This window comes from Pseudomonas sp. MWU16-30323, assembly GCF_020515595.1.
Lineage (GTDB): Bacteria > Pseudomonadota > Gammaproteobacteria > Pseudomonadales > Pseudomonadaceae > Aquipseudomonas > Aquipseudomonas yamanorum.
The window spans coordinates 114,749-172,419 of the sequence record NZ_JAIWYM010000011.1; the positions used below are offsets into that span (position 1 = coordinate 114,749).

49 protein-coding genes (2 of these 49 running past the window's edge) are annotated in these 57,671 nt (G+C 60.8%); 25 read left to right on the forward strand and 24 right to left on the reverse strand.

The window, feature by feature from the left end; translation table 11 throughout:
• From LIY45_RS15400 to LIY45_RS15420, 4 genes are all read left to right on the forward strand, one after another.
• Nucleotides 1-4,083 carry the 3' portion of an RHS repeat-associated core domain-containing protein gene (locus tag LIY45_RS15400; RefSeq protein WP_226476822.1) on the forward strand. 258 nt of this gene lie to the left of the window's left edge, so only the last 4,083 of its 4,341 coding nucleotides appear in the window; the start codon falls outside the window, past its left edge; it ends in the stop codon at nt 4,081-4,083.
• A complete protein-coding gene (locus tag LIY45_RS15405; protein WP_226476823.1) occupies nt 4,080-4,739 on the forward strand; it encodes a hypothetical protein in 660 nt (219 codons plus the stop codon). Before LIY45_RS15400 ends, LIY45_RS15405 begins: the two co-directional genes overlap by 4 nt.
• A 346-nt stretch (nt 4,740-5,085) precedes the next feature.
• On the forward strand, nt 5,086-5,283 hold the full coding sequence (locus LIY45_RS15415) for a hypothetical protein (protein WP_226476825.1): 198 nt from the start codon (nt 5,086-5,088) through the stop codon (nt 5,281-5,283).
• A 149-nt stretch (nt 5,284-5,432) separates the two neighbouring features.
• Complete coding sequence (locus tag LIY45_RS15420) at nt 5,433-5,873, forward strand: hypothetical protein (RefSeq protein ID WP_226476826.1); 441 nt, start codon at nt 5,433-5,435, stop codon at nt 5,871-5,873.
• Between the two features lie 178 nt (nt 5,874-6,051).
• On the opposite strand, the gene LIY45_RS15425 is transcribed toward LIY45_RS15420, so the two are convergent.
• The 3 genes from LIY45_RS15425 to LIY45_RS15435 form a co-directional block, all read right to left on the reverse strand.
• Nucleotides 6,052-6,327, reverse strand: coding sequence for an HU family DNA-binding protein (locus LIY45_RS15425; protein WP_003213368.1), 276 nt, complete (start codon nt 6,325-6,327; stop codon nt 6,052-6,054).
• A gap of 191 nt (nt 6,328-6,518) precedes the next feature.
• Complete coding sequence (locus LIY45_RS15430) at nt 6,519-7,667, reverse strand: FAD-dependent oxidoreductase (RefSeq protein ID WP_226476827.1); 1,149 nt, start codon at nt 7,665-7,667, stop codon at nt 6,519-6,521.
• A 48-nt stretch (nt 7,668-7,715) separates the two neighbouring features.
• Complete coding sequence (locus tag LIY45_RS15435; protein ID WP_017476746.1) at nt 7,716-7,883, reverse strand: rubredoxin; 168 nt, start codon at nt 7,881-7,883, stop codon at nt 7,716-7,718.
• A gap of 196 nt (nt 7,884-8,079) precedes the next feature.
• Between LIY45_RS15435 and LIY45_RS15440 the strand changes: the two genes are divergently transcribed.
• Together LIY45_RS15440 and ubiA are read left to right on the forward strand one after the other, a co-directional pair.
• The gene (locus tag LIY45_RS15440) at nt 8,080-8,643 is read left to right on the forward strand and encodes a chorismate lyase (protein WP_226476828.1); all 564 of its coding nucleotides are present in this window, start codon (nt 8,080-8,082) and stop codon (nt 8,641-8,643) included.
• On the forward strand, nt 8,643-9,533 hold the full coding sequence (ubiA, locus tag LIY45_RS15445) for a 4-hydroxybenzoate octaprenyltransferase (protein WP_226476829.1): 891 nt from the start codon (nt 8,643-8,645) through the stop codon (nt 9,531-9,533). Before LIY45_RS15440 ends, ubiA begins: the two co-directional genes overlap by 1 nt.
• A 32-nt stretch (nt 9,534-9,565) precedes the next feature.
• Here the strand turns inward: ubiA and LIY45_RS15450 are convergent, their stop codons facing one another.
• The gene (locus tag LIY45_RS15450; protein ID WP_017476749.1) at nt 9,566-9,946 is read right to left on the reverse strand and encodes a hypothetical protein; all 381 of its coding nucleotides are present in this window, start codon (nt 9,944-9,946) and stop codon (nt 9,566-9,568) included.
• A gap of 152 nt (nt 9,947-10,098) precedes the next feature.
• On the opposite strand from LIY45_RS15450, the gene phoB reads away from it, so the two are divergent.
• The 3 genes from phoB to LIY45_RS15465 all read left to right on the forward strand — a co-directional run bounded on the left by phoB (nt 10,099) and on the right by LIY45_RS15465 (nt 13,619).
• Nucleotides 10,099-10,788 carry a phosphate regulon transcriptional regulator PhoB gene (gene phoB / locus LIY45_RS15455; RefSeq protein ID WP_003195617.1) on the forward strand — a complete coding sequence of 230 codons (690 nt, stop codon included), beginning with the start codon at nt 10,099-10,101 and terminating at the stop codon, nt 10,786-10,788.
• 79 nt (nt 10,789-10,867) lie between these two features.
• Nucleotides 10,868-12,154 (forward strand): phosphate regulon sensor histidine kinase PhoR, encoded by a 1,287-nt coding sequence (gene phoR / locus LIY45_RS15460; RefSeq protein WP_207198305.1) that lies wholly within the window; start codon nt 10,868-10,870, stop codon nt 12,152-12,154.
• Nucleotides 12,155-12,278: 124 nt separating this feature from the next.
• The gene (locus LIY45_RS15465; RefSeq protein WP_003213385.1) at nt 12,279-13,619 is read left to right on the forward strand and encodes a hemolysin family protein; all 1,341 of its coding nucleotides are present in this window, start codon (nt 12,279-12,281) and stop codon (nt 13,617-13,619) included.
• A 3-nt stretch (nt 13,620-13,622) separates the two neighbouring features.
• Here LIY45_RS15465 and LIY45_RS15470 read toward each other — a convergent pair whose 3' ends face one another.
• The 8 genes from LIY45_RS15470 to LIY45_RS15505 form a co-directional block, all read right to left on the reverse strand.
• Nucleotides 13,623-14,273, reverse strand: a complete 651-nt coding sequence (locus LIY45_RS15470) for a M23 family metallopeptidase (RefSeq protein ID WP_226476830.1) — start codon at nt 14,271-14,273, stop codon at nt 13,623-13,625.
• Between the two features lie 236 nt (nt 14,274-14,509).
• Entirely contained in the window at nt 14,510-15,409 is a 900-nt protein-coding gene (locus tag LIY45_RS15475) for a response regulator (RefSeq protein WP_017476753.1), read from the reverse strand.
• Nucleotides 15,410-15,533: 124 nt separating this feature from the next.
• The gene (gene phoU / locus LIY45_RS15480; protein WP_003213392.1) at nt 15,534-16,295 is read right to left on the reverse strand and encodes a phosphate signaling complex protein PhoU; all 762 of its coding nucleotides are present in this window, start codon (nt 16,293-16,295) and stop codon (nt 15,534-15,536) included.
• 72 nt (nt 16,296-16,367) lie between these two features.
• Nucleotides 16,368-17,201, reverse strand: a complete 834-nt coding sequence (gene pstB, locus LIY45_RS15485; protein WP_017476754.1) for a phosphate ABC transporter ATP-binding protein PstB — start codon at nt 17,199-17,201, stop codon at nt 16,368-16,370.
• Nucleotides 17,202-17,340: 139 nt separating this feature from the next.
• A complete protein-coding gene (gene pstA, locus LIY45_RS15490; protein WP_226476831.1) occupies nt 17,341-19,011 on the reverse strand; it encodes a phosphate ABC transporter permease PstA in 1,671 nt (556 codons plus the stop codon).
• A gap of 15 nt (nt 19,012-19,026) precedes the next feature.
• Nucleotides 19,027-21,312 (reverse strand): ABC transporter permease subunit, encoded by a 2,286-nt coding sequence (locus LIY45_RS15495; RefSeq protein WP_226476832.1) that lies wholly within the window; start codon nt 21,310-21,312, stop codon nt 19,027-19,029.
• Nucleotides 21,313-21,490: 178 nt separating this feature from the next.
• Nucleotides 21,491-22,480 carry a phosphate ABC transporter substrate-binding protein PstS gene (locus LIY45_RS15500; protein WP_003213401.1) on the reverse strand — a complete coding sequence of 330 codons (990 nt, stop codon included), beginning with the start codon at nt 22,478-22,480 and terminating at the stop codon, nt 21,491-21,493.
• Nucleotides 22,481-22,809: 329 nt separating this feature from the next.
• A complete protein-coding gene (locus LIY45_RS15505; protein WP_063033811.1) occupies nt 22,810-24,099 on the reverse strand; it encodes an MFS transporter in 1,290 nt (429 codons plus the stop codon).
• Between the two features lie 456 nt (nt 24,100-24,555).
• Between LIY45_RS15505 and LIY45_RS15510 the strand changes: the two genes are divergently transcribed.
• Both LIY45_RS15510 and LIY45_RS15515 read left to right on the forward strand, forming a co-directional pair.
• Complete coding sequence (locus LIY45_RS15510; RefSeq protein WP_003176975.1) at nt 24,556-24,960, forward strand: acyl-CoA thioesterase; 405 nt, start codon at nt 24,556-24,558, stop codon at nt 24,958-24,960.
• A gap of 58 nt (nt 24,961-25,018) precedes the next feature.
• Nucleotides 25,019-25,918, forward strand: a complete 900-nt coding sequence (locus LIY45_RS15515) for a D-hexose-6-phosphate mutarotase (RefSeq protein WP_226476833.1) — start codon at nt 25,019-25,021, stop codon at nt 25,916-25,918.
• A gap of 120 nt (nt 25,919-26,038) precedes the next feature.
• Here LIY45_RS15515 and LIY45_RS15520 read toward each other — a convergent pair whose 3' ends face one another.
• The 4 genes from LIY45_RS15520 to purE all read right to left on the reverse strand — a co-directional run bounded on the left by LIY45_RS15520 (nt 26,039) and on the right by purE (nt 28,590).
• A complete protein-coding gene (locus LIY45_RS15520) occupies nt 26,039-26,572 on the reverse strand; it encodes a DUF3299 domain-containing protein (RefSeq protein WP_023659290.1) in 534 nt (177 codons plus the stop codon).
• 78 nt (nt 26,573-26,650) lie between these two features.
• Nucleotides 26,651-26,896, reverse strand: coding sequence for a GlsB/YeaQ/YmgE family stress response membrane protein (locus tag LIY45_RS15525; protein ID WP_017476760.1), 246 nt, complete (start codon nt 26,894-26,896; stop codon nt 26,651-26,653).
• A 105-nt stretch (nt 26,897-27,001) separates the two neighbouring features.
• Nucleotides 27,002-28,087, reverse strand: coding sequence for a 5-(carboxyamino)imidazole ribonucleotide synthase (locus LIY45_RS15530; protein ID WP_017476761.1), 1,086 nt, complete (start codon nt 28,085-28,087; stop codon nt 27,002-27,004).
• An 11-nt stretch (nt 28,088-28,098) separates the two neighbouring features.
• Nucleotides 28,099-28,590 carry a 5-(carboxyamino)imidazole ribonucleotide mutase gene (gene purE / locus LIY45_RS15535; protein WP_003195648.1) on the reverse strand — a complete coding sequence of 164 codons (492 nt, stop codon included), beginning with the start codon at nt 28,588-28,590 and terminating at the stop codon, nt 28,099-28,101.
• Nucleotides 28,591-28,971: 381 nt separating this feature from the next.
• Between purE and LIY45_RS15540 the strand changes: the two genes are divergently transcribed.
• Nucleotides 28,972-29,607, forward strand: coding sequence for a hypothetical protein (locus tag LIY45_RS15540; RefSeq protein ID WP_226476834.1), 636 nt, complete (start codon nt 28,972-28,974; stop codon nt 29,605-29,607).
• Nucleotides 29,608-29,671: 64 nt separating this feature from the next.
• Here LIY45_RS15540 and LIY45_RS15545 read toward each other — a convergent pair whose 3' ends face one another.
• Nucleotides 29,672-30,583 (reverse strand): LysR substrate-binding domain-containing protein, encoded by a 912-nt coding sequence (locus LIY45_RS15545; protein ID WP_226476835.1) that lies wholly within the window; start codon nt 30,581-30,583, stop codon nt 29,672-29,674.
• Between the two features lie 181 nt (nt 30,584-30,764).
• Here LIY45_RS15545 and aspA point away from each other — a divergent pair, with 181 nt between their 5' ends.
• The 7 genes from aspA to LIY45_RS15580 all read left to right on the forward strand — a co-directional run bounded on the left by aspA (nt 30,765) and on the right by LIY45_RS15580 (nt 43,085).
• Nucleotides 30,765-32,189, forward strand: a complete 1,425-nt coding sequence (aspA, locus tag LIY45_RS15550) for an aspartate ammonia-lyase (protein ID WP_003213415.1) — start codon at nt 30,765-30,767, stop codon at nt 32,187-32,189.
• Between the two features lie 390 nt (nt 32,190-32,579).
• A complete protein-coding gene (locus LIY45_RS15555) occupies nt 32,580-34,031 on the forward strand; it encodes an alanine/glycine:cation symporter family protein (RefSeq protein ID WP_003213417.1) in 1,452 nt (483 codons plus the stop codon).
• Between the two features lie 77 nt (nt 34,032-34,108).
• Nucleotides 34,109-35,086 (forward strand): asparaginase, encoded by a 978-nt coding sequence (locus LIY45_RS15560; RefSeq protein ID WP_226476836.1) that lies wholly within the window; start codon nt 34,109-34,111, stop codon nt 35,084-35,086.
• A gap of 50 nt (nt 35,087-35,136) precedes the next feature.
• Entirely contained in the window at nt 35,137-36,129 is a 993-nt protein-coding gene (locus LIY45_RS15565) for an AraC family transcriptional regulator (protein WP_017476763.1), read from the forward strand.
• A 155-nt stretch (nt 36,130-36,284) separates the two neighbouring features.
• Nucleotides 36,285-37,319: a histone deacetylase family protein gene (locus LIY45_RS15570; RefSeq protein ID WP_226476837.1), complete on the forward strand. Its 1,035-nt coding sequence runs from the start codon at nt 36,285-36,287 to the stop codon at nt 37,317-37,319.
• Nucleotides 37,316-38,407, forward strand: a complete 1,092-nt coding sequence (locus tag LIY45_RS15575) for a polyamine ABC transporter substrate-binding protein (protein WP_226476838.1) — start codon at nt 37,316-37,318, stop codon at nt 38,405-38,407. Before LIY45_RS15570 ends, LIY45_RS15575 begins: the two co-directional genes overlap by 4 nt.
• Before the next feature lie 79 nt (nt 38,408-38,486).
• Nucleotides 38,487-43,085, forward strand: a complete 4,599-nt coding sequence (locus LIY45_RS15580; RefSeq protein ID WP_226476839.1) for a DUF6543 domain-containing protein — start codon at nt 38,487-38,489, stop codon at nt 43,083-43,085.
• Here the strand turns inward: LIY45_RS15580 and LIY45_RS15585 are convergent.
• Nucleotides 43,045-44,592 (reverse strand): PLP-dependent aminotransferase family protein, encoded by a 1,548-nt coding sequence (locus LIY45_RS15585; RefSeq protein ID WP_226476840.1) that lies wholly within the window; start codon nt 44,590-44,592, stop codon nt 43,045-43,047. The two genes, LIY45_RS15580 and LIY45_RS15585, sit on opposite strands and share 41 nt — an antisense overlap.
• Before the next feature lie 90 nt (nt 44,593-44,682).
• Here LIY45_RS15585 and LIY45_RS15590 point away from each other — a divergent pair, with 90 nt between their 5' ends.
• The 3 genes from LIY45_RS15590 to LIY45_RS15600 are packed head-to-tail and all read left to right on the forward strand — an operon-like array spanning nt 44,683 to nt 46,446.
• On the forward strand, nt 44,683-45,318 hold the full coding sequence (locus tag LIY45_RS15590; protein WP_226476841.1) for an FMN-binding negative transcriptional regulator: 636 nt from the start codon (nt 44,683-44,685) through the stop codon (nt 45,316-45,318).
• Nucleotides 45,315-45,761 (forward strand): GNAT family N-acetyltransferase, encoded by a 447-nt coding sequence (locus LIY45_RS15595; RefSeq protein ID WP_003213433.1) that lies wholly within the window; start codon nt 45,315-45,317, stop codon nt 45,759-45,761. The genes LIY45_RS15590 and LIY45_RS15595 overlap by 4 nt, the downstream gene beginning before the upstream one ends.
• Before the next feature lie 13 nt (nt 45,762-45,774).
• Complete coding sequence (locus LIY45_RS15600; protein ID WP_226476842.1) at nt 45,775-46,446, forward strand: GNAT family protein; 672 nt, start codon at nt 45,775-45,777, stop codon at nt 46,444-46,446.
• A gap of 370 nt (nt 46,447-46,816) precedes the next feature.
• On the opposite strand, the gene LIY45_RS15610 is transcribed toward LIY45_RS15600, so the two are convergent.
• Entirely contained in the window at nt 46,817-47,062 is a 246-nt protein-coding gene (locus LIY45_RS15610; protein WP_226476866.1) for a transcriptional regulator, read from the reverse strand.
• A gap of 33 nt (nt 47,063-47,095) precedes the next feature.
• On the opposite strand from LIY45_RS15610, the gene LIY45_RS15615 reads away from it, so the two are divergent.
• On the forward strand, nt 47,096-50,068 hold the full coding sequence (locus tag LIY45_RS15615) for an autotransporter outer membrane beta-barrel domain-containing protein (RefSeq protein ID WP_226476843.1): 2,973 nt from the start codon (nt 47,096-47,098) through the stop codon (nt 50,066-50,068).
• A 111-nt stretch (nt 50,069-50,179) separates the two neighbouring features.
• A complete protein-coding gene (locus LIY45_RS15620) occupies nt 50,180-51,508 on the forward strand; it encodes an autotransporter outer membrane beta-barrel domain-containing protein (RefSeq protein ID WP_226476844.1) in 1,329 nt (442 codons plus the stop codon).
• A 71-nt stretch (nt 51,509-51,579) separates the two neighbouring features.
• Here LIY45_RS15620 and oadA read toward each other — a convergent pair whose 3' ends face one another.
• The gene (gene oadA, locus LIY45_RS15625; RefSeq protein WP_226476845.1) at nt 51,580-53,388 is read right to left on the reverse strand and encodes a sodium-extruding oxaloacetate decarboxylase subunit alpha; all 1,809 of its coding nucleotides are present in this window, start codon (nt 53,386-53,388) and stop codon (nt 51,580-51,582) included.
• An 11-nt stretch (nt 53,389-53,399) separates the two neighbouring features.
• The gene (locus tag LIY45_RS15630; protein ID WP_003213442.1) at nt 53,400-54,815 is read right to left on the reverse strand and encodes an acetyl-CoA carboxylase biotin carboxylase subunit; all 1,416 of its coding nucleotides are present in this window, start codon (nt 54,813-54,815) and stop codon (nt 53,400-53,402) included.
• 196 nt (nt 54,816-55,011) lie between these two features.
• Here LIY45_RS15630 and LIY45_RS15635 point away from each other — a divergent pair, with 196 nt between their 5' ends.
• Complete coding sequence (locus LIY45_RS15635; protein ID WP_226476846.1) at nt 55,012-55,986, forward strand: LysR family transcriptional regulator; 975 nt, start codon at nt 55,012-55,014, stop codon at nt 55,984-55,986.
• Here LIY45_RS15635 and LIY45_RS15640 read toward each other — a convergent pair.
• The 3 genes from LIY45_RS15640 to LIY45_RS15650 form a co-directional block, all read right to left on the reverse strand.
• Nucleotides 55,916-56,113, reverse strand: a complete 198-nt coding sequence (locus LIY45_RS15640; protein ID WP_081253237.1) for a hypothetical protein — start codon at nt 56,111-56,113, stop codon at nt 55,916-55,918. The genes LIY45_RS15635 and LIY45_RS15640 overlap by 71 nt on opposite strands.
• Before the next feature lie 225 nt (nt 56,114-56,338).
• On the reverse strand, nt 56,339-57,205 hold the full coding sequence (gene hexR / locus LIY45_RS15645; protein ID WP_010168370.1) for a transcriptional regulator HexR: 867 nt from the start codon (nt 57,203-57,205) through the stop codon (nt 56,339-56,341).
• Nucleotides 57,206-57,367: 162 nt separating this feature from the next.
• Nucleotides 57,368-57,671, reverse strand: the 3' end of a protein-coding gene (locus LIY45_RS15650; RefSeq protein WP_226476847.1) for an EAL domain-containing protein. It continues 2,570 nt past the right edge of the window; only the last 304 of its 2,874 coding nucleotides appear in the window; its start codon lies beyond the right edge, outside the window; its stop codon occupies nt 57,368-57,370.

Consider the following 57,671-nt stretch of genomic DNA (forward strand, 5'->3'; position numbering starts at 1 on the left):
TGTGACTGGATAGGCAATGCGTTATTCCCGCCGGTGGTGATGGCAACAATCGCCACCGGCTCCCACAACACCTTTACCAACGGTATCCCGTCTGCACGTGCCGCCGGTGCCATTGGTCCGATCAGCCCGCAACCTACCGAAGGCGGCAGCCCCGAAGAATCCAGCTACCTGGACATGGCCAAGGGCTTCTTCTCACAGATGTGGCGCCCGACCGTCGCCGTTCCCGCACCGGGAGCAGTGCCCAAGCCACTGGACATCGTGATCTGTACCAAGCATCCACCGATGCCGCCGCAATTTATTGCCGAGGGCTCCAGCAAGGTCACCATCAACGGCCAACCGGCAGCGCGCAGCGGTGATCGCAGTACCTGCGATGCGTCAATTGTTGAATCGGGGATGATCTCCAGCAACGTACGCATTGGTGGCGGCCCGGTGGTGGTCCGCGAGATTCGCAGCGGTAAGACTCCTGGCGTGGGGTTGGCGGTGACCGCACTGTTGATGCTGCGCGGTGGCGGGTCGAAATTCTTCAGCAAATTGCCATGCATGGTGGTCGGCGGCCTGGTGTCGTGGGGCACCAGCCAGGTGACCAATGCGATCACCTCAGCCGTGGTGGGCTCCCCCAACCCGGTCCACAGCGCGACCGGCGCAAAGATTCTCGATGGCGAAGACGATCTGGACTTCGCCCTGCCCGGTTTGTTGCCGATTGAGTGGCAGCGTTATTACAGCAGTCGTGATGAGCGCAGCCACGGGCTTTTCGGCGCCAGTTGGAGCGTGATTTACGAAGTCTTCGTCGAAATTGACCGGCATCACGACGGAGGCGAGCGCCTGATCTACACCGATGAGCAGGCGCGGCAGATCGACATGGGCGTCATTCCCTTGGGTGGTGCCGTATTCAGTGCCGGCGAAGGCTTGAGCGTGCGGCGCAACACCAATGGACAGTTACTGATTGAAACGGTGGATGGCTTGTATCAGCTGTTCGAGCCGGAGCCGGGCAACCCATCGCACCTACGCCTGAGTCAGTTGGGAGATCGCAACGACAACCGGATCTACCTCGACTACAACGCCAGCAACCGCCTCGTGCAACTGCGCGACACCTTTGACCTGGTGCGTGTTGAATTGGTGTACAGCCCTCTATGGCCCGGGCGCGTATCACAGATTGAGCGTGTGTATCCCGATCACACTCGCGAGCAGTTGGTGAGCTACGAGTACGACACCCACGGCGATCTGGCGTTGGTACGGGACGCTGGCGCGCAGGTGCAGCGGCGCTTTGCCTATGACGCCGGGCGGCGCATGGTCGAGCACCAATTGCCCACAGGGCTGCGTTGCTATTACCAATGGGCCTGCGTGGAAGAGAGCGAATGGCGTGTGGTCCGGCATTGGACCGATGAGGGCGACCACTATCAGTTTGACTATGACCTTCACGCCGGGATCACGCGAATTACAGATGGCCTGCAACGCGTCAGCACTCGACGCTGGAACCCACAATTCCAGATTACCGAGTACACCGACAACCTCGGGCAAACCTGGCACTTCGAATGGAATGATGAGCGACAGTTACTGGGGGCCACCGACCCTCAGGGCGGGAAATGGCAGTTCAGCTACGACGAGTCCGGCAACCTGTGTACGACCGAAGATCCATTGGGCCGTATCGAATCGACACTGTGGCTGGAGCACTGGTCATTACCACTCGTGGAGACCGACGCCGCCGGCCAAGCCTGGCAGTATCAATACGATCAACGAGGTAACTGCGTCAGTGAGATCGACCCGCTGGGCCACATCACTCGATACCGCTATGACGCCTTCGGCCAAGTGGTCGAAATCATTGATGCCACTGGAAAGTCCAAAACCTTGCGCTGGAACGAGTTCGGGCAGTTGGCGCAGCACACCGACTGCTCGGGCTACCCAACCGCCTTTGAATACAACCGTCAGGGCTTCTTGCAGGTGGTCATCGACGCCCTCGGCGAGCGTGTCCAGTATAGGCACGACAGCCAAGGCCGGTTGCTGCAAACCGAACTGCCGGACGGGCGCACTGAACAATACCTGCGTGACACCAGCGGCCAAATCACCGCTTACATTGATGCCGCAGGCGCCACTACGCGGTATCAGTACGGGCGGCGCGGCCAGGTGCACCAGCGTATCGATGCCCATGGCCGACAGATCGAATTCCGCTATGACGCCTATGGCCGCCTGCAAACTCTGACCAACGAAAACGGCGAGCATTATCGTTTTGCCTGGGACGAGGGCGACCGGCTCAGCGAACAGCAAGACCTTGATGGCAGCGCCCGACGTTATGCTTATGACGCTCTGGATAACGTGGCCGCCGTCGAATACGTACCCTTGGATGACACTCCCTCTATCGTGCATCGCCTGGAGCGCGACGCCGTCGGCCGCTTGCTGCTGAAACAGACCAACGACGGCCGTACCGAATACGCCTACGACCCGGTGGACCAACTCACTGCCGTCACCTTCACCGGCAACGACGGCAATGCGCAGGCCCTGGCTTTTGCCTACGACCCTTTGGGCCAACTGCTCACCGAACAAAGCGCCGCCGGTAGCCTCAACTATCACTACGACGAACTGGGCAACCTGATCCAGACCCAGTTGCCCGACGGTCGCTGGCTAAATCGCCTGTACTACGGCAGCGGCCACCTGCACCAGATCAACCTCGATGGCCGGGTGATCAGCGACTTCGAGCGCGACCGCCTGCACCGCGAGGTACTGCGCACCCAGGGGCAAATCACCACCCGCAGCGAATACGACCGCAGCGGACGCCTGCGCTCACGGGTGCGGCGCCCCAGCGGCCAACCCGTGCAACTGCCGGCGGGCCAGCAAAAGCATTTCGACTATGACCCGGCTGACAACCTGATCGGGCGCCTGGAGCGGAACCGCGACGCTGGACGGGACAATCGTCAGTTGCTGCACTACGACGCCACCGGTCGCATCGTTGCCAGCCAGGACAACCTGCAAGGTCAGCGCGAAACCTTCGCCTACGATGCCGCCGCCAACCTGCTCGACGGCCCACATCCCGGCGCGGGCCGAGTGGTGCATAACAAGCTGCTGACCTATCAGGACAAGCGTTATCGTTACGATGGTTTCGGTCGCATGATCGAAAAGCGCAGTGCCGTGCGTGGCGTGCAGTACTTCGCCTATGACGCCGAGCATCGCCTGATCGAAGTCCGTAGCCATAAGGATGGTCGCGAAACGGTCGTGAACATGACCTACGACCCGCTCGGCCGGCGCATCGCTAAAACCGAACATGACAGCAACGGTTATCCGTTGGGCGAAACCCGCTTTGATTGGGAGGGGTTGCGTCTGTTGCAGGAGCACCGATATAGCCAGACCAGCCTCTATATCTATGAAGAGGACGGTTATGTACCGCTGGCTCGAGTCGACGGCTCGGGCGAGCATCAAAGTGTGCGCTATTACCACAACGACCTGAACGGGCTACCCGAACAGTTGACCGAAGCCGACGGGCGAACAGTGTGGCAGGCCAGGTACCAGGTGTGGGGGAACACGACTGAAGAGGTGCGTGAGCCGTATTTTATTGAAGAGCAGAATCTGCGGTTTCAGGGGCAGTATCTGGATCGGGAGATTGGGCTGCACTACAACACATTTCGGTTTTATGATCCGGATGTGGGGCGGTTTACGACGCCGGATCCGATTGGGTTGGCGGGAGGGGGCAACCTTTATCAATACGCGCCTAACCCTGTAGCCTGGACAGACCCATGGGGCTGGGCATGTTCAGCAACACAACGGCGCCAGAATAAAGTCAACGGTAAAGCGGCGGAGAAGCTGGTCCATCAACGGCTAATGAACAATCCCAAAGTGACGGTGCTCGGCACTCAAGTCTACGTTCGAACACCGGGCGCGGGCAGAGGCCGCTATGTCGACATTTTGATACAGAACAAAAAAACAGGAAAAATAGTTGCTATTGAAGTGAAGTCAGGCGCGGCCACACGCTCTAAAGCACAACTGGCCAAAGATAAAATTATTTCAGATGGAAAAGGCATATACGGGCACTCCAAAGAGCTTACGGTAGGTGTTACCGTCAGTGAAGCCAGAGTTCCCTTGTGGAGATTACCGTGATTAATACAACCAAAGATGTACTAACGCTTCTGACGAGCACCATCACTGATCGTTTTACTGAACAAGGATTCTCACTCAGAAAGGATCGTTACTTTGAAAAAACCAACGACAGCGGACGAACGCACCGTTACGCCATAAAGGTTTCAAAAAACAAAGGCTGGTTCTCCCTTCATTTGACCCTTCATCTGCTGGACACTGCGTTGATGAAGGACGTCAATAAGGTTCTGGAAAAAGCACTCAGGGATGAAACCTTAAAATATCCAGACAGTTTTTCCGCGACCATGATCGAAGATATTGTTAAAACGCGGACTTCCAATATGATTGTTGCAGAACTTACTGACTGGCGAGCATTAAAAGACGCAGACGAAACACTTGAAGCATTCAACGCCCGCTTTTCAATCTGGCTGTTTTCGTTTGACCAACTGAAAGAGAAGCCCGATTGGAAAGAGCAACTATCACAGAGTGTAACCCTCGCACTCGAGTGGTTCAGGATGGTTGATTCACAAAGCTGGATTGAATCCAATACAACCTACCCATCTTTATACTTGTTAAGTAAGCAGTCAGCGCCAGAAGCGCTTAATACTCGATATGAACATCTTTTGAAGAAAGCCACAAACCGGCAAGAACTGGCGCTTTTCTATCGACACCTGAGTTAATCATACCCTGATAAGAAAAGGGGATAACAGATAGGGGCCAGCGAGAAACTTCGCCTACGATGCCGCCGCCAACCTGCTCGACGGCCCGAATCCCGGCGCGGGCCGGGTGGTGCATAACAAGCTGCTGACCTATCAGGACAAGCGTTATCGTTACGATGGTTTCGGTCGCATGATCGAAAAGCGCAGTGCCGTGCGTGGCGTGAATAAAGGGGACAGATTTATTTAGATAAAAAGCTTTCAGATAAATTAAATAAATCCGTCCCCATTACCGCCAATCTGCCCTCCTACGTCTATTAACTCAATTTGGATGTACTAGGCAGAGAAAATCACTTCTTAGGAGTTGCCTATGTCTCGTCACGAATTAATAAAGCTTATATTGAAAATTCAGCACAACGAAGGAACTGAAGAAGAGGTAGATGCGGACATAGACTTATTGGTAAATAGTGTTTTAGATCCGGATGCTGTCAACTATATTTTTCAACATGAATGGACCGCTGAGTTCATCGCTGACAGAATTATTTCGTACGTTCCTATAGTATTATAAAGTGCAATCCTTACAGGGCAATAAAGGACAATAAAGGGGACAGATTTATTTAGATAAAAAGACTTCAGATAAATTAAATAAATCCGTCCCTATTACCCTGTCCCTATTACCCTATTACCAAAAAACTACCTGCGTAAGGGATGCGGATGATGAGCCCGATTAAGATCGTTGATTTGATAGAAAACTCTGGCTGCCTGACAACACCTTCTACTGGTTTGCCGAGCCATCTCGTCCCAGATGACCTAGCCGACTTTTATAAAAATTACAGCAGCGCTGTTTTTTATCCCAAGGCACGGTACAGCTTCGCGATTCAGCCACCTGAGCTCGAGCGCTCCGACTTTGTTGTGATGAACGAAGACCTGGAAGACCCAGACTCGGCTAACTGGTACGCGCTGGTTAAATGTGAGGATCAAGTCATTTCAATCGATCTGACACCTGGTCCACAATTTGGATACTGCTACGACTCGTTCTGGGACAGTTACCCGACGGCAGATGAGAGCACACTGATCGCAAAGTCATTTACTGAGCTGGTCGAAAAAATCATTGATGCCAAAGGTAAAAACCTGTTCTGGATACCAGGTCACACGTGAAGATGAAGTGAAGGGGACCGGCTTATTGAACGCCCCTCGCATCCGACCTGATACCTAAACCGATACCCTCCTCCCAGGTAATCGACCCTGGAACAAAAAATAGGCACCCGACCCAGTCGGCGTGCCCATTTTTTATCCCGCGCTCACACTCGCATGTGCGTAGCGCGTTCTACATGACTTACGGATTGACGCTGTCTTTAAGCGACTTGCCTGGCTTGAACGCAACGGTGTTGCTCGCCTTGATTTTCACCGGCTCGCCGGTTTGCGGGTTTTTGCCGGTGCGGGCGCCGCGGTGGCGCTGCAGGAAGGTGCCGAAGCCTACCAGGGTGACGCTGTCCTTGCGATGCAGCGCGCCGGTGATTTCTTCGAGTACGGCGTTGAGTACGCGGTTGGCCTGTTCTTTGGTCAGGTCTGCTTTTTCAGCAATAGCGGCTGCGAGTTCTGGTTTACGCATAAGTGAAGCCTCTTTGACGGTTTTTTGTTGTTATGTCCGTGCTGCTCTCTTTCGGAGCAGCGCCCAAGGCGCCGCAGGCTCTACTCTGCGGCAGACGGGAGTGAGGATGGCATGCCATCGGGGCCTGCGCCAGTCTCACGGCGACCTTTCTACGGTCAAAATGATGCTTATTCCGACAGAACGACCAGCATTTACGCCAGCAGCGGCGGAAGTTCTTTGTTAAGGGCCAGTTTCTCCATCACGGCTGTGCCGGTCAGGGCGTAACCCAGCAGGCGGCCGCTGGCGTCGCGGCACAGGGCCTTGATGTCACCGCCCTGCCCTTCGACGCTCCACACGCCTTCGGTACCCCGTGGCGGTGGCGAGACGACCAGTGGGCAGACCGGGGTTTTTACCGTGACAGGCATCGGGCCATAGCTGACGGCCGTCGCGTTGCCCGCCAGGGTCTGGGCCAGGGCGCGGGCGCAGCTCATCAGCGGCATCACGTACAGCAGGTTCAGGCCATCAACCTCGGCGCAGTCGCCCAGGGCGTAGATGTTGGCGTGGGAGGTCTTGAGGTGGCGGTCCACCATGATCCCGCGATTGATCTGCAACCCGGCGGCCGCGGCCAGGTCGACACGCGGGCGAAGGCCGATGGCAGACACCACCAGGTCACACTGGATCACTTCGCCATCAGACAGGTGGGCTTCCAGGCCGTCAGCGGTGCGTTGCAGGCGATTGAGCACCGGGCCCAGGTGGAATCGCGCCCCCAAGCCTTCAAGGCCGGCCTGCACCGCCGCAGCCGCCGCCGGGTGCAGCAGGGTCGGCATGACTTGCTCGCACGGCGCCACCAGGTCGATCTCGTAGCCGCCGAGGATCAGGTCGTTGGCGAACTCGCAGCCGATCAGCCCGGCGCCCAGCAGCAGCACCCGGCGCTTACCGGCCGCCGCCGCACGAAAGCGTGCGTAGTCTTCAAGGTCGTTGATCGGGAAAATCAGGTCGGCAGCGTCGCCCTGTACCGGCACCCGCACAGTTTCTGCGCCCCAGGCCAGGATCAGGTCGCGGTAGATCACCGCTTCCTCACCGATCCACAAGCGCTTGTGGCCCGGGTCGATGCCGCTGATACGGGTATGGGTGCGCACTTCGGCCTTCAGTTGCTCGGCCATGGCGCCCGGTTCAGCCATGCTCAGGCCGTCGGCTTCCTTGTTCTTGCCAAAGCCGGTAGAGAGCATGGGCTTGGAGTAGGAGCGCCCGTCATCTGCGGTGACCAGCAACAGCGGGGTTTCGCTATCGAGTTTGCGAAACTCCCGAGCCAGGTTGTAACCGGCCAAACCCGTGCCGACGATCACGACAGGTGCGTTCATTCCTTTCTCCTTGTAGTACGGTTCTTTAATTGCGTCTTAAATCAGCAATCAGCCGATTTCGATCATTTCGAAATCCATTTTGCCCACGCCGCAGTCCGGGCACAGCCAGTCTTCGGGGACGTCCTGCCACAGGGTGCCCGGGGCGATGCCGTCATCCGGCCATCCGTCTTTTTCGTCGTAGATCAGGCCACAGACGATACATTGCCACTTCTTCATTGCTCGCTTCCTCAGGGTCCAGGCGTACTGGCCGACGGTCGATAGATCCAGCCTTGCCGTGCGGCTCAGGGCGTTTTGTACTGATCGGCACGCGCAGATGCAAGCATGATCGACGCATGGGCCTGGCGCGCTCCGGCAAAAGTCCAGGGCACCATGGTAAGCTCGCCGCCTCATTAACTGCCAATAATGACCCTCCGTGCCGCATTCAATCGCCCTTTCCGATGCTTGCCGATGGCTGACCCAGAGCCTTCTGAGCCCACTGCCCGCGCCGCTGACACTCAACTGGTTGTTCGATGAAGGTTCCCTGACCCGGCGCTTGACTCGCCTGTCCGGCGATGGCTTCAGTGTGACCCCGCTGTTCGAAGGCTGGCAGCCGCTGCGAGACGACGAATGTGCCGCCCTGGGCTTGCCCGCCGCCAGCATCGGCTGGGTGCGCGAGGTGTATTTGCGTGGCCGTGGGCAGCCGTGGGTGTTTGCCCGCAGCGTGGCAGCCCGCAGCGCCTTGCAGGGCGACGGTTTGCACATGGATGAGTTGGGCAGCCGCTCGCTGGGGGAGTTGCTGTTTTGTGACCATGCCTTCACACGCCAGCCGATCGAAGTATGCCGTTATCCACGGCAATGGCTGCCTACGGCAGACCAGGTCGATAACCTGTGGGCGCGCCGCTCCCGTTTTGATCGCGGGCCGCTGAGCGTGCTGGTGGCCGAAATTTTCCTGCCGACCCTGTGGCAAGCCGTGCACGACCATCCGGAGCGTTTTTGATGTACCAGCGCCTGCTCAAATCCCTGAATCACCTGAACCCGAGGGCCTGGGACTTCATCCAGTTGACCCGCATGGACAAGCCCATCGGCATCTATCTGCTGCTATGGCCCACGCTGTGGGCGCTGTGGATTGCCGGCAAGGGTTCGCCATCGCTGCTCAATATCGCGATCTTCGTGCTTGGCGTGATACTCACCCGGGCCGGTGGTTGCGTCATCAATGACTGGGCTGATCGCAAGGTCGACGGCCACGTGAAACGCACCGAACAGCGGCCGCTGGTGAGCGGCAAGATCAGCTCGAAAGAGGCGCTGGTGTTCTTCGCGGTGCTGATGTTCATCAGCTTCCTGCTGGTGTTGCTGACCAATTCCATGACGATCTGGCTGTCCCTGGGCGGCCTCGCGCTGGCGGCCAGTTATCCGTTCATGAAGCGCTACACCTATTACCCGCAGGTGGTATTGGGCGCGGCGTTTTCCTGGGGCATGCCGATGGCGTTCACCGCCGAGACGGGCAGCCTGCCCGCTGCGGCATGGCTGTTGTACATCGCCAACCTTTTATGGACGGTGGGGTACGACACGTACTACGCCATGACCGATCGTGACGATGACCTGAAAATCGGGGTCAAATCCACCGCCATTCTGTTTGGCGATGCAGACCGGGTGATCATCCTGACGTTGCAGGGCCTGGCACTGGTTTGCCTGTGGCTGGCGGGGATGCGTTTTGAGCTGGGGGGCTGGTTCCACCTCGGTTTGCTGGCGGCGGCCGGGTGTTTTGCCTGGGAGTTCTGGTACACCCGGGACAAGGACCGCCTCAAATGCTTCAAGGCGTTTTTGCACAACCACTGGGCCGGGTTGGCGATTTTTGTCGGGATTGTGGCGGACTACGGGTTTCGGTGAAGGGCCAGGCCCCTCACCGCTAGCGGGTTGACTCAGGGCTTGGCGACCTTCCAGGCCCCGTCCATTTTGCCTTCGCCGGTCATGTCACCGGCCTTCTTGTCCATGACGAAGGTGTAGAGCGGCTTGCCGCTGTAGGCCCACTGGCTTTTCTGGTCGTCACGGGTGATGACGGTCCACTTGCCCATGGGCTTGTCGGTGGATTCGGCCATCAATGGCGGCCAATTGGCCGCGCACTTGTCGTTGCACATGGATTTGCCATCAGCGTCCTTGGCAAAGGTGTAGAGGGTCATGCCTTTGTGGTCCACCAGCATCCCGTCCTTGGTCATCGCCGGGTCTGCCGCAAACGCCAGTGTCGGCAGTGTTAACGCGGCCGTTACCAGCAGGGCTTTCCAGGAAAAAGTACTTTGAGTCATGGGAACCTTCCTTTTGTGGTTGTCAGGATTCGGACCCAAAGCGTAGTCCAGAGAGGCAAGGATTGCCCAAGCGACTAAATTACTGTCACACGACTGCAATAATTCCGTTATCTAATGCGGCGCAAGACAGTTAAATGACAAGAGGATTTAGCATGGTTGGCAGGAGCATTCTGATCGTTGACGACGAAGCGCCCATTCGCGAGATGATCGCCGTTGCGTTGGAAATGGCCGGCTATGACTGCCTGGAGGCGGAGAACTCCCAGCAGGCCCATGCCATTATCGTCGACCGCAAGCCGGACCTGATCCTGCTGGACTGGATGCTGCCCGGCACCTCCGGCATTGAACTGGCCCGCCGCCTCAAGCGTGACGAACTGACCGGGGATATCCCGATCATCATGCTCACCGCCAAGGGCGAAGAGGACAACAAGATCCAGGGCCTGGAAGTCGGCGCCGATGACTACATCACCAAGCCCTTTTCCCCACGGGAACTGGTCGCCCGTCTGAAAGCTGTTCTGCGCCGTGCCGGCCCAACCGATGGCGAAGCGCCTATCGAAGTCGACGGCCTGATTCTGGACCCTATCAGCCACCGCGTGACCATCGACGGCAAACCCGCCGAGATGGGCCCCACCGAATACCGCCTGCTGCAATTCTTCATGACCCATCAGGAGCGCGCCTACACCCGCGGCCAACTGCTGGACCAGGTCTGGGGCGGCAACGTGTATGTCGAGGAGCGCACCGTCGACGTGCATATCCGCCGCCTGCGCAAAGCCTTGGGCGACGCTTACGAGAATCTGGTACAAACCGTGCGCGGCACCGGCTACCGGTTTTCAACCAAAGGCTGAGCCAGACTGAACTGCACAGACAGCTGAAAGGACGCGTGTTTAAGTGAATCAAAACTGGTATGGCACCCTGATCCGCCACATGCTCCTGTTGATCACTGGCTGCCTGCTGGTGGGCCTGGTCAGCGGCTATTACGGCTGGAGCCTGGCCGTCGGCCTGGGCGTTTACCTGGGCTGGACCCTCAAACAATTGCTGCGCCTTCACGAGTGGCTGCGCCAGCATAAACCTGATGAAGCACCACCCGACGGTTACGGCCTGTGGGGCGAGGTGTTCGACAGCATCTACCATCTGCAACGCCGCGACCAACGCGTACGCGGGCGCCTGCAAGCCGTGATCGACCGGGTGCAGGAGTCCACGGCCGCGCTGAAAGACGCCGTCATCATGCTCGACAGCGACGGCAACCTGGAATGGTGGAACCGCGCCGCAGAAACCCTGCTGGGCCTCAAGACGCCCCAGGACAGCGGCCAGCCGGTGACCAACCTGGTGCGCCACCCGCGTTTCAAGGAGTACTTCGAACAGGACAACTACGAAGAAGCCCTGGAAATTCCGTCACCCACCAACGACCGCGTGCGCATCCAGCTGTACCTGACGCGATACGGCAATAACGAACATTTGATGCTGGTGCGCGATGTCACGCGCATCCATCAGTTGGAACAGATGCGCAAGGACTTCGTCGCCAACGTCTCCCACGAACTGCGCACGCCGCTGACGGTGATCTGCGGTTATCTGGAGACGCTGCTCGATAACGTTGAAGACGTGAACCCGCGCTGGACCCGTGCCCTGCAACAGATGCAGCAGCAAGGCTCGCGCATGCAAACCCTGCTCAACGACCTGCTGTTGCTGGCCAAGCTGGAAGCCACCGATTACCCCTCGGACAACCACCCGGTGCCGGTGCAAAGCCTGTTGCAGACCATCAAGAGCGACGCCCAGGCATTGTCCGGGCAGCGTGAACAGCAAATTACCCTCGAAGCCGACCCATCGATCCTGCTCAAGGGCAGTGAGGGCGAGTTGCGCAGCGCGTTTTCCAACCTGGTGTTCAACGCTGTCAAATATACCCAGGACAAGGGCAACATCCGCATCCGCTGGTGGGCCGACGACCAGGGCGCGCACCTCAGTGTGCAGGACTCCGGGATGGGCATCGACGCCAAGCATTTGCCGCGTCTCACCGAGCGCTTCTACCGCGTCGACTCCAGCCGCAACTCCAACACCGGCGGCACCGGGCTCGGCCTGGCCATCGTCAAGCATGTGTTGCTGCGCCATCGCGCGCGGCTGGAAATCAGCAGTGTGTTGGGCCATGGCAGTACCTTTACCTGCCATTTCCCGCCGGCACAGATGACACGTTCACGGGTCATTCATCAGGACGAGTGACCCTCCACCCGGCAGCCGCCACTAGGCAAGCGCCCCGTCAGCCGCTACATTGGCGGACTTGCGCCTGCCTTTCAGGCCCACCTGCTCACCCTTTTTGATTAGACGGAACCCGCAAAACCCCATCATGGACCCTTCCCCTGGCATCACCCTCGCGACACTCTTCGCCGACTTCGGCATGATTCTTTTTGCACTGATCCTGGTACTGCTCAACGGCTTTTTCGTTGCGGCGGAATTTGCCATGGTCAAACTGCGCTCGACCCGGGTCGAGGCCATCGCCCACAAGAACGGCTGGCGCGGGCAGATCCTGCGCACCGTACACAGCCAGCTCGACGCCTACCTGTCGGCCTGTCAGTTGGGTATCACCCTCGCCTCACTGGGCCTGGGCTGGGTCGGTGAGCCGGCCTTTGCGCACATCCTCGAGCCCTTGCTCGGCGCGATCGGCGTGCAGTCGCCAGAAGTGATCAAGGGCGTGTCGTTCTTTGCCGCCTTCTTCGTCATCTCGTACCTGCACATCGTGGTCGGTGAACTGGCGCCCAAGTCCTGGGCCATTCGCAAGCCCGAGTTGCTGTCGCTGTGGACCGCCGTGCCGCTGTACCTGTTCTACTGGGCCATGTACCCGGCGATCTACCTGCTCAACGCCAGTGCCAACGCCATCCTGCGCATCGCCGGCCAAGGCGAGCCTGGCCCGCACCACGAGCACCATTACAGCCGCGAAGAACTGAAACTGATCCTGCACTCCAGCCGTGGCCAGGACCCGAGCGACCAAGGGATGCGCGTGCTGGCCTCCGCCGTGGAAATGGGTGAGCTGGAAGTGGTGGACTGGGCCAACTCCCGGGAAGACCTGGTGACCCTGGACTTCAACGCCCCGCTCAAGGAAATCCTGGCGCTGTTCCGTCGCCACAAGTTCAGCCGCTACCCGGTGTACGACGCCGTGCGCAACGAGTTCGTCGGCCTGCTGCACATCAAGGACCTGCTGCTGGAACTGGCGGCCCTGGACCACATTCCCGAGTCGTTCAACCTGGCCGAGCTGACCCGCCCGCTGGAGCGCGTATCGCGCCACATGCCGCTGTCGCAACTGCTCGAGCAGTTCCGTAAAGGCGGCGCGCACTTCGCCCTGGTGGAAGAAGCCGACGGCAAGGTCATCGGCTACCTGACCATGGAAGACGTGCTGGAAGTGCTGGTAGGCGACATCCAGGACGAACACCGCAAGGCCGAGCGCGGCATCCTCGCTTACCAGCCGGGCAAATTGCTGGTGCGTGGCGACACGCCGCTGTTCAAGGTGGAGCGCCTGTTGGGCGTAGACCTGGACCACATCGAGGCCGAAACCCTGGCCGGGCTGATCTACGACACCCTGAAACGGGTGCCGGAAGAGGAAGAAGTGCTGGAAGTCGAAGGCCTGCGCATCATCATCAAGAAGATGAAAGGGCCGAAGATCGTGTTGGCCAAGGTGCTGTTGCTGGATTAAGCCTTACCGCGTGCCCAATGCAAAATTGGGCAACGCCTGCACCGGCTGGTTGAATTCATAGGGAATCGACACCAGCCCCAGCGCCGTCGTGCGCTGCACCACAAAATGCAGATGCGGCCCGCTGCTGTTGCCGGTATTGCCCGACAACGCCAGCGGGCTGCCTACCGCCACGCGCTGCCCTTCCCTGACGCTGACCGACCCTTGCTTGAGGTGCAGGTACACGCCCTGGGTGCCGTCATCGTGCTGGACCCGCACGAAATTGCCCGATGGATCACTTCCACGGCCGCTCTGACCGTTCTCGGTTTTCAGCACCACACCTGCGCGTGCCGCAATGATCGGCGTGCCTTCGGGCATGGCGATGTCCATCGCATAGCGGCTTTTGAGTTCGGAGTGGCTGAAGGTGCCGTTGGGGCCTTGGGTGAGACGGAACGGACCGCCACGCCAGGGTAATGGATAGCGATAGGATGCAGGCTGCGGAGGGAATAAAGGCTTGGGAATTACCCGCTCCTGATACACAAACGCCTGCGCCCCGGGCGTGTATCGGTCGCTGAAGACCACAACGCCGTCAGCGTCGATGGATTTGTAGAGGGTCATGGACATCGCCGGCATGACGACGGCGAACAGTCCACAGCACAGCAGTGAGCGCACGAGCATCGGTTGGCCTGCCAGGGACGACTGAATGGCAGGCTAACAAGGGATCATGACAATGCTATGTGAACCGTCCACTGGCCCTGTGGCGAGGGCGCTTGTGTGGCGAGGGAGCTTGCTCCCGTTGGGGCGCGAAGCGGCCCCGATAAAGTCACCGTGATTCTGCAGAACAGACTGTTTTCAGGGCTGCTGCGCAGCCAGCGGGAGCAAGCTCCCTCGCCACAGGTAAAGCGTTAACCTTGTCACGCACCCGGCACAAAATGCTTCTGTGCGGTCCCACGGGCGATCAGCCGCGAGATGTAGTCGAGCTTCTGCGCATCCTGGTCGATAAACCGGAAGGTCAGTTGCAGCCAGTCACTGTCAGGCTTGGGTTCGTAGGCGACAACAGCGTGCAGGTAGCCGTTGAGACGGGCCACCTCGGCGTTTTCACCCTGCTCTAGGTCGAGCACAGCGCTTTCCAGGACCTGGGGCAGGATTTCACCGCGACGCACCACCAGCAGCGCCTCCTTGATGCTCAGGGCCTTGATCACACATTGCTGGGTGCCACTGGACAGGCGCAGCTGGCCCTGGCCACGACCACCGGCTGGCGACGCTACCGCAGCAGCCTGCACCGGCTGGCTGTTGAGCAGGCCTTTGCTCGGTGCGGCCACCGGAGCCGGCTTGAGCGCTTCAGGCTTGCCGCCGGTCAGGGCGCTCAGGGAGTCATTGCCGAACGCCGAGTTCATCTTGGTCGGCGCGCTGGCGATCAGCGCGTCGAGGCGGCCGATCTTGTTCAGTGCCTGCTTGACCTTGTTCAGCAACTGCTCGTTAGTGAAGGGCTTGCTGACGTAGCCTGAAACCCCGGCCTGGATCGCCTGCACCACGTTTTCCTTGTCGCCACGGCTGGTCACCATGACAAACGGCATGGCTTTGAGATGAGGCTGCTCACGGCACCAGGTCAACAGCTCCAGGCCGGACATTTCCGGCATTTCCCAGTCGCACAGCACCATGTCGAAGGTTTCGCGCATCAGGATGGCCTGGGCCTTTTTGCCGTTCACCGCGTCTTCGATCTTGATCCCCGGGAAGTAGTTACGCAGGCACTTCTTCACCAGGTCGCGAATAAACGAGGCGTCATCCACCACCAATACACTGACTTTGCTCATCGACCCTTCATCCTATAAAAACCCCGGCAAGCATAACGCTTCGCTGATGGCGTTTTGCCAAAAATTCCACCGCCACAAACGAAAACGCCCGACCAAAGGCCGGGCGTTTATTTCTCGGGCAATCTTACTTATCGTCAGGAACGCCCGGAACATTAGGGATTTGATCGGTTGTGCCTTCAACTTCTGCTTTCATGCGCTTGAGGCCCATGTGCCGCACGTCGGTACCACGGACCAGGTAGATCACCAGTTCCGAGATATTGCGCGCGTGATCACCGATACGCTCCAGCGAACGCAGCACCCAGATGATGCTCAATACCCGCGAGATAGAACGCGGGTCTTCCATCATATAAGTCGCCAGTTCACGCAGGGCGGTCTTGTACTCACGGTCGATGGTCTTGTCGTACTGGGCCACCGACAATGCCAGTTCGGCGTCGAAGCGGGCAAACGCGTCGAGGGCATCGCGAACCATGTTGCGGACCTGGTCACCGATATGACGCACTTCGACGTACCCGCGCGGCGCTTCGCCTTCTTCGCACAACTGGATGGCGCGGCGAGCGATCTTGGTGGCTTCGTCGCCGATACGCTCCAGGTCGATCACCGACTTGGAAATGCTGATGATCAAACGCAAGTCGGATGCCGCCGGCTGACGACGGGCCAGGATGCGCAGGCATTCCTCGTCGATGTTGCGTTCCATCTGGTTAATCTGGTCATCGATCTCGCGCACTTGCTGGGCCAGGCCGGAGTCGGCCTCGATCAGCGCGGTGACCGCGTCGTTGACTTGCTTCTCCACCAGACCGCCCATGGCCAGGAGGTGGCTGCGCACTTCCTCAAGCTCGGCGTTGAACTGCGCGGAGATGTGATGGGTAAGGCCTTCTTTGCTAATCATGTTGGCGTCCTTGGAACGTCCAGTAAGGTGCGGTCGACCGCAGCATCAGTTCAGTGAGCAACCAGCCACCTGCTAGCCGTAGCGACCGGTGATGTAGTCTTCGGTCTGCTTCTTCGCCGGGTTGGTGAACAGGGTATCGGTGTCGCCAAATTCCACCAGTTTGCCCATGTACATGAACGCGGTGTAGTCGGAAACCCGCGCCGCCTGTTGCATGTTGTGGGTCACGATGACGATGGTGAACTTGGATTTGAGTTCGTAGATCAGCTCTTCGACTTTCAGCGTGGAAATCGGGTCGAGTGCCGAGCAGGGTTCGTCGAGCAGCAGCACTTCCGGCTCCACGGCGATGGTGCGGGCGATCACCAGACGTTGCTGCTGGCCGCCGGACAAACCGAGGGCCGACTCGTGCAGGCGGTCCTTGACCTCGTCCCACAGTGCCGCGCCTTTCAATGCCCACTCCACGGCTTCGTCGAGAATGCGTTTCTTGTTGATGCCCTGGATACGCAGGCCGTAGACCACGTTTTCATAGATGGTCTTGGGAAACGGGTTGGGCTTCTGGAACACCATGCCCACCCGGCGGCGCAGCTCGGCCACGTCTTCGCCCTTGCGGTAGATGTTGGTGCCGTACAGGTTGATCGCGCCCTCGACGCGGCAGCCGTCCACCAGATCATTCATCCGGTTGAAAGTGCGCAGCAGGGTCGACTTGCCGCAGCCGGACGGGCCGATGAAGGCGGTCACGCGCTGCTTCGGGATGTTCATGCTGACGTCATACAGCGCCTGCTTGTCGCCGTAGTACAGGCTCAAGCCCGGGACTTCGATGGCCACGGTTTCCTGGGCCAGGCTCAGGCTCTGCTTGTCGCGACCCAGGGCTGACATGTTGATGCCGTGGGAATGGGTTTCATGTTGCATGGGATGCTCCCTGTGCTACCAATTCGTTTTGTGGGAGCGGGCTTGCTCGCGAAGGCGTCAGGTCAGTTGACCCATGTATTACTGATACACCGCATTCGCGAGCAAGCCCGCTCCCACATTTAGTCCGCGTTCACTTCAATTAACTGTCCAACGCTTTGTATTTTTCGCGCAGGTGGTTACGAATCCACACCGCCGACAGGTTGAGCGTGGCGATCACCAGCACCAGCAGCAAGGCGGTGGCGTACACCAGCGGCCGTGCGGCCTCGACGTTGGGGCTCTGGAAGCCGACGTCATAGATATGGAAGCCCAAGTGCATGATCTTCTGGTCCAGGTGCAGGTACGGGTAGTTGCCGTCCACCGGCAGCGACGGTGCCAGTTTCACCACACCCACCAGCATCAGCGGCGCCACTTCACCGGCGGCGCGGGCCACGGCGAGGATCATGCCGGTCATCATCGCCGGGCTGGCCATCGGCAGCACGATCTTCCACAGCGTTTCCGCCTTGGTCGCGCCCAGTGCCAAAGAGCCTTCACGTACGGTGCGAGGGATCCGCGCCAGGCCTTCTTCGGTGGCCACGATCACCACGGGTACCGCCAGCAGCGCCAGGGTCAGGGACGCCCAGAGCAGGCCAGGCGTACCGAAGGTCGGTGCCGGCAAGGCTTCGGCGAAGAACAGCCGGTCGACCGAGCCGCCCAGTACGTACACAAAGAAGCCGAGGCCGAATACGCCGTAAACGATGGCGGGTACACCGGCCAGGTTGTTCACGGCGATACGGATGATCCGCGTCAGGGTGTTCTGCTTGGCGTATTCACGCAGGTACACCGCCGCCAGCACGCCGAACGGGGTCACGATCATCGCCATGATCAGGGTCATCATCACGGTGCCGAAAATCGCCGGGAAAATCCCGCCTTCGGTGTTCGCTTCCCGCGGGTCGTCGCTGAGGAATTCCCAGACCTTGCTGAAGTAGAAGCCGACCTTGGTCATGTAACCCATGGCGTTCGGCTGGTAGGCATGCACCACCTTGCCGATGCCGATTTCGATTTCTTTGCCGTTGGCATCGCGGGCGGTGAGGCTGTCGCGGTTGAACTGGGAGTGCAGGTCCGCCAGGCGGGCTTCGATGTCTTTGTAGCGGTTGTTCAGTTCGGCGCGGCCGCTGTCCATGTCGGCCTGGGCGGTGGCGTCCAGCTTGCCTTCCAGCTCCAGCTTGCGACCGTGCAGGCGGATGCGTTCGAGGCCAGCGTTGATGGCGCCGATGTCGGACTTCTCAAGGGTCTTGAGCTGGGCCGCGAGCTTGTTGACGCGGTCCACACGGGCTTGCAGTTCCGGCCAGGCCGCTTCACCTTCAGCGATGACCTTGCCGTCCTGCTTGACGTTGACCAGGGTGCCGTAGAAGTTGCCCCACTCACGACGCTCGATGGCCATCAACTCGACCGGCTTGGTCTGGTTGGTCAGCCACTCGCCGACGATCCAGGTGAAGTCGTTGCCGTTCAAGTCCCGGTTGCCGACCTTGATCAGCTCGCGAGTCATGAACTCCGGGCCTTGGTCTGGCACCGGCAAACCAGCGCTTTTCAGACGCTCGCGGGGCACTTCTTCTTTCTGCACCACTTCGCCGACGACGATATGGTTTTCCTGGCCCGGCACGTTGTAGCTGGCCTGGATCAGGTCGGCCGGCCAGAAGTGGCCCAGGCCACGCACGGCAATCACGGCCAGCAAACCAATGGTCATGATGACCGCGATGGACACCGCGCCACCGCTGATCCAGACGCCTGGGGCGCCGCTCTTGAACCATCCATTCAGGGAGTTCTGTTTCACAGACTTCTACCTTTCTTAAAGCGACGAGTATTTCTTGCGCAGACGCTGACGAATCAGCTCGGCGAGGGTGTTCATGATGAAGGTGAACAGCAGCAGCACCAGCGCCGAGAGGAACAGCACGCGGTAGTGGCTGCCGCCGACTTCCGATTCGGGCATTTCCACTGCGACGTTGGCCGCCAGGGTGCGCAGGCCTTCAAACAGGTTCATCTCCATCACCGGCGTGTTGCCGGTGGCCATCAGCACGATCATGGTTTCACCGACCGCGCGACCCATGCCGATCATCAGCGCCGAGAAGATGCCCGGGCTGGCGGTCAGGATCACCACACGCGTCATGGTCTGCCATGGCGTGGCACCCAGGGCCAGGGAGCCCAGGGTCAGGCCGCGCGGCACGCTGAACACGGCGTCTTCGGCGATGGAGTAGATGTTCGGGATCACCGCAAAACCCATGGCCAGGCCGACGACCAGGGCGTTGCGCTGGTCGTAGGTAATCCCCAGATCGTGGGAGATCCACATGCGCATGTCGCCACCGAAGAACCAGGTTTCCAGGTACGGGCTCATGTACAGCGAGAGCCAGCCCACAAACAGGATCACCGGGATCAGGATTGCGCTTTCCCAGCCATCCGGGACCCGCAGGCGGATCGACTCAGGCAGGCGGCTGAAGATGAAGCCGGCCACCAGGATGCCAATCGGAAGCAGCATCAGCAGGCTGAAAATCCCCGGCAAATGCCCTTCGACATACGGCGCCAGGAACAGGCCGGCGAAGAAGCCGAGGATCACCGTCGGCATCGCTTCCATCAACTCGATCACCGGCTTGACCTTGCGGCGCAGGCTCGGGGCCATGAAGTAGGCGGTGTAGATCGCAGCGGCGACAGCCAGTGGCGCCGCCAGCAGCATGGCGTAGAACGCGGCCTTCAGGGTACCGAAGGTCAGGGGCGCCAGGCTCATCTTGGGTTCGAAGTCGGTGTTGGCGGCGGTCGATTGCCAGACGTATTTAGGCTCGTCGTAGTTTTCGTACCAGACCTTGCTCCACAGCGCGCTCCAGGAAACTTCCGGGTGCGGGTTGTCCAGCAGCAGCGGTTGCAGCTTGCCACCGGCTTCGACGATCACCCGGTTGGCCCGTGGCGACATGCCGAAGAGGCCGGTGCCATCGACCACCTGGTCCACCAGCAATGTACGGTGGGCGGTGCTGTGGAACACGCCGAACTTGCCGGAAGCGTCGAGGGCGGTGAAGCCTTTGCGACGTTCTTCAGCGGTGATTTCAACGATAGGCGCGGTGCCCATCTGGAAAGTACGAATCTGCTTCAGGCGTTGTTCGCCGTCCGGGTCACGGGCCATGAACCATTGCGCCAGGCCACCGCTGGAGTTACCGATGATCAGCGAGATGCCGCCTACCAGTTGGGTGCTGGCCGTGACTTGTGCCACGCCGTCGTCCAACAATTTGTAGCGACCGTTGAGGCTCTTGTCCCGCAGGCTGAACACGTCGGCCTGGGCGCGGCCGTTGATCACGTACAGCCACTGCTGGCGTGGATCAACGAAGATGGCTTTCACCGGCTCGGTCATTTGCGGCAGTTCAATGCGCTTCTGCTCGGTGGTGACTTCCTCGGTCATCATGTTTTCTTCACGGCTGATGGACAGCACGTTCAGATGAGCACCACTGGAACCGGCCACCACCAGCGTCGAGTCGGTCGCGTTCAAGGCGACGTGCTCAAGGGAGCGGCCTTGTTCGTCGAGGACGATCGGCGTTTCGCCGTAAGGGTATTCGACAGCTGGGGAGATGGTCTTCTTGCCGTCCGGGTACGACACTTTATAGGTGTGACGGAACACCAGGGACTGGCCGTTGGACAGGCCGAGGATCACCAGCGGGCTGCCGGGCTGATCTTCACCAATGGAGGCGACTGTCACACCCGCCGGCAACGGCAGGTCAACGCGCTTGAGTTCGGCCCCCGTGTCAACGTTGAAGAACAGCGCCTGGCCTTTGTCGGAAACCCGCATGGCGACCTGGTTCTGTTCTTCCATGGAGATCATCAGCGGTTTGCCGGCGTCCTGCAGCCAGGCAGGCGCCAGGGCGTCTTCCTTGGTCAGGTTGGCGCCGTGGAACAGTGGCGCGACCACATAGGCGAGGAAGAAGAAGATCAAGGTGATCGCGCCCAGGACGGCGAGGCCGCCAATCAGCACATACCAGCGGGTCAGGCGATCCTTGAGCGCGCGCATACGGCGCTTGCGTTGCAGTTCAGGCGTATTGAAATCAATGCGCTTGGGGGGAGAAGTCGTCGTCATGGTGGAATTGGCCAGATCATTCATGCGCACACCCTAGCGATCCTGTATGACAGAAAGATGACAATGCAGTGACGCAAGAAATCCGCCGCGTAGCAGGGCTGGCAGCGGATTAAAAAATGGGAGGCGAGGTCCAGGTCTTACAGACCCCGCCCAGGCCCTGAACCGTGAGTAAACCCCGGTTCAAGGCAGGTTTACCGGAGGCTTATTTGCCACCTTCTTTCAGACCCAGGTCAGCCAGTGCCTTGGCGGCAACTTTGGCTGGCAGCGGGATGTAGCCGTCTTTCACTACAACTTCCTGGCCCTGTTTGGACAGAACCAGCTTCACGAACTCGGCTTCCAGCGGGGCCAGAGGCTTGTTCGGGGCTTTGTTGACGTAGACGTAGAGGAAGCGCGACAGCGGGTATTTGCCGTTCAGGGCGTTTTCTTCGCTGTCTTCGATGAAGTCAGTGCTGCCTTTCTTGGCCAGGGCGACAGTCTTCACGCTGGCGGTTTTGTAACCGATGCCCGAGTAACCGATACCGTTCAGCGAGGAGCTGATGGACTGCACAACCGACGCCGAACCAGGTTGTTCGTTCACGTTAGGTTTGTAGTCGCCTTTGCACAGGGCTTCTTCCTTGAAGTAGCCGTAGGTGCCGGATACCGAGTTACGACCGAACAGTTGCACTGGCTTGTTGGCCAGGTCGCCGGTCACGCCCAGGTCGCCCCAGGTCTTGACGTCAGCTTTGGCGCCGCACAGACGAGTCGAGGAGAAGATCGCGTCGACTTGTTCCATGGTCAGGTGCTGGATCGGGTTGTCCTTGTGCACAAACACGGCCAGGGCATCCACGGCAACCGGGATAGCGGTTGGCTTGTAGCCGTACTTCTGCTCGAAGGCAGCCAGTTCGGTGTCCTTCATCTTGCGGCTCATCGGGCCCAGGTTGGAGGTGCCTTCAGTCAGCGCAGGAGGTGCAGTGGCGGAGCCGGCGGCCTGAATCTGGATGTTGACGTTCGGGTATTCCTTTTTGTAACCCTCAGCCCACAGGGTCATCAGGTTTGCCAGGGTATCGGAACCAACGCTGGACAGGTTGCCCGACACACCAGTGGTCTTCACGTAAGCCGGAATTGCCGGGTCAACACCAGCGGCTACCGCGTTAGCGGTCGCAACGCCAGCAGCGACAAAAGTCATTGCCGCCATCAAACGTTTCAGTTTCATGCCTTGCTCCTAGCAGATAGGGATAGTTGGATCGGGGCCAAGTATCGGTAGGCCGTGTGAACACTCTATGTCTGGAATATGACAATTAGATGAAAGGCCAGCATTTATGAAAAAGCTGACAGGAAGGAGAAACGTCAATAAATCCGGGGCTTGGCGAGGAGGTTGGAGCGATTTCGTGGAAACAATCTGTAATCGTTCTAAGGCAAAATCTGTGGCGAGGGCGCTTGCTCCCGCGGGTCGCGTAGCGCCCCCATAAATGGAACTGCTGCGCAGTTCAACGGGAGCAAGCTCCCTCGCCACAAGGTTATCCGTCAGTTTTCAAAGACCTGTCAGCGCCCACGCTTCCACAGGTACCCACCCACGGCCATCCCCATCACGCACAGGACAGCAACGTAGTAAGCGGGGCCCATCGGGCTTTCCTTCATCAGCAGCGACACCGCTAAGGGTGTCAGTCCACCGAATACGGCATAGGCGACGTTATAGGAGAACGACAAACCACTGAAACGCACCACTGGCGGGAACGCTTTCACCATGACATAGGGCACCACACCGATAGTGCCTACAAACAGGCCGGTCAAGGCGTACAACGGAAACAGCCAGTCCGGGTGAGCCATCAGGCTGTGATAGAGCGTCCAGGACGTTGCCAGCAACAGCGCGCAACCGATGATCAGCACACGCCCGGCACCGAAGCGGTCGGCCAGGGCCCCGGAGGCAATACACCCCAGGCTCAGGGTGACGATGGCCAGGCTATTGGCCTGCAGCGCCACGGTAGGGCTGAAGTGGTAGACCGTTTGCAGCACGGTCGGCGTCATCAGGATAACGACGACCACACCGGCCGAGAGCAACCAGGTCAGCAGCATCGACAACACGATGGCACCACGGTGGTCACGCAACACGGCGCGCAATGGCAGCTCGGCGGCCAGGGTCTTGCGCTGCTGCATCTCGGCGAAGATCGGGGTTTCGTGCAGCCAGCGACGCAGGTACACCGACAACAGGCCGAACACACCACCCAGGAGGAACGGAATCCGCCAGGCGTAATCCGACACCTGCTCCGGGCTATAAAGGGTGTTGATGGCAGTGGCCACCAGCGAACCCAGGAGAATGCCGGCAGTGAGGCCGCTGGTCAGGGTGCCGCAGGCATACCCGATGTGACGCGGCGGCACGTGCTCGGAAACGAACACCCACGCGCCTGGCACTTCACCGCCAATCGCCGCGCCCTGGATCACGCGCATCAGCAGCAACAGGATCGGCGCCCACAGGCCGATCTGCGCATAGGTCGGCAGCAGGCCCATGATCAGGGTCGGCACGGCCATCATGAAGATGCTCAGGGTGAACATCTTCTTGCGACCCAGCAGGTCACCGAAGTGCGCCATGATGATCCCGCCCAACGGCCGCGCCAGGTAGCCTGCCGCGAAGATGCCGAAGGTCTGCATCATGCGCAGCCATTCGGGCATCTCGGCAGGGAAAAACAGTTTCCCGACCACCGTGGCAAAAAACACGAAAATGATGAAGTCGTAGAACTCCAGCGCCCCGCCCAAGGCAGACAGCGACAGGGTTTTGTAGTCGTTGCGGGTCAGCGGGCGCGAGGGTTGCGCACTGCTTGCGGGCACGGAGGACATGGCAAGGCTTCTCTTATAGGAGTCAGGACGGCAAGCCCGGGACTTGCGGCAGGCTTGCCAAGATAGCAAATCGCTCGAAAAAGCACAGCGTTGGGCCGTTAACCGTTCAGATAAGCGAAATATTCCGGTAGCAGAAGCGCAATTAGCATGGGCAGGAGCACAGTTGCCGGAAAAAGCCGCGATACAGCCTCTATTTACCGACCAAATGAGCGCCGGGAGGTCGTCGTGGCGCCGACGGCTCGATATACTCGGCCACTGCAAGCGCCAGACCCGCATCCTTGAGGGGCTGCTGTGCCAAAACGCCGTTGGCTGCCCGCCAGCCGATTTGGCAGAGTTTCCCTTTAGTACGCCTTACGAGAAACGCATCGAGCGGTGTATGTTGGTGCTGAAACGTTTTTCCAGAGACGGCTATCCACTTGAAATACCCATAAAGCGTCACGGGTCAGAGGCACCGGCATGATCGAACTCGAACAAGAAGATCCTATCCCGCAAGGCGATCTCGCCCTGCAAATCACCGCACTCCCGCGTGAAACCAACGGTTTCGGCGATATCTTCGGCGGCTGGCTGGTCGCGCAGATGGACCTGGCCGGCACCGCCATGGCGAGCAAGGTGGCCGGTGGCCGCGTCGCCACCGTAGCGATTGACCGCATGGCATTCCTGGTGCCGGTGGCCGTCGGCGCGCAGTTGTCCTTCTATACCCAGGCCCTGGAAATCGGCCGCAGCTCGATCCAGATGATGGTCGAAGTGTGGAGCGACGACCCGCTGTCCAGCGAATGGCGCAAAGTCACCGAGGCGGTGTTTGTGTTCGTTGCCATTGATGGCAGCGGTCGCACCCGGTCGGTTCCGTCACGGGCGCGTTAAACATCGCGACGTTTTGACGGTCCATTGCCCCATTGTCTGCCATTGAGAGCGCGTGCCTATGTCTACGCCCAACGTTGAAACCGTAAAACTGGATGAGCTGAACGCGTGGCGCATCCGCCATAACGGCGCCGAATTGGTGGTGGCCCAGCAAGGCGCGCATATCGTCAGCTATCAGCGCGATGGCGAGAAGCCAATCATCTGGCCCAACGATCAGGTGGTGTTCAAGAAAGGCAAAGGCATTCGTACCGGCGTGCCGGTGTGCTGGCCATGGTTTGGCGTGTTCGACCGCAACCCGCAAAGCGTCAAGGCGATGTACCAGGGTGACGAGCCGGCTGGGGCGCATGGTTTCGTGCGGACCGCCGACTGGACATTGGCTGGTGTTGAAGCTGAAGGCACGGCGTTGCGGGTTGAACTGGAACTGCCGGTGCCTGAAGGTGGCTTCCCAGGTTGGCCGCATCAGGTCGACTTGAAGATGAGCATCCTTCTGGATGATCAACTGCACATCCGCCTGACCAGCCATAACCGTGGTACCGAGACCGTCAGCCTCAGCCAGGCGCTGCACAGCTACTTTGCCGTCAGCGACGTACGCAACGTGCAGGTCGACGGCCTGGACGGGCGAACCTATATCGACACCGCGGACGGTTGGACCCACAAGCAGCAATCCGGGCTCCTGCACTTCACCGCCGAGACCGACCGCATCTACCTCGACACGCCAGCGCAACTGAACATCGTCGATAAAGACTGGCAGCGCCGCGTCCAACTCACCAGCACAGGCTCGCGCTCGACGGTGATCTGGAACCCGTGGACCGAACGCGCCAAGGCTTTCAGCGACATGGCCGACGACGGCTGGCAAGGGATGCTGTGCATCGAGACGGCGAACGTGCTGGACGATGGGGTGACACTGGCGCCGGGTGAGAGCCATACCCTGGGCGTGAGCATCAGCGGTATCACCCTGTAAACCCAATCAAATGTGGGAGCTGGCTTGCCTGCGATAGCGGAGTGTCAGGCGACAGAGATGTCGACTGTCAGGCCCTCATCGCAGGCAAGCCAGCTCCCACATTTTGAATGGCGTCGCGGCTTACAAGTCCGACTCTTTGACCGCCCGCACTTTCCCCGCATCCAGCGCATACGCCGCATCGGCCAGGTCATTGTTGACCTTTTCCACCTTCAGCGTGCCCGTCACCCACAGCGGCGTGTAGATGTCATCCAGCTTCAAACCCTTGGGATAACGCACCAGCACCAACTGGTTGGGCGGCGGTGGCGGCACGTGGATGCAGGCGCCCGGGTAAGGCACCAGGAAGAACAGCGTGCTGCGGCCCTTCGCGTCGGTTTCCAGCGGCACGGGATAGCCGCCGATGCGGATGTTCTTGCCGTTCATGGCAGCCACGGTCTTGGTGGAATACATCACCGCCGGCAAGCCCTTGCTCTGCTTCAGGCCACCCTTTGCGGTGAAGGTGCCTTGGGCTTCCGGGGAGTTGTGATCGATTTCCGGCATTTCTTCGAGGGCTTTCTGGTCCGACTTGGGCATCAGTTCCAGCCAGTCGGTTTCCGGCAGTTCGCCAGCGTGGGCCAACCCGGTGCATAGAAGAAGGGATAACAGAAGACGGCGCATGGAGAGGCTCGGCAAGGATTACAGTGCCGGCATTCTAGCCCTCTGCGCCTGCGCAGCGCAGAGGGCTTGGTCGCTAAATTACTTCTTTTTCAGCAGACCGTAGATCACCAACAGCACGATAGCGCCGATCAGTGCACCGATAAAGCCGGCGCCCTGGCCCGCCTGGTAGATACCCAGTGCCTGGCCACCATAGGTCGCAACCAGCGAACCGGCGATACCCAGCAGGATGGTCATGATCCAGCCCATGCTGTCGTCGCCTGGTTTCAGGAAACGCGCCAGCAGGCCGACGATCAAGCCGATAAAGATGGTTCCAATGATACCCATGGCATTTCCCTCTGAATGAACTGAACGTAAGTCAAAGCCTAGTCAGACTTTGGCTTCCTGCAATCAGAGGGTGGCGGGTACCAATGGTTCCCGCCCGGCCTTGGGTTATTGCTCGGCGATCAGCGCTTCGACCTTGAGGATCTGCGCTTGCAGCGTCGCGCGATCCTTGCAGCGCAGGTTGGCGTGGCCGACCTTGCGCCCGGCCTTGAACGCCTTGCCGTAGTGATGCAGATGGCAGTCATCAATCGCGATCACGCGATCCACCGGCGGCACCACGCCGATGAAGTTGAGCATGGCGCTCTCACCGACCTTGGCCGTGGAGCCTAACGGCAAGCCCGCCACCGCCCGCAGGTGGTTTTCGAACTGGCTGCACTCGGCGCCCTCGGTGGTCCAGTGCCCGGAGTTGTGCACGCGCGGGGCGATTTCATTGGCCTTGAGGCCACCGTCGACTTCAAAGAACTCGAACGCCATCACGCCGACGTAATCCAGCTGCTTCAGCACACGGCTCGAATAATCTTCGGCCAGGGCTTGCAGCGGGTGGTCGGTGCTGGCCACGGACAGCTTGAGGATGCCGCTGTCGTGGGTGTTGTGTACCAGCGGGTAGAAACGGGTTTCTCCATCCCGGGCACGCACGGCGATCAGCGAGACTTCACCCGTGAACGGCACGAAGCCTTCCAGCAGGCAGGCGACGCTGCCCAGCTCGGCGAAGGTACCGACCACATCGGCGGCGGTGCGCAGGACTTTCTGGCCCTTGCCGTCGTAACCCAGGGTGCGGGTCTTCAGCACGGCCGGCAGGCCGATGGAAGCGACTGCGGCGTCCAGGTCGGCCTGGGACTGGATGTCGGCGAAGGCCGGCGTCGGGATGCCCAGGTCCTTGAACATACTCTTCTCGAACCAACGGTCACGCGCGATGCGCAAGGCTTCGGCGCTCGGGTACACCGGCACGAACTGCGACAGGAAGGCCACGGTTTCAGCCGGGACACTTTCGAACTCGAAGGTCACCAGGTCGACTTCATCCGCCAGTTGGCGCAGGTGATCCGGGTCGCTGTAGTCAGCCCGCAGGTGTTCACCCAACGCAGCCGCGCAGGCGTCCGGCGCCGGGTCCAGGAAAGCGAAGTTCATCCCCAGCGGCGTACCCGCCAGGGCCAGCATGCGGCCCAGTTGGCCGCCACCGATTACACCGATTTTCATCGTCAACAACCTCAGGCAATGCGTGGGTCTGGATTGTCCAGGACGCTGTCTGTCTGTTCAGCACGGAATTTTTTCAGCACCGCGTGGAACTGCGGGTGCTTGGCACCGAGGATACTGGCGGACAGCAAGGCTGCGTTGATCGCGCCGGCCTTGCCGATCGCCAGGGTGGCCACCGGAATGCCGGCGGGCATCTGCACGATGGACAACAGCGAATCCACGCCCGAGAGCATCGACGACTGCACCGGCACGCCAAGTACTGGCAGGTGAGTCTTGGCCGCACACATGCCTGGCAGGTGAGCTGCACCGCCGGCACCGGCGATAATCACCTCGATGCCACGGGATTCTGCTTCATCGGCATACTGGAACAGCAAATCCGGAGTGCGGTGGGCGGAAACCACCTTCACTTCATAGGGAATGCCGAGTTTTTCCAGCATATCGGCGGTGTGGCTAAGGGTGGACCAATCGGACTTGGAGCCCATGATCACGCCAACCAATGCACTCATCGTCGTGCCTCTTCTCTCTGGGCGCCCGCAGGCGCGTCAAAAAACAACAAGCCACGCGGGAAAATCCGGCGTGGCTTGGTGTACGAATTAAGGCCGGTTGGACCGGCCGAAGGCCGCGCAGTATACCGTAATAACGCAGATAAACAGCCCCTGGGATGACCATCTGTCAGCGTGGGCCCGAACCTCGCCAGTTGACTCAAGAGTCAGGGACGCACAACGCCAAAAACCTCTATCGTTTATTAATTAAAGAAGTACGCCTTACTCGAAATATCCAGTAGTCAATTAAAGACCAAATTCATATTTGCTCACATGCCATCGTTTTACATCCAAGGGCAACCTTGATTTATTGGGAATCCTTATATAACCCGTGAGCCATGCACCATGAATATTCCAACCCGATCAGTGTTCGACTTTAGCCATGTAACTTCTATAAATAATGCTCCTCCAGCTGCCAAGCCCAAAGAGCCTATTTATATCGAAGTCATTCTGCATACTGATATAAAAGCTAGCGTTTCCGATAACAAACGCATGCAAAAAAATTTTGATGTAGCCAGAACTGAAATTGAGAACGCTACCGGAAGAAAGGTTGAGATAACCGTCAACAAAGACCCATTTATGCGTGACTTTGAATATAAAAAACCAGACAGCGCGCACGATGTTTTAGAAAAAAAAGTTGCCCAAATGCTAGCTAGCGACAGCAAAAACTTACCAACCGAAAAATCGTCCCGCCTTCACAAATATTTGTTTGTAACGCCGAAAGGTGTAAACGGCCATATCGGAATCGGTGCAGCAGATATGAAAACAGGCATTGCTTCATTGAAGGACGACCGAGGTATTGCCCACGCCATTGGTCATATGTTTGGTGCGACACATGACGACGGAGAGGTGAATTATGACGGTTGGTGGAACGACACCCTCATGAATGTCGATGCCGGCTCCCCCTTGCGCGGCAATGATTTTAGATACAGTGATAAGAACCGCGAGAATATCCGCAATCACTTGAACAAGTTCGCTTGATTCACTGTTGATCCGGCACGCTGTAAGGGGTGGTTGTCAGTACGCTGACTTTCACCCCTTTTTTTCAGGACGCCGAACCCGCCGCTCCACCTTCCAGCTTGCGCCACAACAACCGCACATTCGCCTTGCGCACCAACGCACAGCGATACAACCGGATCTCCAGCGGCACATGCCATTGCGGGCCGCCGCACACCACCAGTTCACCCCGGGCCAGCTCGGCGCGCACGCTCAACTGCGGCACCCAGGCAATGCCCAAGCCTTCGAGGGCCATGCTTTTCAGGCTGTCGGCCATGGCGGTTTCGTAAATCGTGGTGAAGCGCAGCGCCCGCTGACGCAGCAGCAGGTTTACCGAACGCCCCAGGAAGGCGCCGGCGCTGTAGGCCAGCAACGGCACACTGCCCTCGCCTTCCAGGTCGAACAACGGCTTGCCGTCGGCATCCGCGGCGCACACCGGCAGCATCTCGGTGTTGCCCAGGTGCAGCGACGGGAAGATTTCCGGGTCCATCTGCATGGCCGCATCCGGGTCGTAGAACGCCAGCATCAAATCGCAGCCGCCTTCACGCAAGGCATGCACGGCGTCGCCCACGTTGGTGGCGACCAACCGCGTGGCGATATTCAGCCCTTCGTTGCGCAACTGCGCGATCCAGCGTGGGAAGAAGCCCAACGCCAGGGAGTGCGCTGCCGCGACTTGCATGACCTCGCCCTGCCCGCCTTCCAGGTGATGGAGGTGGCGGAGCACTTCACCCAGTTGCTCGACCACGGTACGCGCGGTGACCAGGAACAGCTGCCCCGCCGCCGTCAGTTCGACCGGCGTGCGTGAGCGATTGACCAGGGTCAGCCCCAGCGCAGCCTCGAGGCTACGGATGCGCCGACTGAACGCCGGCTGGGTGACGAAGCGCCGCTCAGCCGCCTGGGAGAAACTGCGGGTGGCAGCCAGGGCGCTAAAGTCTTCCAGCCATTTGCTTTCAAGGTTCATCACATCCTCCCGGGGCACGCACCATTTTGGCACACACGTCCGTCATGGTAACGGGGTCACACCGACATTATGCCGTTTATGCATAGGCCAGTGTTTAACAGCATTGGCCCAAAATCTTGCGCAAGCCTAGCATTCACAGCGTTCCGGCCTAGCCCGGGTCCCTATCGAGATGATTTCCGTCATGTCCTCCGCTGCATCTTTCCGCACAGAAAAAGACCTGCTTGGCGTACTCGAAGTACCCGCTCAAGCGTATTACGGCATCCAGACCCTGCGAGCGGTGAATAACTTCCGTCTCTCGGGCGTTCCGATTTCGCATTACCCGAAATTGGTGGTCGGCCTGGCAATGGTCAAGCAGGCAGCTGCTGACGCCAACCGCGAGTTGGGCCAGCTCAGCGAAGCCAAGCACGCTGCCATCAGCGAAGCCTGTGCCCGTCTGATCCGCGGCGATTTCCACGAAGAGTTCGTGGTGGACATGATTCAAGGCGGCGCTGGCACTTCAACCAACATGAATGCCAACGAAGTCATCGCCAACATTGCGCTGGAGGCCATGGGCCACAGCAAGGGCGAATACCAATACCTGCACCCCAACAACGACGTGAACATGGCGCAGTCGACCAACGACGCCTACCCGACCGCGATCCGCCTGGGTCTGCTGCTGGGCCACGACGCGCTGTTGGCCAGCCTCGACAGCCTGATCCAGGCGTTCGCCGCCAAGGGTGAAGAATTCAGCCACGTCCTGAAGATGGGCCGTACCCAGCTGCAAGACGCCGTGCCGATGACCCTCGGCCAGGAATTCCGCGCCTTCGCCACCACCCTCGGTGAAGACCTGGCTCGCCTGAAGACACTGGCCCCTGAGCTGCTGACTGAAGTGAACCTGGGCGGCACCGCCATCGGCACCGGCATCAACGCCGACCCGCGTTACCAGGCCCTGGCCGTGCAACGCCTGGCAACCATCAGCGGCCAGCCGCTGGTACCGGCTGCCGACCTGATCGAAGCCACCTCCGACATGGGCGCGTTCGTGCTGTTCTCCGGCATGCTCAAGCGTACCGCGGTGAAACTGTCGAAGATCTGCAACGACCTGCGCCTGCTGTCCAGCGGCCCACGCACCGGCATCAACGAAATCAACCTGCCAGCGCGTCAGCCAGGCAGCTCGATCATGCCCGGCAAGGTTAACCCGGTCATCCCGGAAGCCGTGAACCAGGTAGCGTTCCAGATCATCGGTAACGACTTGGCACTGACCATCGCGGCCGAAGGCGGCCAGCTGCAACTGAACGTGATGGAGCCGCTGATCGCCTACAAGATCTTCGACTCGATCCGCCTGCTGCAACGCGCCATGGACATGCTGCGCGAGCACTGCATCGTCGGCATCACCGCCAACGAAGCCCGCTGCCGCGAACTGGTGGAGCACTCCATCGGCCTGGTCACCGCGCTGAACCCGTACATCGGCTATGAAAACGCCACCCGCATCGCCCGTATTGCCCTTGAAAGCGGCCGCGGCGTGCTGGAACTGGTGCGCGAAGAAGGCTTGCTCGACGACGCCATGCTCGACGACATCCTGCGCCCCGAAAACATGATCGCTCCACGCTTGGTCCCCTTGAAGGCCTAAGCGTTTGTTGCACCGCTCACCAGGTTGAGGGACTAGACACCTCTCACCTTTTGAGGGCCTGAAGGCTCGTTCTTCAGGCCCTTTTTTTTGCCTCAAGGTTGCGAAATGATGCCAATAAAAACGCCAAGATCGCCCCACAAAACCGCCTTGCCCGTAACGCCGTGGCTGAAACCTTTAATCGCCTCGTGCAGACGGATCACACACTCCTAGGTATAGTGCCGCCCCTCTTCGCGTCAGCGGTTGTCGGTAACGAGACCCTGGAAGCGCGAAACCGCATGAATAACAACACCCGCAAAAGGATTGGGGCGAAGCGTCGTGCACTGCCTGGTGCCGAGCGATGCGTCGGACCGTCCTGCGTTTGCCATTAGAAAAATCAGCGAGGAACACTCCATGCTAGAAGTCATCAACGACTTCCTCTCAGGGAAAGTATTGATCGTGCTCATTGTCGGGCTCGGTGGTTACTTCACGATCCGCTCGCGTTTCGTTCAGTTGCGTCACTTTTTCCACATGTTTTCGGTGTTTCGCGACAGCCTGAAAAGCAGCGCCGGCCAGCTCAGCTCGTTCCAGGCGCTGATGCTCAGCCTCGCCGGGCGCGTGGGTGCCGGTAACATCGCAGGCGTCGGCATTGCCGTGACCCTGGGTGGCCCGGGCGCCGTATTCTGGATGTGGGTCACCGCACTGGTGGGCATGTCTTCGAGCTTTATCGAGTGCTCCCTCGGCCAGCTCTACAAGCGCACCGACGCTGAAGGCACCTACCGTGGCGGCCCGGCGTATTACATCCAGCACGGCCTGCACAAACGCTGGCTGGGCATGGTGATGGCGTTCCTGCTGCTGGTGACTTTCGGCTTCGCCTTCAACGGCCTGCAAGCCCACGCCGTGACCCACTCGCTGAACAACGCATTTGGCCTCGACACCACCTACACCGGCCTGGCCCTGGCTGTGCTGCTGGGCCTGGTGTTCATCGGCGGGATCAAGCGTATCGCCTCGATCGCCGACCTGCTGGTGCCGGTCAAGACCCTGGTCTACATCGCGGTGACCCTGTACGTGATCGTGCTGCAATTCGACCACGTGCCGGCCATGCTCGCGACCATCGTCAAGAGCGCCTTCGGCCTCGACCAGGCCTTCGGTGGCCTGGTGGGCAGCGCGATCATCATGGGCGTGAAACGCGGCGTGTTCGCCAACGAAGCCGGCCTGGGCAGTGCGCCTAACGTGGCGGCAGTCGCTTCGGTAGAACACCCGATCGCCCAAGGCGTGGTGCAAGCGTTCAGCGTGTTCCTCGACACCTTCGTGATCTGCACCTGCACCGCGCTGCTGATCCTGCTCTCGGGCTTCTATACCCCGGGCTTTGAAGGCGACGGCATTGCCCTGACCCAGAACTCCCTGGCGGCGGTCGTGGGTGACTGGGGCCGGATGTTCATCTCGGTGGCCCTGGCGTTGTTCGTGTTCACCTCGATCATGTACAACTACTACCTCGGCGAGAGCAACCTGCGCTTCATCGTGGGCGACAACCGCAAGGTCCTGATGGGCTACCGCGCGCTGGTGCTGGTGCTGATTTTCTGGGGTTCCATCGAGAACCTGAGCACCGTGTTTGCCTTCGCCGACATCACCATGACCATGCTCGCGTTCGTCAACCTGTTTGCCCTGGCGTTCCTGTTCAAGATCGCCATGCGCATCCTGAATGACTACGACGGCCAGCGTGCTGCGGGCATCAAGACCCCGGTGTTTGATTCCAGCAAGTTCCCGGACCTGGACCTGGACCGCAAGGCCTGGCCGGCGAATCCGGTGAAGCCTGAGCCAGCCGCTCAAGCGACCGCAGAACTGAACGCTCAAGCGCAACGCTAAACCTAGATAGATGACACGCCGCCCGGCCTTGGGCATGCTCTGGGCCCGGCGGCGTTTTTCGTTCAGGAGATTCTTCAATGCAACCAGCCAACAACGTCATGGTGCTCTACACCGGCGGCACCATCGGCATGCAGGCCAGCGCCAACGGCCTGGCCCCCGCTTCGGGTTTTGAAGCGCGCATGAGCGAAGCCCTCGCCCAACTGAATATGCCAGCCTGGCGCTTTAGGGAAATGTCCCCGCTGATCGACAGTGCGAACATGACCCCCGCCTACTGGCAGCGCCTGCGCGCCGCCGTGATCGAGGCGGTGGACGAGGGTTGCGACGCCGTACTCGTGCTGCACGGCACCGACACCCTGGCCTACAGCGCGGCCGCCATGAGTTTCCAACTGCTGGGCCTGCCCGCACCGGTGCTGTTTACCGGCTCGATGTTGCCGGCCGGCGTGCCCGACAGTGATGCCTGGGAAAACGTCAGCGGTGCGCTGGCAGCCCTGGGCGAAGGCCTGATGCCGGGTGTGCAACTGTATTTCCACGGCGCGCTGATGGCCCCAACCCGCTGCGCAAAAATTCGCAGCTTTGGTCGCCACCCGTTTGCCGCGTTGCAGCGTAACGGCGGCGTGGCCAAGGCGGACATGATTCCGGCGGCGCTGCATTACCGCCAGGCCAAGGCGCTGGCCAATGTGGGCGTGCTGCCGTTGGTGCCGGGCATCGCCGCCGCGCAATTGGACGCGTTGATCGACAGCGGTATCCAGGCGCTGGTGCTGGAATGCTTCGGCAGCGGCACCGGGCCAAGCGACAACCCGCCGTTCCTCGCCAGCCTCCAGCGCGCGCAGGATAACGGCGTGGTCGTGGTGGCAATCACCCAATGCCATGAAGGCGGTGTGGAGCTGGATGTGTACGAAGCCGGTAGCCGCTTGCGGGGCGTGGGCGTGTTGTCGGGTGGCGGGATGACCCGTGAAGCGGTATTCGGCAAGCTCAATGCCTTGATCGGCGCCGGGCTGGACACCGCCGAAATCCGCCGCCTGGTCGAACTCGACCTGTGCGGCGAACTGAGCTGACCGGCATATAACTTGCTCCTCTTCCAGCCATCCCCTGGCTGGAAGCACCCATGCTGCACTCCCACCTCACCACCCTCAACGCCGTCTCGCTGGTGCTCAGCACCTTCAAGGCCGAAGGCCAACCCGCCGAGGCCTTGCTGGCCGGCAGCGGTATCTGCGCGGCGGACTTGAGCCGCGCCGACACCCGCATCACCACCAACCAGGAGATGCGCGTGTGCGCCAACGCCGTGGCCCTGCGCCGGGATATCGGCCTGGAGCTGGGCCGGCAAATGCACGTTTCTTCCTATGGCATGCTCGGTTACGCACTGCTCACCAGTGCCACCTTCGGTGACGCTTTGCGCCTGGCGCTGCGGTATCCGGCGCTGCTGGGAACACTTTTCGAGCTGGACCTGGAGGAAGACGGCACGCGCATCTGGTTCAGCGCCGCGGATTACCGGGAAAATCCGGCACTGGAAATATTCAACGTCGAACTCTGCCTGGCCTCGTTGAAGGTGATCTGCGACGACCTGCTGGGGCATGCCCTGCCGCTGCTGGGGGCGCGCTTTGAACACGACGCCCCGGATTACCGCGCGCGGTACGCCGAAAGCTTTGCCTGCCCGCTGCAATTCGGCGCCACCGCCAACGCGTTTGCCTTCGACCGAAACTGGCTGGACCAGCCCCTGCCTTTAGCCGACGCCGTCACCCACCAGGCCATGGCCGAGCGCTGCCGCAAGCAAAACACCGAGTTCACCGGGCGCCAGGCCTGGCTAGGCAAGATTCGCCACCTGCTCGCCAGCCAACTCAGCGCCGCGCCGGGCCTCGACGGCCTGGCCGAGCAGATGAACTGCTCCCCCCGCACGCTACGCCGGCATCTGCATGACTTGGGCTGCAGCTATCAGGAGTTGCTGGACGAGCTACGCTTCGAGCGGGCCAAACGGTTGCTGGGCGAGGATGAACTGCCCATTTACCGAATTGCCGAGGCGCTGGGCTTCAGCGAAACCGCGAGTTTCCGTCACGCCTTTGTGCGCTGGAGCGGCGTAGCACCCAGCCAGTTCCGCCCCTGAAGCCACTTGCTGGGGCGTGGCCGCGCCATTTCGGGGCGAATTGCGGTCACACACTTTGGCCATATTTATCCCATTTTGGCCGCTCCTGCCATTCTCATAAATCCCACCCGCCGCAAGACTGGACCTCACCGATTCAGCCTGCGGAGAACAACAATATGCTGACGATCTACTCGGACGATCACCACCTGCACCATGGCCGGTGCGAGTTGATGGACGGGCAACTGATGCCCTGTTTCGAAATGCCCTCCCGCGCCGACCATGTGTTGCAACGGGTCAAGGAGCGCGAGCTGGGCCTGGTGCAAGCGCCCGAGGACTTTGGCCTGGCGCCGCTGCAACGTATTCACAGCCCCGCGTACCTGGACTTCTTCAAAGGCGCCTGGCAACGCTGGACCGCGTTCGGCCAGGACGGAGACTTGCTGCCCTACACCTGGCCCGCCCGCACCTTGCGCCGAGTCATCCCCACCAGCCTGCACGGCCAGCTTGGCTATTACAGCTTCGACGGCGGCGCGCCGATCACCGCCGGTACCTGGCAGGCGGCCTACAGTGCGGCGCAAGTCGCACTCACCGCGCAACAGGCGATCCAGCAAGGCGCCCACAGTGCCTTCGCCCTGTGCCGCCCGCCCGGGCACCATGCCGCCAGCGACTTGATGGGCGGATATTGCTACCTGAACAACGCGGCCATCGCCGCCCAGGCGTTTCTCGACCAAGGCCACAAAAAGGTGGCCATCCTCGACGTGGACTACCACCACGGCAACGGTACCCAGTCGATTTTCTACGAGCGCAGCGATGTGCTGTTCACCTCGATCCATGGCCATCCGGAAGCGGAGTTTCCGTTCTTCCTGGGCTACGCCGACGAGTTGGGCGAAGGCGCCGGTGAAGGTTTCAACTTCAATTACCCGCTGCCCGCAGGTTCTGGCTGGGACCGTTGGAGTGCCGCCCTGGAGCAGGCGTGCGAGGAGATTGAACGCTATGGCGCCGATATCCTTGTGGTGTCGCTGGGCGTGGACACGTTCAAGGACGACCCGATCTCCCAGTTCAAACTGGACAGCCCCGACTACCTGGCGATGGGTGCGCGAATCGCCCGCCTCGGCAAACCGACGCTGTTCGTGATGGAAGGCGGCTACGCCGTGGCAGAAATCGGCATCAATGCCGTCAACGTTCTCGAAGGTTTTGAGGGATTCGCCCAATGAACAGGCTCAAGCATCTTGTCCTCTGCGCCGCCGTGCTGAGCGGGGCCGCGCACGCCGAAGAAAGAACCCTGCGGGTCTACAACTGGTTCGACTACATCACGCCCAAGGCCCTGGAAGATTTCAAGGCGCAGAACCCCAGCGTCAAGCTGGTCTACGACATCTTCGACACCAACGAGGCCCTGGAGGCCAAGCTGCTGACCGGCAACTCCGGCTATGACGTGGTGGTGCCGTCCAACGTGTTCCTGGCCAAACAGATCGAAGCCTCGGTGTTCCAGCCACTGGACCGCAGCAAACTGCCCAACTGGAACCACCTCGACCCCAAGCTGATGAAGCTGATCGAGGCCAACGACCCGGGTAACAAATTCGCCGTGCCTTACATGTACGGCACCATCCTGATCGGCTTCAACCCGGACAAGGTCAAGGCCGCGCTGGGGGCCAATGCCCCCGTGGACAGCTGGGACCTGATCTTCAACGTCGAGAACATCAGCAAGCTCAAGCAATGCGGGGTGGCGCTGCTGGATTCGCCGTCGGAGATCCTGCCCCTGGCCCTGCAACACCTGGGCCTGGACCCCAACAGCAGCAACCCCAAGGACTATGAAAAGGCCGAGGCCCTGCTGATGAAAATCCGCCCGTACATCACCTACTTCCACTCCTCCAAATACATGGCTGACATCGCCAACGGCGACATCTGCGTGGCAGTCGGTTATTCCGGCAGTTTCTCCCAGGCGGCCAACCGCGCCAAAGAGGCGAAGAACGGTGTGATCGTGGACATGCGCCTGCCCAAAGAAGGCGCGCCGATCTGGTTCGACATGCTCGCGATTCCCAAGGGTGCGAAAAACCCCGAGGACGCCTACACCTTCATCAACTACCTGCTGCAACCCGGCGTGATCGCGCCCATCAGTGATTTTGTCGGCTACCCCAACCCCAACAAGGACGCCACCTCGCTGGTCGACCCGGCGATCCGCAGCAACCCCAACCTGTACCCCACCGAAACGGCGATGGCCACGCTCTACACCTTGAAACCGCTGGGCCGCGATGCAGAACGCGCCAGGACCCGAGCCTGGACCAAGATCAAGTCCGGCACCTGAACGGCTAACTAACTACCGCCCGGGCCACCGGGCGGCTGGCTACTGTGGGGCGATCCCTTGTCTAGATGGATTGCCCCACATGCCCGACGCCCCCACGCCCAATGGCCCCCTCACCACCAACACCCTGATTACCCAACTGACCACCGGCCCCACCCTGCGCGATGTCGCCTGCAACGCGTTGCGCCCGGCCTTGAAAGAGCTGTATCCGCAACTGGACATCGACCCTGACCTTGCCGTGGTGGTGTCACCGTTGTGGCTGGCCAGGGACGGCGAGATTCTCCCCGGCCTGCCTCACTATGAGCCGCTCAGCGGGGCATTGGCCCGACACGCGATGACACGTACCCAGGCCACCTACTTCGACGGTGAACACTACCTGACCTACCGCTCCAACACCGGGCCGGATATTCAGCTGCCCGTGCGCATCGATGCCATCGGCCGGCTGATCAACGAACTCGCGCCGTTGCTGTTTATCGCGTTCCAGGAACAACAGCTGGATTACTGGAACCAGACCAACGGCCCCAACGGCACCCACTGGCAAGCCCTGGCCGTTGCCCTGCGCAGTATCTGGGACCTGGAGGGAGGCACCTGGGACGAAGACGAACGCGCCATGGCCAAGCTGGTGTACCAATACCCCGATTACGCCCTGCGCCTGCCCAACGACAAGTACCGCACCCGCACCTACCTGGTGGACGTGGATGTGAGCCGCAACGAACGGGTCGAACACCTTAACCTCACCGGCTTCGCGGTGCTGATCGGCACCCACGAGCAACAGACGATCATCCTCACCTACTCCCTGGGCAGCGGTTACGACAAATTCGACAGCTTGCAAGAACTGGGCAACTCCCTGAGCGGTCACGCCCTCAACCCGCAGGGCCTGCCACTGCACTGGAGATTGTTCGAACCGGAAGGGGATTTTTTCGAGCACCAGGCCTGCGTGCTGATCGGCATGCAGATCGACGCCATTGACCAGTTCAACGTCATCGACCCACAGATCGAGGCGACTGAAGATCCCCTGCAACGGGACTTCCTGCTGGACTTCAACCAACTGCCAGCACCCCACCAGGCCGGGCTGGAATGGATGCGCCAGGCACTGCCGAAGTGGCTGAAGGACGCCCCGCTTACCGACCTGTCGCTGTACAGCCGCGCCTTGCTGGACCTGGCGCAACTCAACACGCGCCAGGCCAGCCAGAGCTATCAGGACGGCATTGCGCCGATCCGCGATTACGCCCTGCAAGCCTTGCGCGAGCAAATGCTCAAGGACCATCCCGACGCCGCCCGGATCAACGTGCAGAAGATCAGAATTACCGTGACCAGCCTGGTGGTCACCGGGTTGTTCGTCGTGCCGGGACAGACAGAAACCGTGACATTCGACCTCGTCGAACTGGCCCTGCAAAACCTGATCGCCTTGCCACTGGGCAACAAATCCGTGAGCTACGAAAACGGCAACAGCGTGCCGACATGGATGACCGCCAGCTACCTGGAAGGCCTGATCAGCCGGGTGAACGTCGGCCAGCAATACCCGGCCCTGGTCAAACGCGTGCTGCTCGACGACCCGGTGCAAGCCGGTCGCCGCCAAACCCTCTACATCGCGCAACTGCGCCTGCAGTTGCCGCTGCTGGCCCTGCAACTCAAGATCCGCGGCCAGTTTGGCCTGGACGAACTGGGTTACCGCTATATCTGCGCGGTGATGTCCAGCGCGGTGGCGGAGCGGCGTGTCGACGGCCACCTGATTGTGATACGCCCGCTGGCTTTCGTCCCCACCCTGCGCATCACGCAGAGGGCCGACAAGGTCGACAACATGTTCGTCATCGGCCCCCAGGATGCCAAGGCAGGCCCATGCCTGCTCTATCAGCCGATGTCCAGCACGCCATTGATGCAGTTTGCCTCCCGAGCCAACCTGATCTACGCCATCAAACAGGACACACCGCTACGCCAAGCGGTGCTGGCCTGGCTGCCGGACGCGGCACGTTTCGGCTACGCCCAGTTCGTGTTCCCCGGCAGCCTGGCCTCTCCCTGGGTGTTGACCAAACTGCTGATCGAACCGTTGACCGCCGTGGTCATGAGCGGCCCGATTGTCTTGACCGATGAAGTCCTGGGCGGCGATTACCTGGCGAGCCTGTTCACCGCCAACGCCCAGGCACTGGTGACCCTGGCCGACCGCCAATCGGTGTCCAACGCCGAAGCGCGCTGGGAAAGTTTCAAACACGCCGGATGGCTGATCTTCAACGCCGCACTGCCCTTCCTCGGCAAGACCGTGGGCACGGCGGCCTGGATCGGCCAGTTGATGGATGACCTGGACCAGGCCGTCCAGGCCCATGAAGTGGGTGACAGCACCACCCAATGGTCGGCCTTGACCGATGTGTTCCTCAACCTGGGCATGGCCCTGGTGCTGCACATGGCCAACCGGCGCAAACCGCCCATGGAGCCCGCACCCCGCAAAGCCCTGCCCCGTGAAGAAAAGCCGCCGGTCGTCAGCGTAACCGTGACCCGGCAGGCCGATATCCAGACCGCGGAACTGCCCCTGGGCCATGAGTCGCCCATCCATTCCCTCGCCGCCTTGACGCGCAAGCCACTGAGCCTGAGAAAAACCCTCGAGAGCTTCGACGTGACCAAGCCCCAAGGGTTGGGTGCGCAGAACAACGAGACGGGCCCCCACCAGCATCTCTACCCGCTGGGTACCCACTGGTACGCCCCGGTGGGAGAGCGTTGGTTTGAGGTCACGGTGGATGAAAACGACAGCGTGATCATCATTGACCCCACGCAACCGAGCCGCCGCGGGCCTTTGCTGATCAACAACCGTCAGGGCCAGTGGTTTATCGACACCCGCCTGCGCCTGCGTGGCAGCGGCCTGCGCAGCCGGCTAAAACGCGGCCAGCGCCTGCGGCCCCCAAGGATTGCCGAACTGCGCGAACAACTGGACACCTTCGAAGGCCAACGCGGCCAGAAAGCCGCCGAACTGGACGTCGCCCGCGCCGCCAGCCGCGCCGCACCACCCGCCACGGCGCAGGTCGAGCGCGACGACTTTATCGCCAAGCTGCAAAAACGCCGGGAGGAATATGAAGTGCCCATCCGCCAGCTCAGGTCGCTGAACCTGCTGGACACCGTGCCGGATTACCCGGGACGGATGATCACTTACCTCAAACAGCAAATCCTGCTGACCCGAGCCGCCATCGACGAGTACATCGGCGACTTTCAGGCCCTGCTGCAAAGCCTCGGCCCGCAGCTGGAGAAGGACTCGCCCACCAGCGCCGAACATCGCCGCCTGGACAGCATGACCCGGCAACTGGCGGAACATCTGGAATACCTGCACTCACGTTTCAAGGAGCTGCAAAACCTCGGGGCTAACGGCCTCACGCTGGTGGAACAGACCCGGCAACACATGCCCAGCGTGCAACTCGATGACCTCAAGGCGTTTCGGGTGTCCATCTCACGCTTCCTGTGTGTACAGGAAGGCGAAGCCGGCGCCCTCAGCGATGCCAGGGGCGCCCTGAACCGGATTGCCGAGGCAGCCGACTTGACCATCCAGAGCTCGATTGAGGTGCAGGAAGCCCAGGGCACCACGACGCTGCACGAACGCATCGAAGCCCTGGATACGCTGGTGGACCAATTTGCCGTGATCAATCAGGACCTGCTCGACCTGCCAAGGGAGTACCCGGGGCAGATACTGACCGTGCCCCTGGAAGAAGTGCGCCAGCAAACCGACGAATTCGCCCAACGCACCGTGCAGCAACTGGCGGCGGCCTTGCGCGAGCGCAAAGCACTTGAGCCACGGCCGCACACCTCGGCCTCCAATCAGCCGCCCGCGCGCAAAATCATCAAGACCCGCTTCAAGGGTGTCGTCGTCGGCGAGCCACGACCCGATGAACCAAGCCTGGTGGATGTACGCGAGCCGCTCACGCAAAAAGTCATCGCCACCTTCCATGAGAAAACACCGGGGGTCTGGGTCAAACGCGAATCGCCACACCCCCAGGCAGCCCGCGCTCGCCGGCCGGGGCTGGCGGTGAGCATGAAAAATGGCCAGGCTTTGCTCGGTGACGTCGACCGCTTTATCGAGCGCACCAAGGGCCTGGCGAGCGAGAGCCAGCGGCTGCCAGTGGAAATCGAAGAAAAGGTGCATCGTCACGCGGAAAAGCTTGAGGAGGCCAGCCGCGCGATTGAACGGGCCTCGGTGGCCAGCAACGAGACAGACAACACCGCTCCCGCGGCCCTGAGCGGGCAACTCGACGAGGCGGTGAAAAAGCTCTACCGCGAAGGCCATCGGATCAAGCTGGAGATGCTCAAGAAACGCCCGCCCACCGCCGCGCATCTGCAACTGCTGTACGCTGATAATGAGATCACCATCGAACTCAGCGGCACCCGCCGCCGACTCAAGGGCCCGCGCAAGGACTTCCTGCAGGAGTACGAAATACGCGAGAAACAGAACAAACGGATTCTGTGGTACGCGCATTTTCACTACGCCGCGATGGATGCCATCGGAGAGGCCTACACCGCCGCGCACCTGAAAACCCTTGAACAACGCCGCCTGGGCGGCGCATTCGAGTCCCGGGGTGACGCATCAGAACAGGCCGGCATCGAAATTTACCGCAGCGAAATCGGCCCGCAACTGGCCAGGCGATTGTTCCTGGCTCCCGAAGCGCCTAGCCCCACGCCTGGGCCAAGCGGCTCAGCGCAAGGCTGATCTGCGCTTCGGGTACGGCGGCAAACCCCAGCACCAGGCCGGCGCGCTGGTCCGGCGGGGTGCTGGAGTCCGGCAGCCAATAGCTGCTCAGGCCATTGATTTCCACATCTGCCGCAGCGGCCTGTTCAATCAGTTGCCGCTCCCGCGCCACACTGTCCACCGAGACCGTCAAGTGCAGCCCTGCCGCCACCGCGGGCAGGCTGCCTACACCGGGAATATCCACAGGCCAGCCCGCCAGCAGCACATTGCGTCGGCTCAACGCCGCACGGCGCATGCGCCGCACATGCCGCTGGAAATGCCCGGCAGCCATGAATTCGGCCATTACCGCCTGGGTGCTGACTTCAGAGTGCCGCACATCCACCGCCCGGCGCCGGGCAAACCCCTCCACCAACTCGGTCGGCAATACCAGGTAACCCAGACGCAGTGCCGGGAACGCCACCTTGCCAAACGTGCCCACGTACAACACTCGGCCACTGCGGTCCAGGGCAGCCAAAGGTGCCAGGGGCGCGCCGCTGTAACGGTATTCGCCGTCATAGTCGTCCTCGACGATCCAGCCGCCCGTACGCTGGGCCCAAGCCAGCAATTCCAGGCGGCGGGCGAGGCTCATCACCACGCCGGTGGGGTATTGATGGGACGGCGTGACGTAAGCCAGGCGGCAACTGTCGAGGGCATTCAGGGCACGGCAGTCAATGCCCTCGCTGTCCACCGACACGCCGTGCAGCCGGCCACCTGCCACAGCGAAGGCATGGCCGGCGGCCCGGTACCCGGGGTTCTCGATCGCCACGCCGTCACCCGGCTCCACCAGCAGCTGTGCACAAAGGCTGATTGCCTGTTGCGCGCCACTGGTGATCACTATTTGTTCAGCCGTGCATTGCAGGCCTCGTGAACTGCGCAGATAAGCTGCGATCAGCCCTCGCAGGCGTTCTTCTCCCGCCGGGTCGCCGTAACACAGTTGCTGCAAGTCGGGCTTGCGCCAGAAAGCCGCATTCAGCTTGGCCCAGATCTCAAAAGGGAACAGGTCGAACGCCGGTACACCCACCCGAAACGCACGCGGCGGACCACTGGGCGGCAGGGCCAAATGATTGTTTTCCATGCGCGTCAAAGGGCCGCTGTGGATAACTTCTGCGGATGAAATCACCGGCAAATCCAGCCAGTTTGTGGATAACCCTGGGGATAAGCCTGTTGAAAACCCTGTGGATACTTTTGTGGATAGTTTTTTACCGGCGGTCGGGGTCTGCGGCAATTGCGCGACATAGGTGCCATCGCCCACACGCCCTTCGATAAAACCTTCGGCATACAACTGGTCATAGGCCCGTACCACGCTGTTGCGAGAAATCGACAAGGCCGCCGCCAGGTCACGGCTGGCCGGTAGCCGGGTGCCGCTGACCAGGCGCCCGTCCAGCACCCGCTGGCGCAAGGCCTGATAGAGCTGGCGCGTCAGGCCCTGGCGGCGGTCCAGTTCGATACCCGCAGGGTTAAACGACAGCGGCGGCTCAATGGGGGGCATGGGATTGGACCTATAAAATTGGCGCTAGATGGCTCTTACAACGAACCAATAGCCTGCCTAGGATGCAAGCATTCGCCAAGGGAAATCTTCATGTACACACCACGCGCCTTTGCCCTCGATGACTTGCCCGAAATCCAGCAACTGATCCAGCACACGCGCCTGGCGCAACTGGTGACCTTTGGCGAACAAGGCCTGCAAGCCAGCCATTTGCCGCTGCTGCTCAACCCTGATGAAGGGCCCAACGGCACCCTTTACGGGCACATGGCCAAGGCCAATCGCCAGTGGCAGGACCTGCAAAATGGCCGCGAGGCCCTGGTGATTTTTGCCGGGGCCGAGGCCTACGTCAGCCCATCGTTCTACCCGGCCAAGGCCGAACACGGCAAAGTGGTACCGACCTGGAATTACATCGCGGTACACGCCTATGGCACCGGCGAAGTGTTCACCGATGCCGAGCGCCTGCTCGAGCTGGTCAGCGCCCTCACCGACCGCCATGAAGGCAAGCGCGCTCAACCCTGGAAAGTCAGCGACGCCCCGGCCGACTACATCGACGGCATGCTCAAGGCCATCGTCGGCTTTGCCCTGCCGATCCAACGCCTGGAAGGCAAACGAAAACTCAGCCAGAACCGCAGCCCGGCGGACATCGCCGGCGTACGTGAGGGCCTGGCGGCCAGCACCGACGTACGCGACCAGACCCTCGCCCGCTTTATTCCCAAGGAGCCATCATGAGCCAGATCGAAATCCGCCAGGTCAGCGCCGCCGACCACGCCGCGTGGCTGCCCCTGTGGCAAGCCTACCTGCGCTTCTACAACACCGAGCTGCCGGACGCCGTCAGCCAGAACACCTGGCAACGCCTGATCGACGCCAATGAGCCGACCCATTCGGCCCTGGCCTGGCAGGATGGCAAGGCCGTAGGCATGGTCAACTTCATCTACCACCGTTCCAACTGGAGCATCGAAAACTCCTGCTACCTGCAGGATTTGCTGGTAGACCCGGCCCAACGTGGCACCGGCGTCGGCCGCAAACTGATCGAATTCGTCTACGCCACCGCCAAGGCCGATGGTTGCTGCAAGGTCCACTGGCTGACCCACGAGACCAACGCCACCGCCATCCAACTGTACGAACGCATCGCCGAACGCCCCGGCTTTATCCAGTTTCGCAAAGGTCTTTAAGGAGAAGCACAGCATGACGACATCATTGGCCGACTGGAAAGGTGTCCCGGCGCCCACCATCACCCTCATCGAAGGCCGCTTCGTGCGCCTGGAAAAACTCGACCCGGCTCGCCATGGCGATGACCTGTTCAACGCCCTGCAAGGCCCCGGCGCGGATCCGACGTTATGGGATTATTTGCCTTACGGCCCGTTCCCCGAGCGCGCCGCCTTCGACGCCTGGCTGAACAACCACGCGTCCCACAGCGACCCGTACTTCTTCAGCGTGATCGACAAGGCCAGCGGCAAGGTGCAAGGCATCCTCAGCCTGATGTCCATCGTGCCCGAGCAAGGCCGCATCGAAATCGGCCACGTGACCTTCGGCGCGCCGATGCAGCGCTCGCCAAGAAGCACCGAGGCGGTGTACCTGCTGGCCAAGCACTCGTTTGAGCTGGGCAATCGTCGCCTGGAATGGAAGTGCAACAACGCCAACGCCCGCTCCAAAAACGCCGCCGAGCGGTTGGGGTTCAGTTTTGAAGGGGTGTTTCGCCAGCACACGGTGGTGAAAGGAAAGAACCGGGATACGGCGTGGTATTCGATCCTGGATGGGGAATGGCCGGCGATTGGCGCGGGGTTTGAGCGGTGGCTGTCGGATGAGAACCAAACGGGTTCGGGTCAACTGAAAACGCTGGTGGAGTGCCGTACCTAAGCCACCCTGCCACCCCCTGACAAATGTGGGAGCGGGCTTGCTCGCGAAAGCGGTGTATCCGTCACAAATGTATTGACTGACACACCGTCATCGCGGGCAAGCCCGGCTCCCACATTGTATCTTCAGCGTATCCGGGCCTTGTGCTCAGCCAACCCTGCCCTCTTTCCACCCCAACGCCTGCAAGGCGTCACAACCATCCTGCAACAACAGATGCGCCGCGGAGGCGAAGTGATGCGCTGGGTGGCGGTTTCGAGTAGCCCGCGGGCGTCGGCATCGGGGTTGAGGAACAGGACGGGGTCACAGCTGATATTACTTTCAAGAGCGGTGTAGTTGGGCATGAAGAAAGACTCGTAATTGAAGTTCAGAGGTCTCACTTTGCTTTCGACCGGCTAAGATCGGTCACCGACGAATCAGCAACCGGCGGACTATATGCCGCATTCAACAACTTTAGCGTCTGATTGCCCTCGCCGTGTTCGATATACACCAGAGTACGCATAGGTATTTTGCACATCCGTGCAAATAGACTTTGGTTCAGCATGGTGACCTCAACCCGCAAACGACGCACCACCTCAGTAACCTCCCCGCCATCATTCTGTAAAAAACCTCCGCTATACAGGTCGACTCTTTTCCAAAAACAAGGACGTCTGCCATGCCCCCTTCGCCCCAGCGTCTTGCGCTCACTCTCGGCCTGCTGGTCAGCAGCGGTTTTGTCGATGCGGCGCCCACGCCAACCAAGACGCTGCAGATCGATACACCGACCACCACCGGGCAAACCCTGAGCGGCAGTGACTCGCTGACGATCTCGGCACCGGGCAGTATCACCACCTCCAAAGTCGCGGTGACCTTGAAGGACGGCACCACCGCCAATGGCGTGGTGATCGACAACGCCGGCAGCATTATTTCCACCGGAGGCCGGGCCATCGACAGCAGCGGCGATCTCACCGCCGCGCGCAACTACAGCATCTACAACCGCGCCGGCGGCGTGATCCAGGGTGCCAACGACGCGCTGCGCATCGACAGCAATTTCGCCAGCGGCAGCCTGTTGATCGACAACAGCGGCACCATTCACTCCGCCACCGGCCAAGGGCTGGACCTGGATGCGATCCGCAGTCCGAACGTCACCACCACTATCATCAACCGCCAGGGCGGGCTGATTCGCGGCGACGCCAGCGACGGCATGAAGACCGGCGGCAACGCCACCCTCACCAATTACGGCGAGATCTCCACCGGCGACACCCACTCGCGCGATGACAAGTTCGACGGCGTCGATATCGACTCCGCCACCGGCGTGACCGTTACCAACTACGGCCTCATCTCCGGTGGCCGCCACGGCATCACCACCGACCTGGGCGCCACGCTGACCAACTATGGCACGGTGATCGGCCGCAACGGCTCGGGCTTTGGTTCCGACGGCGATGGCACGGTGATCAACCACGGCACTATTACCGGCGCATTTTCCGGACTGCAGCCGGACGGCGATGGTGACGGCGTGGACATCGACAAGATCGCCCACATTGAAAACTACGGCATCATCCAGGGCGTGGGCGCCGGCGGTGTCGACAAGAACGGCTTTGCCAACGGCAGCGAAGGCATCGCCCTCGGCGGTGGCTATGTGTTCAACGGCGTCGGCGCGCGGGTCAGCGGCGCCAACAACGCGATCCTGGTGGACGATGGCAGCGACGGCCCGGGACTGGCCGCCACCACCCTGATCAACCATGGCACCATCCAGGGCCTGGACGGCTTCGGCGTGAAGTTCGTCGGCGAGTTTGCCGACACGGTGGTCAACGCGGGCTTGATCAGCGGCAGCAACGGCCTGGCCCTGGATCTGGGCGGCGGCAATGACCAGTTGACCCTGCTCGGCGGCAGCCGCTTTGTCGGCGTGGTGGATGGCGGCACGGGATATGACCGCGTGATCATGGACGACAGCGCTGGCGGCAGTTTCGGCGACAGTCGCAACTTTGAATGGCTGGACGTGAAGCAAGGCACCTGGACCCTCACCGGCAGCGGTGACTTCAGCGACGGCGGCGAGATTTTCAGCGGCGCCAAGCTGATCAACCAAGGCGGGATCGCCGGTAACGTGACCGTCGATGAAGGCGGTATTTATGCCGGCGGTGGCAGCGTCGGCAGCCTGTTGGTCAAAGGCACCTTGCAGACCAACACCGCACTTGGCACCGCCAGCATCACCCGCGACCTGACCATGACCAGCGGCTCGACCCTGGCCTATGGCGTGAATGCCGACGGCAGCAGCGCACCGGTCCAGGTCGGTGGCACGGCCTACCTGAATGGCGCGACCCTGGCGGTCAATCCCGGCACCGGCACCTACCCGTGGCAGAGCCATTACACGGTGCTGCAGGCCGGCAGTATCAATGGCACGTTCGGCAAGGTCACCAGCGACTATGCCTTCCTCACCCCCACCCTGGATTACAGCCCTACCCAGGTTGGCCTGACCTATACCCGCAACGACGTGGCGTTCAATCAGTTCGCCAACACCGGCAACGGCACCCGCGCCGCCAACGCCCTGGCGAGCCTGGGCAAGAACAACGCGCTGTATAACGCCTTGCTCAACACCACCAACAGCAGCGCCGGTGCCGCCATCGAGCAATTGGCCGGCAGCAGCACCGCCAACCTGACCAGTGCCACCCTCGGCGCCAGCGCCCAGGTCGGCAACAGCATGCTGAGCGCCATGCATCAACTGGGCGGCGGCGCAGGATTGCTGGTGGGCCTCGATCAAAAAGATACGCCCGTACTGGCCGCCACCGGCGTACCCGCCGAGGCCCGCAACCTCAACGACCCCAATGCCCGGGGCCGCCTGTGGCTGCAAGGCATCGGCAGCTACGGCAAGCTCGACGGCGACCACGGCAGCAATGGCCTGACCCAGCGCACCAAGGGCAGCGTGCTGGGGGCCGACTGGGCGCTCGATTCGGACTGGCGCGTGGGCGTACTGGGCGGTTATTCGAAGACCGACCTGGACACCACCGGCGTCGACGGCAGCGTCGACAGCTGGCACGCCGGTATCTACGCCATGCGCCAGAGCGGCCCGCTGGCCTTGCGCCTGGGTGCTGCCTACAGCGGGCACCAAGGCGACAGCAAACGCACCGTGGCCTTCGACGGTTTCAACGATCGCCCCAAAGGTGACTACGACGCCAACAGCCAACAAGCCTTCGCCGAACTGGGTTATGCCATGGGCAGCGGGCGCCTGAGCGCCGAGCCATTCGCCAACCTCGGCTACCAGCGCTACCACCGCGACAGCTACAACGAAAAAGGCGGCGCCGCCGCCCTGCATGTCGACGGGCAAACCCAGGACAATGTCAGCAGCACCTTCGGCCTGCGCCTGGCGCACCTGAGCCAGCTCGACAATGGCATCAGTCTCACACCGCGGGTCAGCGCCGGCTGGAAACACACCTACGGCAATGTCGACAGCAGCACCCGCCAGGCCTTCCTGATGGGCGGCACCGCGTTCAACGTCGAAGGCAGCGCCCTGGACCGTGACAGCCTGTTGCTGGAAGCCGGGCTGGATGTAGGCCTGTCGGCACGCCATACCCTCGGCGTGGGCTACAGCGGCGAAATAGGCAGTAACAGCCGCAATCATGGGTTGATCGGGCAATGGCAGATGAGTTTTTAATCGCCGCCCACTAGAGACATCTCCGGCAAACGAAGGGTGGATAGCCTGACATTTATCCGCCGTTTACCTCGCTAGATTTCCCGACCTCATACATCAAGAGGTCGGATCTACATGCCACTCCTTCAGAAACAACTCGCACTCGCCATCACCTTCGCGCTGGGTGCCACCAACACTCAATTCGTCCAGGCGCGAGGGGACATCGATCCAGACAGCGAGTGGTTCATCCCGGCGCCAGAGGTCGGCCAGCAAGGCCATCAGCGCCCCAAGCCACCCACGCCCACTCTCGACTTTTACTTCAACGACCACGCCACCACCCGTAACGGCCAGCAGGTTGCCCGCGTACTGGACTCTGCCGTGGACACCCTCATCAAGTCGGGCGAACTCAATGAGTGGCAAGAGTACGAACTGGACAATATCGCCCGGGAACTTGGCAGGCTGGCACCGGGCCGTGTGGGTGCAGTTCTGGAGCAACTGGCAGGCAGCCAGAACGCCAACCTTGGCGCCGCCACTCAAGACAGCATGAAACAGCTCAACAACAGCCTGCTTTCCGTCATGCGCAGGACAGGCGACGAACGCAACCTTACGGATGCCGAAGGCAATGGCCACGTATGGCTCCAGGCCCTGGGCAACGCTGGCAAGCTTGAAGGACAGCACGGTAGCGTGGGCCTGCAGCAACACACCCAAGGCCTGATGCTGGGCGGCGACTGGGCAGTGGACGATGCCTGGCGGGTGGGTGTGATGGGCGCCAAGTCCGCCAGCGACCTGAACGCCAAACGCTTCAAGGGCGAACTGGACAGCTGGCACCTCGGCGGTTACGCCGTGCGTCAGGACGGCCCCCTTGCACTGCGCCTGGGGGCGATCTACAGCAGCCATGCCGGCCAAACCCAACGCACCGTAGACTTTGATTTCGTTGAGCACCGCGAGCAGTCCAAGGGCAAATACAACGCCCAAAGCCAGAACGCTTTCGCCGAGCTGGGCTATCAACTGGACAAGGGCAGTTTCAGCGTCGAACCCTATGCGGGTATCGGCTACCAGCGCTATCACCGCGACCGCTACAAGGAAAAAGGCGGCTTTACAGCGCTGAATGTCGGCGCCCAGACCCAGGAAAACCTCAGCAGCACCTTCGGCTTGCGCCTGGCCAGTGCCTTGACGCTGGACAACCAGATGACCCTCAAGCCGCACCTGAGCACAGGCTGGAAGCACCTCTACGGTGACGTGAGCAGCACCGTGCGCCAGTCCTCCGCGTGGATAAAACGGCCGGGCTTCAACAGTGACTTCACCATCGAAGGCACCTCCCTGGACCGCGACAGCCTGGCGTTGCACACCGGGGTAGACCTGGCGCTGTCGACCCGGCACACCGTGGGCCTGGCCTATACCGCCGAGGTCGGCACCCACAGCCGTAACCAGGGTTTGCTGGGCCAGTGGACCCTGGCGTTCTGATTATTGCGGGCGAAAAAAAAAGGGGGCACATGCCCCCCCGAGGTTTAAGCGGTAGTCTCGAAGGCTGTTGATCAGCCTTCGATTTCAATCAGGATTTCACCCGGGTTGACCCGGTCGCCCTTGGCCACGTGAACGGCGGTGACCTTGCCGGCGATCGCCGCCTGTACTTCGGTCTCCATCTTCATCGCTTCAGTGATCAACACGGCCTGGCCGGCTTTCACCACATCGCCTTCCTTGACCAGCACGTCGACGATATTGCCCGGCATTGCCGTGCTGACATGGCCCGGCGCGGTAGCGTGCTTGCGCTTGCTGCCGCCACTGCTGACAAACTCGTTGAGCGGTTCGAACACCACTTCTTCGGGCATGCCGTCGATGGACAGGTAGAAGTGGCGCTTGCCTTCGGCCTTGACGCCGACACCGGTGATGTCCACGCGGTAGCTTTCGCCGTGCACGTCGATCACGAACTCGGTCGGCACACCTTCACCACCGGCACGGGCCACGCCGCCGGCTTCAGGAATCGGCAACAGCACTTCCGGGCTCAAGGTGCCGGCGTCGCGCTCTTCGAGGAACTTGCGCCCGATGTCCGGGAACATCGCGTAGGTCAGCACGTCTTCTTCGGACTTGGCCAACGCGCCGATTTCGCCGCGCAGCTTGGTCATTTCCGGCTTCAACAGGTCCGCCGGGCGCACGTCGATGACTTCCTCGCTGCCGATGGCCTGGCGCCGCAGTTTTTCATTCACGGTGCCCGGCGCCTTGCCGTAGCCGCCTTGCAGGTACAGCTTCACTTCGTTGGTGATGGTCTTGTAGCGCTCGCCGGCCAGCACGTTGAAGAACGCCTGGGTGCCAACGATCTGCGAAGTCGGGGTAACCAGCGGCGGGAAGCCGAGGTCTTCACGCACCCGCGGGATTTCAGCCAGCACTTCGCTCATGCGGTTCAGCGCGCCCTGCTCTTTCAACTGGTTGGCCAGGTTGGAAATCATCCCGCCCGGTACCTGGTTGACTTGCACACGGGTATCGACCGCCGTGAATTCGCTTTCGAACTGGTGGTACTTCTTGCGCACGGCGTAGAAGTACAGGCCGATTTCCTGCAGCAGTTCCAGGCTCAGGCCGGTGTCGAACTCGCTGCCTTTGAGGGCCGCGACCATCGACTCGGTACCCGGGTGGCTGGTGCCCCAGGCGAAGCTGGAGATCGCGGTGTCGATATGGTCGGCGCCGTTTTCGATGGCCTTGAGTTGGCACATCGAAGCCAGGCCGGCGGTGTCATGGGAGTGAATGAAGATCGGCAGGCTTTGCTCTGCTTTCAGCGCCTTGACCAGTTCGCCGGTGGCGTATGGCGTCAGCAGGCCGGCCATGTCCTTGATCGCCACCGAGTCGCAACCCATGGCTTCCATTTGCTTGGCCTGGGCCACGAACGCCTCGATGGTGTGCACCGGGCTGGTGGTGTAGGCGATGGTGCCCTGGGCATGTTTGCCGGCCGCTTTCACCGCTTCGATGGCCACCCGCAGGTTACGCACGTCGTTCATCGCGTCGAAGATGCGGAACACGTCGATACCGTTGACGGCGGCCTTGGCGACGAAGGCTTTGACCACGTCGTCGCTGTAGTGGCGGTAGCCCAGCAGGTTCTGGCCACGCAAGAGCATTTGCAGGCGCGTGTTGGGCAAGGCCGCACGCAGTTTGCGCAGGCGCTCCCACGGGTCTTCTTTCAGGAAGCGTACGCAGGCGTCGAAGGTCGCGCCGCCCCAGACTTCCAGGGACCAGTAGCCGACTTTGTCGAGCTTGTCGCAGATCGGCAGCATGTCGTCGGTGCGCATGCGGGTCGCCAGCAACGATTGGTGGGCGTCGCGCAGGATGGTGTCGGTGACAAAGATTTTCTTGGACATTGTTGTATTCCTCACAGGCCTGCGTGGGCGGCGATGGCGGCGGCGATGGCCAGGGCCAGCTCTTCGGGTTTGCGCTTGATCGAGTAGTTGGTCAGCTCAGGGTGGCTTTCCACAAAACTGGTGTTGAACTGGCCGCTGCGGAATTCCGGGTTACGCAGGATTTCCTGGTAATAGGCGGCGGTGGTCTTCACGCCTTGCAGACGCATGTCGTCCAGGGCGCGCAGGCCACGGTCCATGGCTTCTTCCCAGGTCAACGCCCACACCACCAGTTTCAGGCACATGGAGTCGTAGAACGGCGGGATGGTGTAGCCGGTGTAGATCGCCGTGTCGGTACGCACACCGGGACCGCCGGGCGCGTAGTAACGGGTGATCTTGCCGAAGCTGGGGAGAAAGTTGTTCTTCGGGTCTTCGGCGTTGATGCGGAACTGCAACGCGAAACCCCGGTGCTGAATGTCTTCCTGCTTGACCGACAGCGGCAGGCCCGACGCGATGCGGATCTGCTCACGCACAATGTCGATGCCGGTGATTTCTTCGGTGATGGTGTGTTCCACCTGCACCCGGGTGTTCATCTCCATGAAGTACACCTCGCCCTCGGCGAGCAGGAACTCCACGGTGCCGGCGTTCTCGTAGCCCACGGCCTTGGCGGCGCGCACCGACAGGTCGCCGATGTAGGCGCGCTGTTCAGGGGTTAGCTGGGGGCTCGGGGCGATTTCGATCAGCTTCTGGTTACGGCGCTGGATCGAGCAATCACGCTCGAACAGATGCACTACGTTGCCGAAGCTGTCACCGAGGATCTGCGCCTCGATGTGCTTGGGATTGACGATGCATTTTTCCAGGAACACTTCCGCCGACCCGAACGCCTTGGTGGCTTCGGAAATCACGCGAGGGAAGGCTTGTTCAAGTTCTTCGCGGCTGTTGCAGCGACGGATACCGCGACCGCCACCACCGGAGGTGGCCTTGAGCATCACCGGGTAACCGATGCGGTCGCCTTCGGTGAGGGCTTCGGCGATGTCGGCAACGTTGCCTTCAGTGCCCGGGGTCACCGGCACGCCGGCCTTGATCATGCTGCGGCGGGCTTCGGTCTTGTCGCCCATGCGACGAATCACTTCGGCCGACGGACCGATGAACTTGATCCCACGTTCGGCGCAAATATCTGCCAGCTCGGCGTTTTCCGAGAGGAAGCCGTAACCGGGGTGCAGCGCGTCGCAACCGGTTTCCACCGCCAGGTTCACCAGCTTGCGCGGGTTCAGGTAGCCGGCCAATGGCTCGGCACCGATGCTGTGGGCTTCATCTGCACGCTTTACATGCAGGGCATGGCGATCGGCGTCGGAATAGACCGCGACCGAACGAATGCCCATCTCGGCGCAGGCACGCACGATACGTACGGCAATCTCACCACGGTTGGCGATCAGGATCTTTTTTATCACTTGGAAATTCCCTTGAGCCGATTGCTACCTACTTCGACCCGCCGGAGCCGGGTCGGCGCGTGACTAAATGTTTCAAGCCAGTCGCGAGACACACACTATGCCCCTGTAGGGATTAACAAAAATCAATAATAATTGGGTTGTGTATAAGCAAAGACTTATAGTCAGCGCATCAGAGGTCGGCAGGAGTGCTTGAGTAATGCGTAAGTCATTGATGCGTATGACATTGCGTCAGTTGCAGATTTTCAATGAAGTCTGTGATTTGCGTTCCTACAGCCGCGCAGCCGAGGAAATGTCCCTCACGCAACCAGCCGTTAGCCTACAAATCAAGCAGCTGGAAGAGCTGCTCGGCCAGCCGTTGTTCGATTACGTCGGCAAAAAGCTCTATATGACTGAAGCGGCCGAAGCGCTGCAACGGGCCAGCCGAGACATCTTCGGGCGCCTGGAAAACCTCGACATGCAGCTCTCCGACATGCAGGGCTCGTTGCAAGGCCAGCTGAAACTGGCGGTGGAATCCAGCGCCAAGTACTTCGTGCCGCACCTGTTTGCCGCCTTCAAGCGCCAGCACCCTGAGGTCAACCTGCACCTGACGGTGGTCAACCGCGCCCAGGTGATTCGCAGGCTGTCGGACAACCGCGATGACCTGGTGATCATGTCCATGGTGCCCCAGGACATGGGCCTGGAATTCCTGCCGTTCCTGAACAACCCGATTGTCGCGGTGGCGCCCCACGATCACCCGCTGAGCCATCAAGGGCCGCTGCGCTTGCAGGACCTGGAGCCTTACACGCTGCTGTTGCGCGAGCCAGGTTCCGGGACGCGGATGGCGTGCGAGGAGTACTTCAAGGAGAAGCGCGTGCACTTCACCCAGACGGTGGAAGTGTCTTCCGCCGAGGCCCAGCGCGAGTGCGTGACCGCCGGGTTGGGCGTGGCGCTGCTGACGCGCCACGCGGTCAACCTGGAACTGGCCACCGGCGGGCTCAAGGAGTTGCCGGTGGAAGAACTGCCGCTGTACCGCAGTTGGTGCCTGGTGCAGGCCAAGGCCAAACGCCTGTCACCGGTGGCCCATGCCTTCCTGGGCTTTATCCGCAGCGAGCGGCTGCAAATCAGCGCGCTGGCTGAGCGCTTCGCTGGGCAGCTGCGGGCGCCTGCCAGTGGAGCTCCGGATAGTCACTGATGCTCTGTTGCAATTGGCGCTGATCGCAGCGGTCTTCAATTGCGCGACGGAAGGCCATGCGGCGCTGGTCTTCCTGTTGGCGGCGGGTTTTGACAGCGCTGTTGCTTTCTTCGTATTGCCGAGCCATTTCGAGTCTCCCAATGCGAGTAAGGGGAGTTCAGGATGGGCGCCGGCAATGACGGTTTAGCGGCACGGGGATGACAGGACGATGAATCTTCCGAGGCTCAAACACGATCAACTGTGGGAGCTGGCTTGCCTGCGATAACGGTGCATCAGCCCATGAAGATGGCAACTGACAGATCGCTATCGCAGGCAAGCCAGCTCCCACATTTTGACCGAGTATGCCCCTGAGTCAGTCGTCGAGGGCTTTTACGGACTTGGGCGACAACCGAAGGCTGCGCAAGCTGCGCTTCACGCTCTTGAGGTGGTTGACCAGGCTCGGCCCCCGCGCCATGGCCACGCCCATCGCCAGCACGTCGATCACCACCAGGTGGGCGATACGCGAGGTCAGCGGCGTGTAGATCTCGGTGTCCTCGTGCACATCGATCGCCAGGTTGACGGTGGACAGCTCCGCCAATGGCGTCTGGCTCGGGCACAGGGTAATCAGGGTCGCGCCGCTTTCACGCACCAGGTTGGCGGTGATCAGCAAATCCTTGGAGCGGCCCGACTGGGAGATGCAGATCGCCACGTCGGTGGGCTTCAACGTCACTGCCGACATCGCCTGCATGTGCGGGTCGCTGTAGGCCGCCGCAGTCAGCAGCAAACGGAAGAACTTGTGCTGGGCATCCGCCGCCACCGCACCGGACGCGCCAAAACCATAGAACTCCACGCGCTGGGCCTGGGACATGGCAGTCACGGCTTTTTGCAGCTCTACCGGGTCAAGCTTTTCCCGCACTTCCATCAGGGTATGCAGGGTGGTGTCGAAGATTTTCAGGCTGTAGTCGGCGACGGAATCGTCTTCGTGAATCGCGAACTGCCCGAAGCTCGCACCGGCGGCAAGGCTCTGGGCCAGCTTGAGCTTCAAGTCCTGGAAACCGGAGCAACCAATGGCGCGGCAGAAACGCACGATGGTCGGCTCGCTGATGCCCACGCTGTGGGCCAGGTCGGCCATGGAACTGTGCATCACAGCCGCAGGGTCAAGCAGCACGTGATCGGCAACCTTGAGTTCCGATTTGCGTAACAGGTGGCGCGACTGGGCGATATGTTGCAACAGGTTCAAAGGGCAGGACTCTTGTTATTGGCGGAGCCAGGGGATGTAGCAAGCTTGTAGTTATACTACAAGAATTGCCGATTTGCCCGTTCGATGCATCACTTAATCGCGCTGTTGCCCGCTGATTCAGCGGGCAGGCCCGATGTAGCCCCGCGTGCGGCTTGGGCTCAACTACAGAAAATTGGCATTTTTTCGTAACAAATCCGCCAGACCGTCCGCCTCCATCGGCCGACTGATCAAATAGCCCTGCACTTCATCGCATTGCTCGGCCCGCAGGAAATCCAGCTGCTGCTGATCTTCCACGCCCTCGGCCACCACCTTGAGCGACAGCCCGTGAGCCATGGCGATGATTGCGCGGGTGATCGAGGCATCTTCGCGGCCCTGACCGAGGCCGCGAATGAACGTCTGGTCGATCTTCACGTAGTCCACGGGGATGCGCTTGAGGTAGCTGAGGGACGAGTAGCCGGTGCCGAAA

Coding starts and splice junctions, on each gene's coding strand:
- LIY45_RS15540 (WP_226476834.1), top strand. CDS start 28,972: ATGAATATTCCAACCCGATCAGTGTTCGACTTTAGCCATGTAACTTCT.
- LIY45_RS15565 (WP_017476763.1), top strand. CDS start 35,137: ATGCTGCACTCCCACCTCACCACCCTCAACGCCGTCTCGCTGGTGCTC.
- LIY45_RS15525 (WP_017476760.1), bottom strand. CDS start 26,896: ATGGGTATCATTGGAACCATCTTTATCGGCTTGATCGTCGGCCTGCTG.
- LIY45_RS15515 (WP_226476833.1), top strand. CDS start 25,019: ATGTCTACGCCCAACGTTGAAACCGTAAAACTGGATGAGCTGAACGCG.
- LIY45_RS15585 (WP_226476840.1), bottom strand. CDS start 44,592: ATGCCCCCCATTGAGCCGCCGCTGTCGTTTAACCCTGCGGGTATCGAA.
- LIY45_RS15555 (WP_003213417.1), top strand. CDS start 32,580: ATGCTAGAAGTCATCAACGACTTCCTCTCAGGGAAAGTATTGATCGTG.
- LIY45_RS15575 (WP_226476838.1), top strand. CDS start 37,316: ATGAACAGGCTCAAGCATCTTGTCCTCTGCGCCGCCGTGCTGAGCGGG.
- LIY45_RS15600 (WP_226476842.1), top strand. CDS start 45,775: ATGACGACATCATTGGCCGACTGGAAAGGTGTCCCGGCGCCCACCATC.
- ubiA (WP_226476829.1), top strand. CDS start 8,643: ATGTACCAGCGCCTGCTCAAATCCCTGAATCACCTGAACCCGAGGGCC.
- LIY45_RS15635 (WP_226476846.1), top strand. CDS start 55,012: ATGCGTAAGTCATTGATGCGTATGACATTGCGTCAGTTGCAGATTTTC.
- LIY45_RS15580 (WP_226476839.1), top strand. CDS start 38,487: ATGCCCGACGCCCCCACGCCCAATGGCCCCCTCACCACCAACACCCTG.
- purE (WP_003195648.1), bottom strand. CDS start 28,590: ATGAGTGCATTGGTTGGCGTGATCATGGGCTCCAAGTCCGATTGGTCC.
- LIY45_RS15595 (WP_003213433.1), top strand. CDS start 45,315: ATGAGCCAGATCGAAATCCGCCAGGTCAGCGCCGCCGACCACGCCGCG.
- LIY45_RS15510 (WP_003176975.1), top strand. CDS start 24,556: ATGATCGAACTCGAACAAGAAGATCCTATCCCGCAAGGCGATCTCGCC.
- LIY45_RS15520 (WP_023659290.1), bottom strand. CDS start 26,572: ATGCGCCGTCTTCTGTTATCCCTTCTTCTATGCACCGGGTTGGCCCAC.
- LIY45_RS15500 (WP_003213401.1), bottom strand. CDS start 22,480: ATGAAACTGAAACGTTTGATGGCGGCAATGACTTTTGTCGCTGCTGGC.
- LIY45_RS15640 (WP_081253237.1), bottom strand. CDS start 56,113: ATGGCTCGGCAATACGAAGAAAGCAACAGCGCTGTCAAAACCCGCCGC.
- LIY45_RS15495 (WP_226476832.1), bottom strand. CDS start 21,312: ATGAATGATCTGGCCAATTCCACCATGACGACGACTTCTCCCCCCAAG.
- LIY45_RS15450 (WP_017476749.1), bottom strand. CDS start 9,946: ATGACTCAAAGTACTTTTTCCTGGAAAGCCCTGCTGGTAACGGCCGCG.
- LIY45_RS15435 (WP_017476746.1), bottom strand. CDS start 7,883: ATGAAGAAGTGGCAATGTATCGTCTGTGGCCTGATCTACGACGAAAAA.
- LIY45_RS15420 (WP_226476826.1), top strand. CDS start 5,433: ATGAGCCCGATTAAGATCGTTGATTTGATAGAAAACTCTGGCTGCCTG.
- LIY45_RS15475 (WP_017476753.1), bottom strand. CDS start 15,409: ATGAGCAAAGTCAGTGTATTGGTGGTGGATGACGCCTCGTTTATTCGC.
- aspA (WP_003213415.1), top strand. CDS start 30,765: ATGTCCTCCGCTGCATCTTTCCGCACAGAAAAAGACCTGCTTGGCGTA.
- LIY45_RS15425 (WP_003213368.1), bottom strand. CDS start 6,327: ATGCGTAAACCAGAACTCGCAGCCGCTATTGCTGAAAAAGCAGACCTG.
- oadA (WP_226476845.1), bottom strand. CDS start 53,388: ATGTCCAAGAAAATCTTTGTCACCGACACCATCCTGCGCGACGCCCAC.
- LIY45_RS15465 (WP_003213385.1), top strand. CDS start 12,279: ATGGACCCTTCCCCTGGCATCACCCTCGCGACACTCTTCGCCGACTTC.
- LIY45_RS15430 (WP_226476827.1), bottom strand. CDS start 7,667: ATGAACGCACCTGTCGTGATCGTCGGCACGGGTTTGGCCGGTTACAAC.
- LIY45_RS15620 (WP_226476844.1), top strand. CDS start 50,180: ATGCCACTCCTTCAGAAACAACTCGCACTCGCCATCACCTTCGCGCTG.
- LIY45_RS15545 (WP_226476835.1), bottom strand. CDS start 30,583: ATGAACCTTGAAAGCAAATGGCTGGAAGACTTTAGCGCCCTGGCTGCC.
- LIY45_RS15590 (WP_226476841.1), top strand. CDS start 44,683: ATGTACACACCACGCGCCTTTGCCCTCGATGACTTGCCCGAAATCCAG.
- LIY45_RS15530 (WP_017476761.1), bottom strand. CDS start 28,087: ATGAAAATCGGTGTAATCGGTGGCGGCCAACTGGGCCGCATGCTGGCC.
- LIY45_RS15505 (WP_063033811.1), bottom strand. CDS start 24,099: ATGTCCTCCGTGCCCGCAAGCAGTGCGCAACCCTCGCGCCCGCTGACC.
- phoU (WP_003213392.1), bottom strand. CDS start 16,295: ATGATTAGCAAAGAAGGCCTTACCCATCACATCTCCGCGCAGTTCAAC.
- LIY45_RS15560 (WP_226476836.1), top strand. CDS start 34,109: ATGCAACCAGCCAACAACGTCATGGTGCTCTACACCGGCGGCACCATC.
- phoB (WP_003195617.1), top strand. CDS start 10,099: ATGGTTGGCAGGAGCATTCTGATCGTTGACGACGAAGCGCCCATTCGC.
- LIY45_RS15615 (WP_226476843.1), top strand. CDS start 47,096: ATGCCCCCTTCGCCCCAGCGTCTTGCGCTCACTCTCGGCCTGCTGGTC.
- LIY45_RS15570 (WP_226476837.1), top strand. CDS start 36,285: ATGCTGACGATCTACTCGGACGATCACCACCTGCACCATGGCCGGTGC.
- LIY45_RS15415 (WP_226476825.1), top strand. CDS start 5,086: ATGTCTCGTCACGAATTAATAAAGCTTATATTGAAAATTCAGCACAAC.
- phoR (WP_207198305.1), top strand. CDS start 10,868: ATGCTCCTGTTGATCACTGGCTGCCTGCTGGTGGGCCTGGTCAGCGGC.
- LIY45_RS15470 (WP_226476830.1), bottom strand. CDS start 14,273: ATGCTCGTGCGCTCACTGCTGTGCTGTGGACTGTTCGCCGTCGTCATG.
- pstB (WP_017476754.1), bottom strand. CDS start 17,201: ATGCAACATGAAACCCATTCCCACGGCATCAACATGTCAGCCCTGGGT.